The 56055-nt window shown below is 62.3% G+C and carries 56 protein-coding genes, 2 tRNA genes and 1 pseudogene (2 of these 59 running past the window's edge); 23 read left to right on the top strand and 36 right to left on the bottom strand.

All coding sequences use genetic code 11. The features are described 5' to 3' along the window. From ABEA02_RS12780 to glyQ, 5 genes are all read right to left on the bottom strand, one after another. Window positions 1-509 carry the 5' portion of a dioxygenase family protein gene (locus ABEA02_RS12780; RefSeq protein WP_345533366.1) on the bottom strand. The gene continues 430 nt to the left of window position 1, outside the view, so only the first 509 of its 939 coding nucleotides appear in the window; it begins with the start codon at window positions 507-509; the stop codon falls past the left edge of the window. 81 nt (window positions 510-590) lie between these two features. Further along, the gene (xth, locus tag ABEA02_RS12775) at window positions 591-1379 is read right to left on the bottom strand and encodes an exodeoxyribonuclease III (RefSeq protein WP_345533365.1); all 789 of its coding nucleotides are present in this window, start codon (window positions 1377-1379) and stop codon (window positions 591-593) included. Window positions 1380-1387: 8 nt separating this feature from the next. After that, complete coding sequence (locus ABEA02_RS12770) at window positions 1388-1879, bottom strand: hypothetical protein (RefSeq protein ID WP_345533364.1); 492 nt, start codon at window positions 1877-1879, stop codon at window positions 1388-1390. Next, on the bottom strand, window positions 1876-3972 hold the full coding sequence (gene glyS / locus ABEA02_RS12765; RefSeq protein WP_345533363.1) for a glycine--tRNA ligase subunit beta: 2097 nt from the start codon (window positions 3970-3972) through the stop codon (window positions 1876-1878). Before glyS ends, ABEA02_RS12770 begins: the two co-directional genes overlap by 4 nt. Before the next feature lie 2 nt (window positions 3973-3974). Continuing rightward, window positions 3975-4919 carry a glycine--tRNA ligase subunit alpha gene (gene glyQ / locus ABEA02_RS12760; protein WP_345533362.1) on the bottom strand — a complete coding sequence of 315 codons (945 nt, stop codon included), beginning with the start codon at window positions 4917-4919 and terminating at the stop codon, window positions 3975-3977. Window positions 4920-5169: 250 nt separating this feature from the next. Here glyQ and ABEA02_RS12755 point away from each other — a divergent pair, with 250 nt between their 5' ends. From ABEA02_RS12755 to ABEA02_RS12745, 3 genes are all read left to right on the top strand, one after another. Continuing rightward, the gene (locus ABEA02_RS12755; protein ID WP_345533361.1) at window positions 5170-6087 is read left to right on the top strand and encodes a hypothetical protein; all 918 of its coding nucleotides are present in this window, start codon (window positions 5170-5172) and stop codon (window positions 6085-6087) included. A gap of 114 nt (window positions 6088-6201) precedes the next feature. Next, window positions 6202-6277, top strand: a tRNA-Lys gene (locus ABEA02_RS12750). 25 nt (window positions 6278-6302) lie between these two features. Continuing rightward, window positions 6303-6378, top strand: a tRNA-Lys gene (locus ABEA02_RS12745). A 57-nt stretch (window positions 6379-6435) separates the two neighbouring features. Here the strand turns inward: ABEA02_RS12745 and ABEA02_RS12740 are convergent. From ABEA02_RS12740 to ABEA02_RS12670, 15 genes are all read right to left on the bottom strand, one after another. After that, the gene (locus ABEA02_RS12740; RefSeq protein ID WP_345533360.1) at window positions 6436-7212 is read right to left on the bottom strand and encodes an ABC transporter permease; all 777 of its coding nucleotides are present in this window, start codon (window positions 7210-7212) and stop codon (window positions 6436-6438) included. Window positions 7213-7222: 10 nt separating this feature from the next. Beyond that, complete coding sequence (locus tag ABEA02_RS12735; protein ID WP_345533359.1) at window positions 7223-8002, bottom strand: ABC transporter ATP-binding protein; 780 nt, start codon at window positions 8000-8002, stop codon at window positions 7223-7225. A 64-nt stretch (window positions 8003-8066) separates the two neighbouring features. Further along, window positions 8067-9095, bottom strand: a complete 1029-nt coding sequence (locus ABEA02_RS12730; RefSeq protein ID WP_345533357.1) for an ABC transporter substrate-binding protein — start codon at window positions 9093-9095, stop codon at window positions 8067-8069. Between the two features lie 303 nt (window positions 9096-9398). Beyond that, entirely contained in the window at window positions 9399-9824 is a 426-nt protein-coding gene (locus ABEA02_RS12725) for a F0F1 ATP synthase subunit epsilon (RefSeq protein ID WP_345533356.1), read from the bottom strand. A 49-nt stretch (window positions 9825-9873) separates the two neighbouring features. Beyond that, window positions 9874-11298 carry a F0F1 ATP synthase subunit beta gene (atpD, locus tag ABEA02_RS12720; protein ID WP_345533355.1) on the bottom strand — a complete coding sequence of 475 codons (1425 nt, stop codon included), beginning with the start codon at window positions 11296-11298 and terminating at the stop codon, window positions 9874-9876. Window positions 11299-11326: 28 nt separating this feature from the next. Then, window positions 11327-12199: a F0F1 ATP synthase subunit gamma gene (atpG, locus tag ABEA02_RS12715; protein WP_345533353.1), complete on the bottom strand. Its 873-nt coding sequence runs from the start codon at window positions 12197-12199 to the stop codon at window positions 11327-11329. An 18-nt stretch (window positions 12200-12217) separates the two neighbouring features. After that, window positions 12218-13756: a F0F1 ATP synthase subunit alpha gene (gene atpA / locus ABEA02_RS12710; RefSeq protein WP_345533352.1), complete on the bottom strand. Its 1539-nt coding sequence runs from the start codon at window positions 13754-13756 to the stop codon at window positions 12218-12220. Between the two features lie 11 nt (window positions 13757-13767). Then, window positions 13768-14304: a F0F1 ATP synthase subunit delta gene (locus ABEA02_RS12705; RefSeq protein WP_345533351.1), complete on the bottom strand. Its 537-nt coding sequence runs from the start codon at window positions 14302-14304 to the stop codon at window positions 13768-13770. A 3-nt stretch (window positions 14305-14307) separates the two neighbouring features. Beyond that, the gene (locus tag ABEA02_RS12700) at window positions 14308-14781 is read right to left on the bottom strand and encodes a F0F1 ATP synthase subunit B (RefSeq protein ID WP_345533350.1); all 474 of its coding nucleotides are present in this window, start codon (window positions 14779-14781) and stop codon (window positions 14308-14310) included. A 30-nt stretch (window positions 14782-14811) separates the two neighbouring features. Next, window positions 14812-15054, bottom strand: coding sequence for a F0F1 ATP synthase subunit C (gene atpE, locus ABEA02_RS12695; RefSeq protein WP_345533349.1), 243 nt, complete (start codon window positions 15052-15054; stop codon window positions 14812-14814). Window positions 15055-15151: 97 nt separating this feature from the next. Next, window positions 15152-16060, bottom strand: coding sequence for a F0F1 ATP synthase subunit A (gene atpB, locus ABEA02_RS12690; RefSeq protein ID WP_345533347.1), 909 nt, complete (start codon window positions 16058-16060; stop codon window positions 15152-15154). Window position 16061: 1 nt separating this feature from the next. Further along, window positions 16062-16403, bottom strand: coding sequence for an ATP synthase subunit I (locus ABEA02_RS12685; RefSeq protein WP_345533640.1), 342 nt, complete (start codon window positions 16401-16403; stop codon window positions 16062-16064). 173 nt (window positions 16404-16576) lie between these two features. Further along, entirely contained in the window at window positions 16577-17737 is a 1161-nt protein-coding gene (locus tag ABEA02_RS12680; protein WP_345533346.1) for a glycosyltransferase family 9 protein, read from the bottom strand. 142 nt (window positions 17738-17879) lie between these two features. Then, window positions 17880-20978 carry an efflux RND transporter permease subunit gene (locus ABEA02_RS12675; protein ID WP_345533345.1) on the bottom strand — a complete coding sequence of 1033 codons (3099 nt, stop codon included), beginning with the start codon at window positions 20976-20978 and terminating at the stop codon, window positions 17880-17882. After that, the gene (locus ABEA02_RS12670) at window positions 20975-22474 is read right to left on the bottom strand and encodes an efflux RND transporter periplasmic adaptor subunit (RefSeq protein ID WP_345533344.1); all 1500 of its coding nucleotides are present in this window, start codon (window positions 22472-22474) and stop codon (window positions 20975-20977) included. The genes ABEA02_RS12675 and ABEA02_RS12670 overlap by 4 nt, the downstream gene beginning before the upstream one ends. A 240-nt stretch (window positions 22475-22714) precedes the next feature. On the opposite strand from ABEA02_RS12670, the gene recA reads away from it, so the two are divergent. From recA to hprK, 7 genes are all read left to right on the top strand, one after another. Further along, a complete protein-coding gene (recA, locus tag ABEA02_RS12665; RefSeq protein WP_345533343.1) occupies window positions 22715-23731 on the top strand; it encodes a recombinase RecA in 1017 nt (338 codons plus the stop codon). Window positions 23732-23764: 33 nt separating this feature from the next. Further along, window positions 23765-24229 carry a recombination regulator RecX gene (gene recX, locus ABEA02_RS12660; protein ID WP_345533342.1) on the top strand — a complete coding sequence of 155 codons (465 nt, stop codon included), beginning with the start codon at window positions 23765-23767 and terminating at the stop codon, window positions 24227-24229. Continuing rightward, window positions 24210-24932, top strand: a complete 723-nt coding sequence (gene lptB, locus ABEA02_RS12655) for an LPS export ABC transporter ATP-binding protein (RefSeq protein WP_345533341.1) — start codon at window positions 24210-24212, stop codon at window positions 24930-24932. Before recX ends, lptB begins: the two co-directional genes overlap by 20 nt. Before the next feature lie 18 nt (window positions 24933-24950). Next, window positions 24951-26456: an RNA polymerase factor sigma-54 gene (locus ABEA02_RS12650; RefSeq protein ID WP_345533340.1), complete on the top strand. Its 1506-nt coding sequence runs from the start codon at window positions 24951-24953 to the stop codon at window positions 26454-26456. A 10-nt stretch (window positions 26457-26466) separates the two neighbouring features. After that, on the top strand, window positions 26467-26793 hold the full coding sequence (gene hpf / locus ABEA02_RS12645; protein WP_345533338.1) for a ribosome hibernation-promoting factor, HPF/YfiA family: 327 nt from the start codon (window positions 26467-26469) through the stop codon (window positions 26791-26793). A gap of 153 nt (window positions 26794-26946) precedes the next feature. Continuing rightward, window positions 26947-27432 carry a PTS sugar transporter subunit IIA gene (locus ABEA02_RS12640; protein ID WP_345533337.1) on the top strand — a complete coding sequence of 162 codons (486 nt, stop codon included), beginning with the start codon at window positions 26947-26949 and terminating at the stop codon, window positions 27430-27432. Then, window positions 27401-28342 (top strand): HPr(Ser) kinase/phosphatase, encoded by a 942-nt coding sequence (gene hprK / locus ABEA02_RS12635; protein ID WP_345533336.1) that lies wholly within the window; start codon window positions 27401-27403, stop codon window positions 28340-28342. The genes ABEA02_RS12640 and hprK overlap by 32 nt, the downstream gene beginning before the upstream one ends. A gap of 70 nt (window positions 28343-28412) precedes the next feature. On the opposite strand, the gene ABEA02_RS12630 is transcribed toward hprK, so the two are convergent. Next, a complete protein-coding gene (locus ABEA02_RS12630) occupies window positions 28413-29627 on the bottom strand; it encodes an NAD(P)H-dependent flavin oxidoreductase (protein WP_345533335.1) in 1215 nt (404 codons plus the stop codon). A gap of 193 nt (window positions 29628-29820) precedes the next feature. Between ABEA02_RS12630 and ABEA02_RS12625 the strand changes: the two genes are divergently transcribed. Further along, window positions 29821-30723, top strand: a complete 903-nt coding sequence (locus ABEA02_RS12625) for a DUF2167 domain-containing protein (protein WP_345533334.1) — start codon at window positions 29821-29823, stop codon at window positions 30721-30723. A gap of 7 nt (window positions 30724-30730) precedes the next feature. Then, window positions 30731-31456: a site-2 protease family protein gene (locus tag ABEA02_RS12620; RefSeq protein ID WP_345533333.1), complete on the top strand. Its 726-nt coding sequence runs from the start codon at window positions 30731-30733 to the stop codon at window positions 31454-31456. 42 nt (window positions 31457-31498) lie between these two features. Here the strand turns inward: ABEA02_RS12620 and ilvA are convergent, their stop codons facing one another. From ilvA to ABEA02_RS12600, 4 genes are all read right to left on the bottom strand, one after another. Further along, the gene (ilvA, locus tag ABEA02_RS12615) at window positions 31499-33016 is read right to left on the bottom strand and encodes a threonine ammonia-lyase, biosynthetic (protein WP_345533332.1); all 1518 of its coding nucleotides are present in this window, start codon (window positions 33014-33016) and stop codon (window positions 31499-31501) included. Between the two features lie 123 nt (window positions 33017-33139). After that, window positions 33140-34633 (bottom strand): ammonium transporter, encoded by a 1494-nt coding sequence (locus tag ABEA02_RS12610; RefSeq protein WP_345533331.1) that lies wholly within the window; start codon window positions 34631-34633, stop codon window positions 33140-33142. A 20-nt stretch (window positions 34634-34653) separates the two neighbouring features. Continuing rightward, entirely contained in the window at window positions 34654-34992 is a 339-nt protein-coding gene (glnK, locus tag ABEA02_RS12605; protein WP_345533330.1) for a P-II family nitrogen regulator, read from the bottom strand. Between the two features lie 52 nt (window positions 34993-35044). Further along, complete coding sequence (locus ABEA02_RS12600; RefSeq protein WP_345533329.1) at window positions 35045-35878, bottom strand: TorF family putative porin; 834 nt, start codon at window positions 35876-35878, stop codon at window positions 35045-35047. 297 nt (window positions 35879-36175) lie between these two features. Here ABEA02_RS12600 and ABEA02_RS12595 point away from each other — a divergent pair, with 297 nt between their 5' ends. Continuing rightward, the gene (locus ABEA02_RS12595; protein WP_345533328.1) at window positions 36176-36412 is read left to right on the top strand and encodes an accessory factor UbiK family protein; all 237 of its coding nucleotides are present in this window, start codon (window positions 36176-36178) and stop codon (window positions 36410-36412) included. Between the two features lie 48 nt (window positions 36413-36460). Further along, window positions 36461-37963 (top strand): YifB family Mg chelatase-like AAA ATPase, encoded by a 1503-nt coding sequence (locus ABEA02_RS12590; RefSeq protein WP_345533327.1) that lies wholly within the window; start codon window positions 36461-36463, stop codon window positions 37961-37963. Between the two features lie 50 nt (window positions 37964-38013). Here ABEA02_RS12590 and ABEA02_RS12585 read toward each other — a convergent pair whose 3' ends face one another. The 3 genes from ABEA02_RS12585 to dctP form a co-directional block, all read right to left on the bottom strand. Continuing rightward, the gene (locus ABEA02_RS12585; RefSeq protein WP_345533326.1) at window positions 38014-38376 is read right to left on the bottom strand and encodes a hypothetical protein; all 363 of its coding nucleotides are present in this window, start codon (window positions 38374-38376) and stop codon (window positions 38014-38016) included. 135 nt (window positions 38377-38511) lie between these two features. Then, the gene (locus ABEA02_RS12580; RefSeq protein WP_345533325.1) at window positions 38512-39312 is read right to left on the bottom strand and encodes an alpha/beta hydrolase; all 801 of its coding nucleotides are present in this window, start codon (window positions 39310-39312) and stop codon (window positions 38512-38514) included. Window positions 39313-39351: 39 nt separating this feature from the next. Beyond that, window positions 39352-40335: a TRAP transporter substrate-binding protein DctP gene (dctP, locus tag ABEA02_RS12575; protein WP_345533324.1), complete on the bottom strand. Its 984-nt coding sequence runs from the start codon at window positions 40333-40335 to the stop codon at window positions 39352-39354. A gap of 247 nt (window positions 40336-40582) precedes the next feature. Here dctP and ABEA02_RS12570 point away from each other — a divergent pair. From ABEA02_RS12570 to ABEA02_RS12550, 5 genes and pseudogenes are all read left to right on the top strand, one after another. Beyond that, window positions 40583-40924, top strand: a pseudogene (locus ABEA02_RS12570) (FKBP-type peptidyl-prolyl cis-trans isomerase); the annotation flags it as partial. Window positions 40925-40945: 21 nt separating this feature from the next. Beyond that, window positions 40946-41293: an FKBP-type peptidyl-prolyl cis-trans isomerase gene (locus ABEA02_RS12565; RefSeq protein WP_345533639.1), complete on the top strand. Its 348-nt coding sequence runs from the start codon at window positions 40946-40948 to the stop codon at window positions 41291-41293. Then, window positions 41290-41895, top strand: coding sequence for a DUF2238 domain-containing protein (locus tag ABEA02_RS12560; RefSeq protein ID WP_345533323.1), 606 nt, complete (start codon window positions 41290-41292; stop codon window positions 41893-41895). The genes ABEA02_RS12565 and ABEA02_RS12560 overlap by 4 nt, the downstream gene beginning before the upstream one ends. After that, on the top strand, window positions 41892-42371 hold the full coding sequence (ybaK, locus tag ABEA02_RS12555) for a Cys-tRNA(Pro) deacylase (protein WP_345533322.1): 480 nt from the start codon (window positions 41892-41894) through the stop codon (window positions 42369-42371). Before ABEA02_RS12560 ends, ybaK begins: the two co-directional genes overlap by 4 nt. 17 nt (window positions 42372-42388) lie before the next feature. Then, on the top strand, window positions 42389-42892 hold the full coding sequence (locus ABEA02_RS12550; RefSeq protein WP_345533321.1) for a DUF2059 domain-containing protein: 504 nt from the start codon (window positions 42389-42391) through the stop codon (window positions 42890-42892). Window positions 42893-42907: 15 nt separating this feature from the next. On the opposite strand, the gene ABEA02_RS12545 is transcribed toward ABEA02_RS12550, so the two are convergent. The 7 genes from ABEA02_RS12545 to ABEA02_RS12515 form a co-directional block, all read right to left on the bottom strand. Next, window positions 42908-44002, bottom strand: coding sequence for a DUF748 domain-containing protein (locus ABEA02_RS12545; protein ID WP_345533320.1), 1095 nt, complete (start codon window positions 44000-44002; stop codon window positions 42908-42910). 41 nt (window positions 44003-44043) lie between these two features. Next, on the bottom strand, window positions 44044-45348 hold the full coding sequence (locus ABEA02_RS12540; RefSeq protein ID WP_345533319.1) for a glycosyltransferase: 1305 nt from the start codon (window positions 45346-45348) through the stop codon (window positions 44044-44046). Between the two features lie 318 nt (window positions 45349-45666). Further along, complete coding sequence (zwf, locus tag ABEA02_RS12535; RefSeq protein WP_345533318.1) at window positions 45667-47145, bottom strand: glucose-6-phosphate dehydrogenase; 1479 nt, start codon at window positions 47143-47145, stop codon at window positions 45667-45669. Between the two features lie 90 nt (window positions 47146-47235). Then, a complete protein-coding gene (locus ABEA02_RS12530) occupies window positions 47236-47424 on the bottom strand; it encodes a hypothetical protein (RefSeq protein WP_345533317.1) in 189 nt (62 codons plus the stop codon). 179 nt (window positions 47425-47603) lie between these two features. Next, window positions 47604-49322, bottom strand: a complete 1719-nt coding sequence (gene pelA / locus ABEA02_RS12525) for a pectate lyase (protein ID WP_345533315.1) — start codon at window positions 49320-49322, stop codon at window positions 47604-47606. A 150-nt stretch (window positions 49323-49472) separates the two neighbouring features. Then, complete coding sequence (locus ABEA02_RS12520; protein WP_345533314.1) at window positions 49473-51464, bottom strand: UvrD-helicase domain-containing protein; 1992 nt, start codon at window positions 51462-51464, stop codon at window positions 49473-49475. Window positions 51465-51549: 85 nt separating this feature from the next. After that, entirely contained in the window at window positions 51550-51786 is a 237-nt protein-coding gene (locus ABEA02_RS12515) for a hypothetical protein (RefSeq protein ID WP_345533313.1), read from the bottom strand. Here ABEA02_RS12515 and ABEA02_RS12510 point away from each other — a divergent pair. The 4 genes from ABEA02_RS12510 to ABEA02_RS12495 all read left to right on the top strand — a co-directional run bounded on the left by ABEA02_RS12510 (window position 51785) and on the right by ABEA02_RS12495 (window position 55555). Continuing rightward, entirely contained in the window at window positions 51785-52324 is a 540-nt protein-coding gene (locus tag ABEA02_RS12510; RefSeq protein ID WP_345533312.1) for a hypothetical protein, read from the top strand. The two genes, ABEA02_RS12515 and ABEA02_RS12510, sit on opposite strands and share 2 nt — an antisense overlap. Window positions 52325-52435: 111 nt before the next feature. Beyond that, window positions 52436-53380, top strand: a complete 945-nt coding sequence (locus ABEA02_RS12505; RefSeq protein ID WP_345533311.1) for an NAD(P)H-dependent flavin oxidoreductase — start codon at window positions 52436-52438, stop codon at window positions 53378-53380. 265 nt (window positions 53381-53645) lie between these two features. Further along, window positions 53646-54566: a tRNA 2-thiocytidine(32) synthetase TtcA gene (gene ttcA, locus ABEA02_RS12500; protein WP_345533310.1), complete on the top strand. Its 921-nt coding sequence runs from the start codon at window positions 53646-53648 to the stop codon at window positions 54564-54566. 20 nt (window positions 54567-54586) lie between these two features. After that, a complete protein-coding gene (locus tag ABEA02_RS12495; protein WP_345533309.1) occupies window positions 54587-55555 on the top strand; it encodes an FHA domain-containing protein in 969 nt (322 codons plus the stop codon). A 42-nt stretch (window positions 55556-55597) separates the two neighbouring features. Here ABEA02_RS12495 and ABEA02_RS12490 read toward each other — a convergent pair whose 3' ends face one another. Next, window positions 55598-56055 carry the 3' portion of a 5-formyltetrahydrofolate cyclo-ligase gene (locus tag ABEA02_RS12490; protein WP_345533308.1) on the bottom strand. Its footprint extends 121 nt past the window's final position, so the window shows 458 of its 579 coding nt (coding positions 122-579); the start codon falls outside the window, past its right edge; the stop codon is at window positions 55598-55600.

Below are 56055 nucleotides of genomic sequence, written 5' to 3'. Positions count from 1 at the left end.
CCCGCGAGCGGCTTGCAGCTGTTGAGCGTGGTCACCAGCTCCAGCGTGATCGTCAGCGGCACGCCAGCCGCTACACCTGACGCTCCGGCGATGCTGCTGCGGATATCGCTGCGCACGATGCCGGACAACAACAGGGCATTCACGACGCCGCTGCTGTTGCTGTTCGAGCCGTCGCCGGGATAAGGTCCTGCCGTCTCTTCCGGGATCAGCGAACAGGTTGTGCTGCCACTGCTCGCAGACGCAGTGCTCGAGGTGCCGCTCGACGCCGACGAGCTCGCCGAAGAAGTTGTCGATGACGCCGACGACGAAGATGCCGTCGACATGACGGAGGCGACACCACCCGCGCTGCCGCCCCCGCAGCCGTTCATGGCCAGCCCCGCACCGGCGCCGCCGAGCAGCATCAGCGCATCGCGACGACTGACAGAGCGGGCAAGCGCCAGCAGGTCCGTCTGCAGCTGGCTGCCGGCATGAGTGGATTCGTGATCCGGTTTTTCAGTGTGGTGCGACATATGTTCTCTCCCGGGACACCGCAGACAGCGGTGGACGGGGAAAGCTTATGACGGACGACTGTAAAGCCCGGTTAAACGCCGTTAAACCGCCAAGCGGTCGCTGGTCAGCGTCAGCACCACGGGAGCGTGGTCCGAGGGGCGCTCCAGCTTGCGCGGCGCCTGGTCGACAACGCAGGCGCTGACTTGCTCGCGCAATGCTGCCGACACCAGAAGATGGTCAATGCGCAAGCCGATATTGCGGCGAAAGGCCATCATGCGATAGTCCCACCACGAGTAGCTTTTCTCGGGTTGCTCGAACAGACGGAATGCGTCTGCCAGCCCCAGCGCAACGAGCGCGCCGAAAGCCTCGCGCTCGGGCACCGAAACGTGGATCTCGTCCTGCCATTCCGGCGTCGCATCGCGGTCTTCGGGCGCGATGTTGTAATCCCCCGCCAGCACCAGCTGCGAGTGAGTCGCCAGTTCGCCGCGCAGCCAGTCAGTCAGCGCCGCCAGCCAGCGCATCTTGTACTCGAACTTCTCCGAGCCCACGGCCTGCCCGTTCGGAAAATAGCCACACACCACGCGCACGCCCTTCACCGTCGCGGCGATGATGCGGCGCTGCTCGTCCTCGAAATCCGGAATGTTGCGCACCACATCCAGCGGCTCGCCACAGGTCTCCGCACGGGTCAGGATAGCCACACCGTTGTAGGTCTTCTGCCCGTTGAACACCGCGCGATAACCTGCGGCCTCGATGTCAGCGAGCGGGAAAGCCTTGTCCTCGCACTTCAACTCCTGCAGACACACCACATCCGTTTGCGTTGTCGCCAGCCAGTCGAGCAGATGCGGCAAGCGCACCTTGAGGGAGTTCACATTCCAGGTGGCGATTTTCATGGCAGCGCTCAGGGGTTGGCGGACTTCTTCTTGCGCAAAGCTTCTACTTCCTTGCGATGCTCTTCGACGTAAGGCTTCGTCACCGCACGCGTCCGCTCGGTAATCAGCTTCGTATCGAACGGATTGCTCTGTACGCAGCGCTCGAATTCGGCACGCCCGCCAGGCGCGGCATCCATGTGACGCTCCGCCAGGCATTGAAAATACACTTGCGAATGCTTCTTGCCGGCTTCTGCATTGTCGAGCGTCCCTGCCATGAGATTAGCCTGCGCCATGCAGTCATTGCGGAACGGCTGAAGGTCACTCACGCACTGAGCCCTGGTGCGTGACGAACAGACCTGCCAGTTGCGCTGCTCGCAAAGCATGTCGGGAGCTTCATCTGCAAACGCCTTGGACACGCGCTGAACAAGACGCGTGTCTAGCGCTTTGCGCTCGGGGCTCACGGCACAGCTTGCCAATGCGATGGCCAGCAAGCTCAGCACGCCAGCAACGACGCGCCTCATGCGGACAGCTTCGCCAGATCGGCCACGCGATTCATCGCCGCGTAAAGCTGTGACAACAACGCCAGACGGTTGTTACGCAACGCCGGGTCTTCCGCATTCACCATCACCCCGTCAAAGAAGGCATCGACCGGGGCACGTAGCGCAGCGAGTGCCTGAAGCGAGGCGGTGTAATCGCCCGCCTCGTAAGCTGCATCGGCCTTCTGTCCAATCGTATTCAGTGCTTCAAACAATGCCTGCTCTGCGGCCACGTTAAACAGCGCGGAGTTCACCTTGCCATTCACTTCACCTTCGGCTTTCTTGAGGATGTTGCCGACGCGCTTGTTCGCTGCTGCCAGTGCCGGGGCCTCCGGCAGGGCAGCAAACGCTCGCACGGCGACAACGCTCTTCGCGACGTGCCGAAGGTACTGTGGGCGGTAGGACAATACGGCGTCGACTTCCTGTGCCGAGAAACCCTGCTCGCGCAGGCTGCTGGCAAGGCGCTCGAAGATGAAACCGGCGAGTGCAGCTGAAGCATCGGAAATTAACGCCCCAAACGGTGCTGCCGCCTCCTGTAGTAACTCATCAAGCCGGAGTGCAAGATCGCGTTCGATGAGCATGCGGATCACACCCAGCGCATGACGGCGCAGCGCGAAAGGATCCTTGTCTCCGGTTGGTATCTGGCCGATGCCGAACAGGCCCACCAGGGTTTCGAGCTTGTCGGCGAGCGCAACTACGACACCCACATCGTTGCGTGGCAGCGCATCACCCGCAAAACGTGGCTTGTAATGGTCTTCAATCGCGTCAGCCACCGTGTCACCGAGCTTGTCATGCTTGGCGTAGTAACCGCCCATGATGCCCTGCAGTTCGGGGAACTCGCCGACCATGTCGGTGAGCAGGTCAGCCTTCGCCAGCTGCGCGGCGGTATCAACCTGCCCTGCGTCCACGCCGAGCTTCGTCGCGATGGCCCTGGCAATCGCGCGCACGCGCTCAACACGCTCACCCTGCGTGCCGAGCTTGTTGTGGTAAACGACTTTGGCGAGGCCGCCGACACGATCCGTCAGCGACTTCTTGCGGTCCTGGTCGAAGAAGAACTTCGCATCGGCGAGACGCGGACGCACGACGCGCTCATTGCCCTGCACGATGGCGCTTGCATCATCGGGGCGGATGTTCGACACGACGAGAAACTTGTTGGTCAGCTTGCCGGCGGCGTCAAGCAAGGGGAAGTACTTCTGGTTGGCCTTCATCGTGAGGATGAGGCATTCCTGCGGCACTTCGAGAAACTCGCTTTCGAACTGGCCAATGAGTACGTTGGGGCGTTCAACGAGTGCCGTGACTTCATCCAGCAGGGCTTCGTCTTCGATGGGCTTGAGGCCCGCTTTTGCGGCAGCCTCTGTGAGCTGGCGCACGATCTCGGCGCGGCGATCGGCAAAGCTCGCGATCACGGCACCTTCTTCAGCGAGTTGCGCTGAGTAGCTGTCGGCGTCGCGGATGACAACGGGATCGACCCTGGCTTCGAAGCGATGACCATGCGTCTCGCGCCCCGCAGTCATGCCCAGCACGGCAACAGGTACGACATCGGCACCATGCAACGCGACGAGCTTGTGAGCGGGACGCACGAAGTTAACGGTGCGCCAGCCATCGGCGAGCTGGTAGGCCATGACCTTGGGAATGGGCAGCTTGGCAAGCGCCTCGTCAATCGCCTTCTGCAGGCCTGCGGCAAGGCTCACGCCCTTGATGACGGAGTCGAGCATCAGCACCTCGGCCTTGCCGTCTGACTGCCGCTTGAGGCCGGGTACGGCGCTCGCGTCAGCGCCCAAGGCGGCAAGCTTCTTGAGCAGCGCCATCGTGGGCTGACCATCGGCGTCGAGACCGACTGCTACCGGCATGAGCTTCTGTTGCACCGACTGGTCGGCTGCTTGTACGACGACGTCTGCGATCTGCACCGCCAGGCGACGCGGCGAGGCGAAGGACTTGACGCTGGCGTGCGCCGTAGCGAGACCCTGCGAGCGCAAGCTGTCGGCCAGCACGGAGGCAAACGCATCGCCCAGACGCTTGAGGGCTTTGGGCGGCAGTTCTTCGACAAAAAGTTCGACGAGAAGATTCTTGTGGCTCATGTTCAGGCTGCCTTCGTTTCTTTTTCTGCGCGCTTGGCGATGTCCGCCAGCACTTCTTCTGCATGGGCCTTCGGCGCCATCGGGAAGCCCAGACGCGCGCGGCTATCGACGTAGCTCTGCGCGACACTGCGTGCAAGGTCGCGGATGCGCCCGATGTAGGCGGCACGCTCGGTGACCGAAATCGCGCCACGTGCATCGAGCAGGTTGAAGCTATGCGCGGCCTTGAGCACCTGCTCATAGGCTGGCAGGGCGAGCTGATGCGTCATGAGGTTCTTGGCCTGCTTTTCGTGCGCATTGAAGGCCGTGAAAAGGAAGTCGGCATCGCTGTGTTCGAAGTTGTAGGTCGATTGCTCGACTTCGTTCTGCAGGTACACGTCGCCATAGCTCAGGCCATCGGTCCACACGAGGTCGTACACGCGCTCGACGCCTTGCAGGTACATGGCGAGGCGTTCGAGACCGTAGGTGATCTCGCCCGTGATCGGCTTGCAGTTGATGCCACCGACTTGCTGGAAGTAGGTGAACTGCGTGACCTCCATGCCGTTGAGCCAGACCTCCCAACCCAGCCCCCAGGCACCTAGCGTGGGGTTTTCCCAGTCGTCTTCGACGAAGCGCACATCGTTTTTCTTGAGGTCGAAGCCCAGCGCCTCAAGCGAACCAAGGTAGAGCTCAAGGATGTTGGCGGGTGCGGGCTTGAGCACGACCTGGTACTGATAGTAGTGCTGCAGGCGGTTGGGGTTTTCGCCGTAGCGACCATCCTTGGGGCGACGCGAGGGCTGCACGTAGGCCGCCTTCCAGGGCTCAGGGCCCAGTGCGCGCAGAAAGGTCGCGGTATGACTGGTGCCTGCGCCGACTTCCATATCGTACGGTTGCAGCAGGGCACAGCCCTGTTCACCCCAGTAGGCCTGGAGCTTCTGGATGATGTCCTGGAAGGTGGGTTTTGCGCTCATATTGGGGTCTCTGGCCCGCAGGGCAGACTGAAAACAGCGTGGGATGACGGCGTGACGTCAAAGGGCCGGATTTTACAGGCAAGCCAGCGATATCCACATCTTTATGCGGACTTGGGTGCAATGCGGCATGCGGCGCCATCAAAGCGAGGCTAGGATGCAGGCTCGGACATCAATCCGTGTCACGGCCGGCATGTGGTGCGGGAGGCAATCGAAGGGACAGAGAGGGAGCAGTATGGGCAAGTGGTATCGCTTGGCCGTTTTCTTGTTGTGCCTGCCAGCCACGGTTGTCGCGCAGTCGGGCAGCGGCATGCGTTTCGTCTATCCGCCGCCCGAATCCGCCACGGACCAGCGCCACACCTACTACTGGGAGCTGCTCGAAGCAGCGCTCAAATCCAATCGTGACAAGTACGGCGATTTTCAACTGGCAGCCTACCCGGTCGCCATGACCTTTCCGCGCGCGGTTTCAGAAGTGGAGAGCGGAGCAGGCCGCGTCAACATCGTGGCGCGCGCGACCAACCTCGATCTCGAGTCGCGCATGCTGCCGGTGCCCCTGCCACTCGACAAGGGCCTGCTTGGGTATCGCCTGTTCCTGATCATGCCGCCTACGCAGGCGCAACTCGACAAGGTCAGGACGCTGGACGACCTGCGCCAGTTCAGCATTGGCCAAGCCTCGACATGGACTGACGTGAAGATCCTCGGTGGCAACGACTTCAAGGTCGTCATCGGCGAGAACTACGAGGGCCTGTTCCAGATGCTGGGCGCGCGCCGCTTCGACCTGTTCTCGCGCGGCGTCAACGAGATCGCCTCGGAATGGCAGACGCACCGCGACCTCGTGCCGGGAATCAGCATCGAAAAGAACTTCGTCGTGCAATATCCGCTGCCACGTTACTTCTTCGTACCGCGCACGCCGGAAGGCCAGGCCATGGCCGAGCGCATTACCGACGGGTTGAAGCGATTGGTTGCCAGCGGCGAATTCGAGCGCCGCTACCTGGCCTACAAACGCCTCGTGCTGGCCGACGTACCGCTTGCCGGCCGCAAGATCTTCCGCCTCGCGAATTCGCAGCTCTCCTCCCTGGCACCACCGCTCAACGACAAGCGCTGGTGGGATGATCTTGCACCCGAACTCTCAGGCTCAAGCAACAGCGCGCAGCGCAGCGGCGAAAAATGAGTTGACGCTATGCTGTGGCTTGTCTAATATGCCGCCCTTCACCGCAGTCAGATTCCCGCCTTCTGTTCGATCATCGCTTGCGCGTTTGAGCGGCGCGGCGGACAAAGCCTCCGGGGGTCGGTAGCTCAGTCGGTAGAGCAGCGGACTTTTAATCCGTTGGTCGCGAGTTCGAGTCTCGCCCGACCCACCATCGGGCAAATGGGGTGAAAAATTTTGGGGGTATAGCTCAGTTGGTAGAGCAGCGGACTCTTAATCCGTAGGTCCAAGGTTCAAGTCCTTGTGCCCCCACCAGAACAAAAAAGGCCCGGTCTTCTGACCGGGCCTTTTGCTTTGCTGTGCGCACCTTCTTCAGCCCGGCGCGTTCTGCCCGCGAATGGCCCAGCCCGTCACACGGCGCTCGATCCAGGCGAACAACTCGTAGGTCACGACGCCCATGGCGCCTATGACGATGAGGCCCGCGAACACCAGTGGCATATTGCTCGACGAACTGGCGCTCATCATGAGGTAACCAATGCCTTCATTCGACGCGACAGTTTCCGAGACGACGGAGCCAACGAAGGCCAGCGTGATGGCGACTTTGAGCGAAGCGAAGAAGAAGGGCATGGAGCGTGGGAAGCCGACCTTCATGAGAATGTCGAGCCGCGACGCGCCCAGCGAGCGCAGCACGTCTTCCAGTTCCGGTTCCAGCGTGGCAAGGCCGGTGGCCACGTTCACCATGACCGGGAAGAACGAGATCAGGAAGGCGGTGAGGATCGCCGGCACGGTGCCGATGCCGAACCACAGCACCAATACGGGCACGAAGGCCACTTTGGGAATGCTGTTGAAAGCCACCAGCAGGGGATAAAGCGCCCGATACACGACGGCAGATGATCCAAGGGCCGCACCGAGCACGAGACCGACGACGACTGCGATGGCGAAGCCGGCCATGGTGGTGAGGAAAGTCTGCGTGGCGTGCTGCAAGATGGGTTGCGCGAGCGACATGCCGACCTTGTAAACCTCGCTGGGCGCGGGAAACAGGAAGGACGGTACGTCGAAGCCGACGCAGATGACTTGCCAGACGACGACGAAGAATGCGGCCACCATCCATGGGGCCAGTTTCATGATGGTGCGACGGGACAAATGCATGCCGGGCCTCTCAGGATTCGCGGACGCGGCCGATGGCTTCGCGCAACACGTGCACGTGCGAGGCAAAGGCATCGGTGTAGGTGACTTCGAGATCGCGCGGACGCGGCAGATCAATCTCGCGACGCACCAGGATGCGGCCCGGGCGCTTGCTCATGACATACACGGTGTCAGCGAGAAAAACAGCTTCGCGCAGGTCGTGAGTCACGAGCACCACGGTGAAAGGCTGTTGCTGCCAGAGATCGCGCAGCATGCACCACAGCTCTTCGCGGGTGAAAGCGTCGAGCGCGCCGAAGGGTTCATCGAGCATCAGCAGGCGTGGCTTGTGAATCAGTGCGCGACAGATCGATGCGCGTTGCTGCATCCCGCCCGACAGCTCCCAAGGAAACTTGTCCTCGAACCCGGCCAGGCCAACGCGCTTGAGCGCGGCGCGCGCCATCTCCTCATATTCCATCCGCTTGCTGCGCAAGGTCGAGCGGTAGGGCTCGACGATTTCCATGGGCAACATGACGTTCTGCAAGGTCGTGCGCCAGGGCAGCAGGTTGGCCGCCTGAAAGGCCATGCCGACGATGGATAGCGGCCCACCTACTTCGCGGCCATTGACGTAGACGTAGCCAGCGGAAGGCGGCTTGAGCCCCGATACCAGCTTCATCATCGTGGACTTGCCGCACCCCGAAGGGCCGACGACGGCGACGAACTCACCCTCGCGGATGTCCAGCGACACGTCTTCGATGGCGCGGGCGCCACCTTCGGTGTAGCTGAGGCTGACCTGCTCGAATCGTACGAAACTCATGTGGCTCTCTGGGGTTTTCGGCAAGCGCGACGGGCCCGTCATGGCGGGCCCGTTCGCGAGATGCTTACTTGATCATGCGATCCGCCTTGGGCGGCAGGAAGGCTTCGGTGAACAGCAGCTTGGCGTCCGGTACGGCAGGCAAAGCGTAAGCCTCAGCTGTTTCTTTCAGCGAGCGCGCCATACGGTCGGCCGTTACGCCACCGAGACCAACAGACTTGGCTTCTGGCGTAACAACAACGCTGCTGAGCGCCATCTTGAGGCGACGCGTTTCCAGCGGCAGATCGACCAGGGCGTCCTGCTTCTTCACAAACTCGGCGGCCGCATCCGGGTTGGCAATGGTCTCCTTGAGCGCTTTGTTGAACGCGCGCAGGAAGCCCTCGACGAGCTTGGGCTTCTCGGCCGCGAACTTGGGCGCGACGATGATGGCGTTGCCATACAGTTCAACGCCGAAGTCGTTGTAGAGCAGCACCGTGAGGTCGGACTCCTTCACGCCTCGAGCTTCCATGTTGAGGATGCTGGTGAACGAGAAGCCCGTGATGCCATCCACATCGCCACGCGCCAGCATGGTCTCGCGCAGCGCCGGGTCGACCGACTGCCACTTCACACTGTTCGGGTCGATCTTGTTCGACTTGGCAAAGGCCGGGAATGCCTTGCGACCCGCATCGAAGACCGGTGCGGCCAAGGTCTTGCCCGCCACGTCCGCCGGCTTGGTTACGCCTGCCTTCTTAAGGAACACCACTGCGGCCGGCGTGAAGTTGTACACCATGTACACGCCCTGCACTTTCGAACCCGGCGTCTTGGCGTCGTACTCGGCCAACGCATTGAAGTCGGCGAAGCCCATTTCATAGGCGCCCGTAGCGACACGCGCCACAGCTCCGGCCGACCCGGCGCCAGCGTCGATGGTGACGTCGAGGCCTTCGGCCGCAAAGTAACCCTTGGCCTTGGCAAGCAGGAAGGGCGCAGACGGCCCTTCAAAGCGCCAGTCCAACGTGAACTTGATCTTGGTGAGCTCCTGTGCGCTGACGCCATGCGCAAGCGTGCAGATGGCCAGCGCGCAGATTGTCCGTAACGCAGCCCTGACTGATGAAACCATGCTTTGCCTCCTGTGGCACAGATTGACGTGCTCACAACCCAGCAACCTGCGTACCATGATTTCAGCGGCAAATCGGGGCAGTTCCCGGCTCCGCCGCGCCCCAATCCGGGGCGCAGCAGCGCCGCTGCGCTGCGAGCCGCTCCAGCCCTTGTTCAGGACGCTCCCATCTTGTGCGCTCGGTTGCCGTTCATAACAAAATGTATATGAGGTGTATTGGCAAATCCCAAGCATGGGCTCTCGCAAAAAACAAAAGGCACCCGGAGGTGCCTTCTGCGTGTCACTTGCAGCGCGAACAGCAAGGACTCAATGCTTGATCGATCGTAGCTTTTCGATCGCTGCGATCTGCGCCACAGATGCTGCCAGTTCGGCTTGCGCCTTGGCGATATCCACTGCACCACCACGATTGGCGAGCATCTCTTCGGCGCGGCGTTTGGCGTCAAGCGCCTTGGCTTCGTCCAGATCCTTGCCGCGGATGGCGGTGTCAGCCAGCACGGTCACCAGGCCCGGTTGCACTTCCAGCAAACCGCCCGCGACGAAGATCACTTCTTCTTCAGCACGGTTCGGAATCTTGATGCGCACGGTGCCCGGCTTGATGCGGGTCAGCAACGGGGTGTGGCCGGGCAGAATGCCCAGTTCGCCCGACTCGCCCGGCAGCGACACGATCTCGGCCAGCCCGGAGAAGAGGGACTCTTCCGCGCTGACGACATCGACGTGTACGGTCATTGCCATGTTGGTTCTCCGTTAAGGGGCGCAGCATCGCTGCCGCGCCCTTGCCGCATCACTGCAGGGTCTTGGCCTTTTCGACAGCTTCGTCGATACCGCCGACCATGTAGAAAGCCTGCTCGGGCAGGTGGTCGTATTCACCGGCCACGATGCCCTTGAAGCCACGGATGGTTTCCTTGAGCGGCACGTACTTGCCCGGCGAGCCCGTGAACACTTCTGCAACGTGGAAGGGCTGCGACAGGAAGCGCTGGATCTTGCGCGCGCGCGCCACGATCAGCTTGTCTTCCGGTGCAAGTTCGTCCATGCCGAGAATCGCGATGATGTCGCGCAGTTCCTTGTAGCGTTGCAGCGTTGCCTGCACGCCGCGCGCCACCGAGTAGTGCTCTTCACCGACGACCAGCGGATCCAGCTGACGGCTCGTCGAGTCGAGCGGATCCACTGCGGGGTAGATACCCAGTGCAGCGATGTCACGCGACAGCACGACGGTCGAGTCAAGGTGGAGGAAGGTCGTAGCAGGCGACGGGTCGGTCAAGTCATCCGCAGGCACATACACGGCCTGGATCGAGGTGATCGAGCCAACCTTGGTCGAGGTGATGCGCTCTTGCAGACGGCCCATTTCTTCAGCCAGCGTCGGTTGGTAACCCACGGCGGAAGGCATACGACCCAGCAGTGCGGACACTTCGGTACCGGCCAGGGTGTAGCGGTAGATGTTGTCCACGAAGAAGAGGATGTCGCGGCCTTCGTCACGGAACTTCTCGGCCATGGTCAGACCGGTCAGCGCGACGCGCAGACGGTTGCCCGGAGGCTCGTTCATCTGACCGAACACCATCGCCACCTTCGACTCTTTCATGTTGTCGAGCTGGATGACGCCGGCTTCTGCCATCTCGTGGTAGAAGTCGTTACCTTCACGGGTACGCTCACCCACACCTGCGAACACCGACAGACCGCTGTGCTGCTTGGCGATGTTGTTGATGAGCTCAAGCATGTTCACCGTCTTGCCCACGCCGGCGCCGCCGAACAGGCCGACCTTGCCGCCCTTGGCGAACGGACACACGAGGTCGATCACCTTGATGCCGGTTTCGAGCAGGTCAACCGAGGGCGACAGCTCGTCGAACTTCGGTGCGGGTTGGTGGATTTCACGACGCTCGTTGCTGTCGATGGGGCCGAGTTCGTCGATGGGACGACCCAGCACGTCCATGATGCGGCCCAGGGTGCCGTGACCGACCGGCACCGAAATGCCTGCGCCCGTTGCGTTGATCTTCATGCCGCGGCGGATGCCGTCGGAAGAGCCCATCGCAATGGTACGCACGACGCCGTCGCCGAGCTGTTGCTGGACTTCGAAGGTGAGACCCTTCTCGACCAGCGCGTTTTCTTCCGAAGCGTCCAGTTGCAGGGCTTCGTAAATCTTTGGCATCGCATCGCGCGGGAACTGGATGTCCACCACGGCGCCGATACACTGAACAACGGATCCTTGACTCATAGTCATTTCCCCAATTAGCTAAAAATCTTTAGACGGCCGCGGCGCCGCCGACGATTTCCGAAATTTCTTTCGTGATCGCCGCCTGGCGGGTCTTGTTGTAGACCAGCTGCAATTCCTTGATGACGTTACCGGCGTTGTCCGAAGCGGCCTTCATGGCCACCATGCGCGCAGACTGTTCGGAAGCCATGTTCTCGGCAACCGACTGGTAGACCAGCGCTTCGACGTAACGCACCAGCAGTTCGTCGATGACGATCTGCGGATCCGGCTCGTAGAGATAGTCCCAGGATGCACCTTCCGGAGCGCCCATCTGCTGGCCGCTGAGCGGCAGCAGCTGATCGAGGCGGGCTTCCTGCTTCATCGTGTTGATGAAGTCGGTGTAGACCACGTAGACCTTGTCGAGCTCGCCTGCCACGTAAGCATCGATGAGCACCTTCACCGGGCCGATCAGCTTTTCCATGTGTGGCGTGTCACCCAGACCGACAACGTGCGAAACCACCTTGGCGCCCATGCGCTGCATGAAACCGAAACCCTTGTTGCCGATAGCGGCCACCTGGATGTCAGTCACACCGGCGTTCTGCCAGTCACGCATGCTGTTGACGGCCAGACGCAGCGCGTTGGTGTTGAGACCACCGCAAAGACCCTTGTCGGTCGTCACGAGGATCAGGCCCACACGCGTCACGGACGCCGGCTCGGTCAGGAACGGATGCTTGTAGTCCATGATCGAGGCCTGCGAGAGATTCGCCGCCAGGCGACGAATCTTCTCGGCATACGGGCGGGCAGCGCGCATGCGGTCCTGCGCCTTGCGCATCTTGGAAGCAGCAACCATCTCCATGGCCTTGGTGATCTTCTTCGTGTTTTGCACGCTCTTGATCTTGGTACGGATTTCCTTTCCGCTTGCCATGCTGGTGCTCCCTTTCTCTTAGGACCAGCTCTTCTTGAACGCTTCGATAGCGGCGACGAGTTCCTTCTCGGCGTCGGCATCGAGGTCCTTCGAAGATTCGATCTTTTCGACCAGGGCAGCGTTGCTGGACTTCACGAACTGATGCAGCGCGCTTTCAAAAGCCAGCACGCGCTTGACTTCCACGCCGTCGAAGTAGCCCTTGTTCACGCCGAACAGCGTGATGGCCATTTCTGCGACGGACAGCGGCGCGTATTGCGGCTGCTTCATCAGTTCGGTCACGAGGCGACCGCGCTCAAGCTGCTTTCGGGTAGCTTCGTCGAGGTCGGATGCGAACTGCGCGAAGGCCGCGAGTTCGCGGTACTGCGCAAGTGCCAGACGCACACCGCCGCCGAGCTTCTTGATGACCTTGGTCTGCGCTGCACCACCCACACGCGACACCGAGATACCGGCGTTGATGGCGGGACGGATACCGGCGTTGAACAGGTCAGTCTCAAGGAAGATCTGGCCGTCGGTAATCGAGATCACGTTGGTCGGCACAAAGGCGGAAACGTCGCCAGCCTGCGTTTCGATCACGGGCAGCGCGGTCAGCGAACCGGTCTTGCCCTTGACTTCACCGTTGGTGAACTTCTCGACATACTCTTCGTTCACGCGAGCAGCGCGCTCAAGCAGACGCGAGTGCAGGTAGAACACATCACCCGGATAAGCTTCGCGGCCCGGCGGACGGCGCAGCAGCAGGGAGATCTGACGATACGCCCAGGCTTGCTTGGTCAAGTCGTCGTACACAACCAGCGCGTCCTGACCGCGATCGCGGAAGTACTCGCCCATTGTGCAACCGGCATACGGCGCGATGAACTGCATTGCAGCGGAGTCCGACGAGGCTGCGGCGACGATGATGGTGTACTCCATCGCGCCATGCTCTTCGAGCTTGCGCACCACGTTGGCAATCGTCGAAGCCTTCTGGCCGACTGCCACGTAGATGCAGATCATGTTCTGACCCTTCTGGTTGATGATCGCGTCGACAGCGACGGCGGTCTTACCAGTCTGGCGGTCACCAATGATCAGCTCGCGCTGACCGCGGCCGACGGGCACCATGGAGTCAATGGACTTGAGACCCGTTTGCACCGGCTGCGAGACGGAACGACGGGCGATAACGCCCGGCGCGACCTTCTCGATCTTGTCGGTCATCTTGGCGTTGATCGGACCCTTGCCATCGATGGGCTGGCCCAGTGCGTTGACGACGCGGCCGAGCAGCTCGGGGCCAACGGGCACTTCGAGAATGCGGCCCGTCGTCTTGACAGTGTCGCCTTCCGAGATGTGCTCGTACGCACCCAGCACCACGGCGCCGACGGAATCACGTTCGAGGTTCAGCGCGAGGCCGAAGGTATTGCCGGGAAATTCCAGCATTTCGCCCTGCATGACTTCGGTCAGGCCGTGCACGCGGACGATACCGTCGGTCACGGAGACCACGGTACCTTCGTTGCGGGCGGTCGCCGACAGTTGCAGGTTCTGAATGCGACTCTTGATGAGATCGCTGATTTCAGAGGGATTGAGTTGCATTTTGAATGCTCCTAATTCTGTAGGGCAGCGGCCATGGCGGCGAGCTTGCCGCGTACCGAAGCGTCGATCACCTGGTCACCGACGGCAATGCGTACGCCGCCGATAAGTTCAGGGTCGATCGCCACCGATACGTTCAGGCGGGAACCGAAACGGGCTTCGAGGTCGCCAATCAGCCGGCTCTGAGCTGCGGCGTCGAGCGGAAAAGCCGACGTCACCAGCGCGTCACACACACCTTCGTGTGCGTTCTTCTTCTGGTGAAACATCGTGCTGATTTCCGGCAGCAACGCAGCGCGTTCGTTCTCGACCAGCAGCGACACGAAATTGTGTTGCGCGGGGTCAAGCGAAACGCCAGAGGACTCGGCCAGCAGTTGCACCAATGAAGACGGTGCGACACGCGGATTGGTGAGGCAGTCGCGCACCTGCGCGTCTGCCGCCACGGCTGCGAGACGCGACAGCACGTCCGACCATTGGGTCAGCGTGCCGGCATCGCGCGCGAGGGCGAACACCGCCTCGGCGTAGGGACGCGCAAGGGTGACGTTCTCGGCCATGGCTTAGTTGAGTTCCTGTTTCAGGTTGGCCAGCAGCTCGGCATGGACGGCGGGATTGATCTCGCGACGCAGGATGCGCTCGGCACCTGCGACAGCCAGCGAGGCGACCTGATCGCGCAGGGCCTCCTTGGCACGTTGCGACACGGCAGCAGCTTCGGCCTCGGCTGCCTCGCGGGCAGCAGCAACGATGCGAGCGGCTTCGGCACGCGCTTCTTCGAGCAGACCGCTGGCCTGCTTTTCAGCAGCACCACGCAGTTCAGCGCCCGATTCACGTGCCTTGCGCAACTCTTCGCCCACGCGCTTTTCAGCGAGAGCGAGATCCGTCTTGGCCTTGTCCGCCGCTGCAAGCCCGTCAGCAATTTTCTTGGCACGTTCGTCCAGTGCCTTGGTCAGTGGCGGCCACACGAATTTCATCGTGAAGACGACAAAGGCCAGGAACACGATGGACTGTGCCCAGAGCGTAGCGTTCAGATTCACGGCAGAACCCTTTCTATGGGGTTGAAAGGGTTACTTCAGGAACGTCGAGGTAGCGAACCAGAGAGCGATACCGGTACCGATAATGAACGCGGCATCGATCAGACCAGCCAGCAGGAACATCTTGACCTGCAGGGCGTTCATCAGCTCGGGTTGGCGAGCGGAGGACTCGAGGTACTTGCCACCCATCAGGGCGATACCGATACAGGCACCGATAGCACCCAGACCGATGATCAGACCGCAAGCCAGCGCGACGAGACCGTAAACTTGTTCCATGACAGCTCCTAAGTAGATAAGTGAATGAAAAACAAAAACCGTTGGGGACTACAGAAAAAGGAGGGAAGCTGGCAGCACCAGCTTCCCGTAACTGAAATCAGTGCGCTTCGTGGGCCTGACCGACGTACACCAGGGTCAGCATCATGAAGATGAAGGCCTGCAGCACGACAACGAGGATGTGGAACAGCGCCCAGGCAAAACCGGCGACGAAGTGGCCGAGGAACAGCAGGATGCTCGGGGCGTTGTAGCCAGTCCAGGCGGCGCCCATCAGCGCGATCAGCATGAAGATCAGTTCGCCGGCAAACATGTTGCCGAACAGACGCATGCCGTGCGAGATGGTCTTTGCTGCGAATTCGATGAGCTGCATCGCGAAGTTGACGATGCCGAGGATGACGGCCAGCAGGGGGTTCTTGCTGGTGCCGAACGGTGCGCTGACCAGTTCATGCGCCCAGCCGCCAGCGCCTTTGATCTTGACGTTGTAGTAGAGACAGACCAGCAACACCGTGACCGACATGCCCATGGTGGCATTGATGTCGGCAGTCGGCACGACACGCAGGTAGGCGTGGTGCGGGTCATGGCCCATGCCGCCGTAGATGCCCTCCCACAGGCGGGGCAACCAGTCGAGCGGCAGGAAGTCCATGGCGTTCATGAGGAACACGAACACAAAGACAGTCAGCGCGAGCGGGGCGACAAACTTGCGCGACTCGGGGCTATGGATGAGCCCCTTGGCCTGGTCCGCAACCATCTCGACGAGGATTTCAACGGCGGCCTGGAAACGGCCCGGCACGCCGGAGGTGGCCTTGCGCGCCGCCAACCAAAACACGAACGACCCCAGAATGGCCAGCAGGGCCGAGAAGAAGATCGTGTCGTAGTTGATCAGCGAAAAATCAATGAGGGCCTGTTGCTTGGCACCCGTGCCATTGAAATAGGTCAGGTGGTGGGCAATGTACTCGCCCGCACTCGGGCCGTGCTGGGCGGCGGCTTCTGCTGCGTGTTCAGTGGACATGTCAAAGTCTTAATAGAAGTGCGAAAAAATTGGCTTGCAGCGTCACGGCCAGGCCGGTGATCACCGCGCCCCAGTGCACGCCGGGATACAAGCGCCACACCAGAAGCAGGATTCCTGTCATTGACGCGACCTTCACAAGCTCGCCGATGAAGAAGCCTCCTACGCTCGCTTGCCGTCCTCGTGCCAACCGCCAAGCAAACAGCAGGCTGGGCAACACAATGCTGAAACCACCCAAGAACGCGCTCAGCGCACCTTGCACTCCCCACATCGCGCCGGCCACTGCGGCGCCCGCCAGCATCAGCGACCCTTGCAGGGCGACTGGCTTGTAGAGGGGTTTGAGCATCAAGGGGGTTACAACACCTGGAGCGGAAAACGCGGCGCTTTCAAGAGACTGCGCGGCGGACTTTCGCTGTCAAAAAACCCGACGATGGTACGGGTTCACCTGATCATCGTCAATAATTCTGGCAATGCAGCAAGGCGTAGTTGGCAAAACGCGGCCGGAAGGCGAGGGCCAGTTCAGATCGGGTGCGAAAAGCCGCGCAGCTCCTGCTTGACGCGCCCCATGACCTCGCCCCAATTGCCGGGCTGACGCTGGCGGAAGATACGCATGCTTGGGTACCAAGGCGTGGCGTCATGCTCGGCTCCCCAGCGCCAGTCGGCGCCAGCGGGCAACAACAGCCAGACCGGTTGGCCAAGCGCCCCGGCAAGGTGTGCCGTGGCGGTGTCGACGCTGATCAACAGGTCTAGCCGACTGATGATCGCCGCAGCGTCTGCCATGTCGCGCTGCATGTCGAGCAGGGGAATGATGCCGCTGCGGCACTGTTGCTCGATGCGCTCCATGCCGGGGTCGCCCATCTGCATCGACAGCACGACTGCGTCGCCGCGCGCCTCGACAAGCTCGAATACCTGGTCCAGCGACAGGGAACGACGCGAATCAATGGCATTGCCGCCGCTTCCGGCCCAGCTGATGCCGATGGCCGGGCGAGAGCCGACCCACTCGTCGACGAGGCGCCGCCATTGCAGCAGGCGCGTCTCGGGGGCAGTCAGGTAAGGCAGGGTGTCGGGCGCCTGCGGCCCTTCCAGCCCCAGCAGGAGCGGCACGGACAGCAAGGGGCACCACAGGTCATAAGCGTCGGGCGCGACGTCTTCATCAGTCGCCAGGTCCAGCCCGGGAGCGCTGGACAACAGGACGCGCAAGCGGGTCGATACCGAGGCGATGACCTGCGTCGCGCCCAATGCACGCAATCGAGGCACAAAACGGATGAACTGGATCTGGTCGCCCAAGCCTTGTTCACGCACAAGCAACAGGCGCTTGCCGGCGAGGTCTCCGCCGCGCCAGCGGCGCGCTTCGTCCAAACCTCCGAAGCTCACCCCATCATGCGCTGCAACGCCGGCATAACGGGCCTCGTAGAGCGGTAAGCCTTCCCGATATTTGCCCTGCGAAAGCAGGGCGATGGCGAGGTTGGCCTGATTGCGCGGCAGTTCGGGCGCATCAGCCAGCGCGGCACGGAAACTCTCTTCGGCTGCCGCCGCCTCACCCAGCCACAGACGGATCATGCCCTGGTACTGCAAGGCCAGCAGGCGGCCTGGCTCTGCATCGAGCCAGCGCTGTACGGCGCTGGCTGCAGCATCGAGGTCACCGGACTGCAGAAGTCTTTCTACCTCTCCCTGATGCATCTTCCCCGCCTGTTATCAGCGCCAGCCAAGATCTTACTGCGAGGCCGTGATCGGGATCCTCATGTATCCGCATGTACTGCGGTCCCGGCGCGGCGCTTCACCCCGCTGACGACCTTTCGCTACAGATGATCGAGGCCGGCTCTCAGTGCCCTTTGCGCTGTTGCGGATTCTGATGCGCGATGCCGAGTTTGTGTTGCAACCAGTCGAAGGACAGGTAGAGCGCTGGCGTGATGTAGAGCGTGATCAGCTGCGACAGGATAAGACCGCCAACGATGGCGACGCCCATCGGCTGGCGCAACTCGGCGCCAGCACCGAGACCCAGCGCAATCGGCAGCGCGCCCATGATGGCCGCCAGGGTGGTCATCAAGATGGGACGGAAACGCAATGTGCAGGCCTCCAGGATCGCGTCACGCGGCGTCTTGCCGTGGTGGCGCTCGGCCTCCAGGGCGAAGTCGATCATCATGATGGCGTTCTTTTTGACGATGCCGATCAGCAGCAGGATGCCGATCATGGCGATGAAGGACAGCTCCAGTCCGACGATCTTCAGCGCCAGCAGCGCGCCTACGGCGGCCGAGGGGATGCCGGCGAGAATCGTCACCGGGTGGATCCAGCTTTCGTACAACACGCCGAGCACTACGTAGATCACGGCCACCGCAGCGAGGATCAGCCATAGCTGGCTGGTCTGCGAGGATTGATACACCGCTGCGTCACCCGCGAAATCGCCGAACACATCGGAGGGGATGTTGAGGCCGTCCTTGATGCGACGCACTTCCTCAATGGCTTGCGACAGCGTGACATCGGGCGCGAGGTTGAAAGCCAGCGTCACGGCGGCAAGCTGACCCTGGTGGTTGACCGAGGTATTCACCGCACGGCGTTCAACCGTGGCCAGGGCCGACAATGGCACAAGGGTGCCGTTCTTGGCGCGTAGCTTGATCTTGTCGAGCCCGCCTTCGTTAACGCGCATCTCGTCGGTGAGCTGCAGGATCACGCTGTAGGTATCTTCCGGCCGGTAGATGCTGGCCGCTGTGCGCTCGCCGAAGGCGCTGTAGAAAGCCTCGCGGATGGTCTGCATCTCTACGCCCATGGCTTGGGCGCGGTCGCGGTCGACCATCACACGCGCCTGCAGGCCGCGCCGGTCTGCGTCGCTGCTGATGTCCTTGAGCATGGGCGACTCGCGCAAACCACGCTGCAGGCGTTCGGACCACTCGACGAGCTTGTCAAAGTCCACCGACTGCAAGGTGTACTGGAAGCGCGCGTTCGCCGCACGGCCACCAATGCGCAGGTTCTGCACCGGCGTGAAACTCACCTGCACGCCCGGCATGCCGCCTGTGAGCTTGCGCAGATCCTCCAGCACGGTCTTCATCACAGGCCGCTCGCCCAGGGGCTTGAGCATCAGGAACATGGTGCTTCGGTTGGCCGTGCCGCCGAAACCGCCACCTGAGTTCGAGATCGCCTGGCTGATGTGCGGGCTCTTCATCACCCGCGCCTGCACCTGCTCGTGCACCTCGCGCATGGCCAGCCAGGAGATATCGGCACCTGCCTGAATGTTGACGCGCACCTGACCGATGTCCTCTTCGGGGAAGAAGCCTTTGGGCAGCGCCAGATAGAGCAGCACCGTGCCGGCGAAAGTCGCCAGCGCCACCAGCAGCATCGCCCAACGCAGCTTCAGTGTCGCCAGCAAGCTCTTGCGGTAAGTCTGCAGCACAGCTTCGAAACCACGCTCGAAGACGCGGCTCCAGGCGGGCTCCGGCTTGCTGGTGTCGTGATGTTTGACGAAGCGGGCCGCCAGCATCGGAATCAGCGTCAGCGCCACCGCCGCCGAGACGAGGATGGAGATCGACACCACCGCAGCGAACTCGTGGAACATCAGGCCGATGGTGCCGGGCATGAAGAAGATGGGGATGAACACGGCCACCAGCGAGATGGAGATCGAGATGACGGTAAAACCCACCTCGCGCGCACCGCGCACGGCGGCCTGATACGGTTTGATGCCCTGCTCGACGTAACGGACGATGTTTTCGAGCACGACGATGGCGTCATCGACGACGAGGCCGATGGCAATCGTCAGGCCCATCAGCGAGATGTTGTTGAGCGAGTAACCGAGCCACAGCATCAGGCCGAAGGTGCCGAGCAGCGAAGCTGGCACCGACAGCGACGGAATCAGCGTTGCCGACAGCCGGCGCAGGAACATGAGGATGACGAGGATGACGAGGCCGATGGTCAGCAGCATCGTCAGGCCAACGTCGTGAATCGATTCACGGATCGAGATCGAGCGGTCATTGATCGGCTGGATGTCGATGGAGGCCGGCAACTGCTCCTGCAAGCGCGGCAGGGCGGCACGCACTTCATTGACCACCGCCACCGTGTTGGCGTCGGGCTGACGCAGCACCGACAGGGTGATGGCCCGCTCGCCATTCACCCACGCTGCCGTGCGCTGGTTCTCGACGCTGTCCTCAACCTGCGCGACGTCCGACAGGCGCACCGGCAAGCCGTTCTTGACGGCGACGATGCTGCGCGAGAACTCGGCGGCATTCTTCAGAGACTCGTTGGCGTTGATGACCAGCGCCTGACGCGGGCCTTCAAGCGATCCAACGGGCGAATTGCCGTTGAAGGACTTGAGGGCCGCCGACAGTTCGGCCAGCGTCAGATCATGTGCGGCGAGCTTTTCAGGATCTGCCTTGACGCGCACTGCAAAGCGTTTCTGCCCGTTGATGTTGACCTGGGCGACGCCGTTGAGGGTGGAGAGCGTCGGCGAGATGACGTTGTCAGCGTACTCGTTGAGCTTGTCCATGGGCATGGACGGTGACGACAGCGCGATGAACAGGATGGGATCATCTGCCGGATTGACCTTGCGGTAGGTTGGCGAGGTCGTCATCTCGGACGGCAACTGACGCGTGGCGCGGAACAGCGCGGCCTGCACGTCGACGGCGGCGTCATCGATGTTTCGTGCGGGGTCGAATTCCAGCGTGAGGTTGGTACTGCCCAGCGTGTTCGTCGAGGTCATCGTCCGCAGGCCGGCGATGGTCGAGAACTGGCGTTCCAGCACGGTGGCGACCGAGGCCGCCATGGTCTCGGGGCTGGCGCCCGAAAGCTGGGCATTGACGTTGATGGTCGGCTGGTTGAAAGACGGCAGTGCCGAGATCGGCAGCTTGAACATGGCGATCCAGCCACCGATGATGATGGCCAGCCACAACAGGGTTGTGGCGACCGGGCGGTCAATCGCGTGTTCAGCCAGTTTCATTGCCCGCCTCCTGCAGCGCGACGCTCACGCCAGCGCTCGATTATCTTCAGCTTTTCTTCGTCACTGAGGCCGGCCCAGCGCTCGGGATCACGCGGCGTGAAGCCATCGGGAAGTGCGACGCCCTTACCAGCGGGCCTGGCTGCTGCCTTGTCGCCACTCGCTGCGGGCTTCCCGGCCGGCTTGTCGGCAGCCGGTTTGCCGCCGACTTTGTCGCCGCCCGATTTGTCAGAGCCCGCCTTGTCGGCCGACGACTTGTCGCCACCCTTGCTCTCGGCTGCCGGACCGGACTGATCACCGCCACCGCGACGGCCGCCACCCCGCTCGCCATTGCCCTTGACCTCGAAGACCTTGCTGCCCGGGCGCAAATTGGCTGCGCCTTCCAGCACCACCTTCACGTCGGCATCAATGCCTTTGACGATGGCATTGCGGCCGGCAATGCGCACAAGGTCGATGGGCTGCTGCTTGACCGTCATGTCTTCATTGACGATGTAGACGAAGCGGTTGTTCGGGCCATTGACTATGGCCTGCGGCGGCAGCACCAGCGCGTCTTCGATCATGCCTGCACTCGCACGCACGGTGACGTACTGTCCCGGCCACAGCTTGCGACCACTGTTCGACACCTCGGCCTTGACGCCGATGGTGCCGGATATCTTGTCGACCGTGCTCTCGACGAAGATGACACGCCCTTTGACCGACTCGTCACGCTGCCCAGGCACTTCGACCTGCACGGGCACCGTGCCCTTGTCGAGTGCGGCCTGCAAGCGCGAAAGATCGCGCTCTGGCAAAGCAAAGCTCACCGCAATCGGGTCGAGACGCGTGATCTTGACCATGGCTGTCGTGGCATTCGCCTGCACCAGCGAGCCGGGGCGTACATCGATGCGGCCCACGCGGCCCGCAAAGGGCGCCTTGATCTTGCTGTAGGACAGCACGACCTTGACCTGCTCCAGCGCCGCGCGGTTCTGCTCCAGCGTCGATTGCAGGGTTTCGAGCTTGTTGCGCGAGGTATCCACGGTCGCGCTCGAAACGAACTTCTGGTTGAACAGATCGATGTTGCGCGCCAGTTCGCGCTCGGCGATCACGATTTGCGCCTGCGTGCCGGCCAGGGTCGCCTCGGCCTTGCGAACGTTGGCGACATCCTCCCTGTCATCCAGCGAGAACAGCAACGCGCCGCGACCAACCTCCTGACCTTCGCGCACGTGGATCTCGGCGACCGTGCCGGTTTTCTGCGTGCGCACGTCCACTTCATCGATAGGCAGCACGTTGCCCTGTGCCGCCAGCACCACCGGCACGGATTCGATGCGCGACTTGACGGTCGTCACCGCTTGCGGCCGCGCGGCACGATCGCCGCCCGCGGCAGGACCGCTCTGGCTTGCCGGCGCACTTGCCTCGGCAGACACGCCCTGCGCCGCCTTTTCCCCCTCGTTCTTGTTGCCGGAACCACACGCGGCCAGTGTCAACGCCAGCACGGCGGACCAGGCTGTTCTTTGTACTTGCATCACTTCCGACCCGGCGTTGCCGCCGCGTCGCCCTCATGGAGTCATTCGTGAATGGGCCGGAATGGCCGGATCCTGCTCAGTCCCTCATCTTCTACGATTCGCACAACCCGCGCCAGCGTTGAAGTATTTCCAATTGTTCGCGGTAATTCACATCGGTTGCTGTGAAACGCGGCACGCCTTACGCAAGGTCTATGCCATAATTTCCGTGAGCGCCCGTCACTGCAGACATTGAGGATTGAAATGGACGACAACAAGTCAAAAGCCCTGGCCGCCGCATTGGCACAGATCGAAAAGCAGTTTGGCAAGGGTTCCATCATGCGCATGGGCGACGGCAAGCTGGAGGAAGAGATCCAGGCCGTATCGACCGGTTCGCTGGGGTTGGACATCGCATTGGGCATTGGCGGCCTGCCGCGTGGCCGTGTGGTGGAAATCTACGGCCCGGAGTCTTCCGGCAAGACGACCCTGACCCTGCAAGTCATCGCCGAGATGCAGAAAATCGGCGGCACTGCGGCCTTCATCGACGCCGAACACGCACTGGATGTGCAATACGCAGCAAAGCTGGGCGTAAATGTCGGCGACCTGCTGATTTCGCAGCCGGACACCGGTGAGCAAGCCCTTGAAATCGCCGACATGCTCGTGCGTTCGGGCGGCGTCGACATCCTCGTCATCGACTCGGTTGCCGCGCTGACGCCCAAGGCCGAAATCGAAGGCGAGATGGGCGACCAGCTGCCGGGCCTGCAAGCCCGCCTGATGTCGCAAGCCCTGCGCAAGCTCACCGCCAACATCAAGCGCACGAATACGCTGGTCATCTTCATCAACCAGATCCGCATGAAGATCGGCGTGATGTTCGGCAACCCCGAAACCACCACGGGCGGCAACGCACTGAAGTTCTACGCCTCCGTGCGCCTCGACATTCGCCGCACCGGTACGATCAAGAAGGGCGAGGAAGTCATCGGTTCCGAGACCAAGGTCAAGGTCGTCAAGAACAAGGTCGCGCCCCCGTTCAAGGAAGCGCATTTCGACATCCTCTACGGCGAGGGCATCTCGCGCGAGGGTGAGATCGTCGACATGGGCGTGGATCACAAGTTCGTCGACAAGTCCGGCGCCTGGTACGCCTATCAAGGCGAGAAGATCGGTCAGGGCAAGGACAACGCCCGCGAGTTCCTGCGTGAGCACCCCGAGACCGCACGCGAGATCGAAAACAAGATCCGCGAAGCTGTCGGCGTCGCAGCCATGCAGGCCGTGGCCGCCGAGTAAGCCCGGCGTCCGCGGATCTGACCGGAGCCCGCAGTGAAGAAGCCCGCCTCCTCCCTCACCAGCACTGCACTGCGTCTGCTCGCCACCCGCGAGCATTCGCGGCAGGAGCTGCGGCGCAAGCTGGCTGCGCGTGCCGATGAGGGCGATGACGTGGAGGCCGTGCTGGACCGCATGGCAGAAACAGGGCTTCAGTCCGACGCGCGCTTCGCCGAAAGCTATGTGAGATCACGCGCCGGACGACTGGGCAGTGCCCGCATCCGCCGCGAGCTGGGTGACCGTGGTGTGACGGAAGAACTCGCCAGCACCGCACTCGGTGAGGTACTGGTTGAAGACGAACTGACACGCGCACGGAGCGTGTGGAAAAAGAAATTCGGGCAGCCGCCCGTCGATGCGAAGGACTGGGCCAGGCAAGCCCGCTTTCTGCAGTCGCGCGGCTTTTCGGCGGAGCTGATCCGCAAGTTGCTGAAAGATCCCGTGCATGAGTTTGTTGAAGGTTGAAGGCGTCCGCAAACGTTACAAAGCCCGCACCGTGGTCAAGGACGTGTCCTTCCAGGTCGGCGGCGGCGAAGTCGTCGGCTTGCTGGGCCCAAATGGTGCGGGCAAGACGACCTGCTTCTACACCATCGTGGGTCTCGTCAAGGCAGATGGCGGCCGCATTCACCTGAACAGCACCGACATCACCCACCTGCCGATGCACCGTCGTGCGCAGCTGGGCCTGTCCTATCTGCCTCAGGAAAACTCGGTGTTCCGCAAGCTGACGGTGACGGAAAACATCCTCGCCGTCCTCGAATTGCAAAAGCTCGGCAAGGACGAGCAACGGGGTCGCCTCGACGAACTGCTCGACGAGCTCAACATCGGCCATCTGCGCGACGCCAATGCGATATCCCTGTCTGGCGGCGAACGCCGTCGCGTCGAAATTGCGCGCGCACTCGCCACCAACCCCAAACTGATCCTGCTCGATGAACCCTTCGCGGGCGTCGATCCGATCGCGGTGATCGACATCCAGAAGATCATCGGCTACCTCAAGGCACGCGGAATCGGCGTATTGATCACCGACCACAACGTGCGCGAAACCCTCGGTATCTGCGACCACGCCTGGATCATCAATGCCGGCGAAGTGCTGGCGGGCGGTCGTCCGAACGAGATCGTGCAGAATGACCAGGTTCGCCAGATCTATCTGGGTGAACATTTCCGGCTGTAAATCACGCATCATCCAGTCATGAAGCCCTCGCTCCAGTTACGTCTCTCCCAACAGCTAGCGCTTACGCCTCAACTCCAGCAGTCCATCAAACTGCTGCAGCTGTCCACCCTGGAGCTCAATACCGAAATCGAGCGCATGCTGCTCGAAAACCCTCTGCTCGAACGCGATGGCGCCGAGGAGGGCGAAGATGTCGCACCGATGCAGGACGTGCCCACGGCAGAGGCTGCGACAGCAGCCAGTGAACTGTCCGACCGCCACGCCAATGGCGAAGAGGACTTCGAGCCGCAAACCACCGTCGAAATGCCCGACACCATTACCGAGGCCTACGACTCGGTGTCGGACGACGACATCGGCGAGGCTGCCGAATGGCGTGCCGAAGCCACGGGCAGCGGCAGTGGCAGCAACGACAGCGACGACGACAGCGATTTCCAGGAGTTCCAGGCCGCAAGCACCAGCCTGCGCGACCACCTTGAGCAGCAGCTCGCGCTGATGCCCTTCTCGGACCGCGACCGCGCCTTGATCCGCCTCATCATTGAAGCGCTCGAAGACGACGGCATGCTGGCGCAGGAGCTTGAAGAGCTCCTCCCCCTGATCCCCGAAGAATGGGAAGTCGAGCTCGAAGAGCTGGTCACGGCTTTGCGCCATGTGCAGCACTTCGACCCCGTGGGAATCGGCGCCCGCAGCCTGCAGGAATGCCTGTTGCTGCAACTGAAGGCACGCGACAAGAGCCCCACGCGCGATCTGGCCATGGGCATCGTCGAGCACTGTCTCGAACAGCTCGCCGCACGTGATTTCGTCAAGATCCGCCGCCGCCTGGGCTGCGATGACGACGGCCTGCGTGCCGCACACGAACTCATCTGCAGCCTCAACCCGCATCCGGGTGCCCAGTTTGCGCCGCTGGAAGCGCGTTACATCGTGCCGGATGTGATCGTGCGCAAGTACCGTGGCGCCTGGACGGCTAACCTGAACCCCGAGGCCATGCCCAAGCTCAGGATTCACCGGGTCTATGCCGATATCCTTCATCAGAACCGTGGCATCAGCGGCTCGCTGTCCACGCAACTGCAAGAGGCAAAATGGCTGATAAAGAACGTCCAGCAAAGATTTGACACGATCCTGCGCGTGTCGCAGGCTATCGTTGAAAGACAGCGCCAGTTCTTCGACCACGGTGAAGTGGCCATGCGGCCCCTGACCCTGCGGGAAATTGCCGAAGAGCTGGAACTGCACGAGTCCACGGTGTCGCGGGTCACCACACAGAAGTACCTGGCCTCGACGCGTGGGATTTATGAACTGAAGTATTTCTTCGGCAGTCACGTGTCTACGGACACGGGCGGTGCCTGCTCCGCCACGGCGATTCGCGCGCTGATTCGCCAGATGGTCGCAGGGGAAGACGGCAAAAAACCGCTGTCGGACGCAAAGATTGCCGAGATGTTGGGCCAGCAGGGTATCGTGGTGGCTCGCAGAACCATCGCGAAGTACCGCGAGTCACTCAATATTCCGCCGGTCAGTCAGCGCAAAACGATCTAGGAGTTCGCTTATGAACCTGAATATCACCGGCCACCACCTCGATGTGACGCCCGCCATCCGCGAATACGTCACAGGCAAGCTAGACAGGGTAATCCGTCACTTCGACCATGTGACTGCGACGCATGTCATCCTGTCTGTCGAAAAGCTCAAGCAGAAGGCCGAAGTTACGGTTCATGTCCGCGGCAAGGACATCTTCGTGGAAAGCAGCAACGAAGACCTTTACGCCGCCATTGACGCCATGATCGACAAACTCGATCGCCAGGTCGTCAAGCACAAGGAAAAGTCGTCCGACCATACCCGCGACGCCATCAAACACCAGCAAACTGCAGAAGGCTGAGCCCCTGCGACGGCTCTCTCCCGCACAGGGAGAGGGCCGCTTCAGCACAAACCTCTCGTTCATCTCGACGCTGCCTGTCCGATCAGGCAAACTTTCCCCCCTCTCTCGCCAACTCGCGGAATACCAGGCGCCGAAGCGTCCGTACTACCTGCAATGAACCTGATCTCCAAGATCCTGCCTGCTGCCAACGTTGTCATCGACTTTGCTGCCAGCGACAAGCAGACAGTGTTCGAGTCTGCCGGCGTCATGTTTGAACGCCAGGCCGGTGTATCCAGCAAGCTGGTGACCGATGCGCTGGCCCAGCGTGAGAAGCTCTGCTCCACCGGGCTTGGGCAAGGCGTCGCTATTCCGCACGGCCGCATCAAGGGCCTCAAGTCGCCGCTGGGCGCCTTCATGCGCATGGCCGAAGCGATCAACTTCGATGCCCCGGATGCCAAGCCCGTCGGTCTCATCTTCATCATGCTCGTGCCCGAGCAGGCCAACGAGGCGCATCTGCAGCTGCTGTCCGAGCTCGCCACGATGTTCAGTGATCGCGAATTCCGCGATGCGCTGACGGAATCCGCCGACGCGCGCGCGCTGCACAGCCTCTTTGCCGAGTGGGACGCCAATGCGGCGAACCAGCGTCGCCCAGCTGTTTGAAGCCAACCGGGCCGCGCTGCGCCTGCGCCATGTCGCAGGCCGGCTCGACACCCATATCACCGTTCACGATGACCGCGTGTGGGCAGCCGACCTCGTCGGCCACCTCAACCTGATCCACCCCACGCGCCTGCAGGTCATCGGCCAGACCGAGTTCGAATGGGCGCGCCGTCAGGCCAAGGACAAGCTGGAGCACCACCTGCTCGCCATCCTCGCCGCACCACCCCCTGCAATCATCGTCGCCGACGACTGCGAGGTGCCCGACATCATCCGCCGCAACTGCGAAGATGTTGGCGTTCCCGTACTCGCCTCGCCGCTCGAATCAGCGCGCGTCATCGAAGTGCTGCGGTCCTTCCTGTCGCGTCGTCTCGCCGAGCGCGTCTCGCTGCACGGCGTGTTCATGGACGTGCTGGGCCTCGGTGTGCTCATCACCGGCGACTCGGGTGCAGGCAAATCCGAACTCGCGCTCGAACTCATCTCGCGCGGCCACGGTCTCGTTGCCGACGACGTGGTCGAGATCTCGCGCATCGCCTCGGGCGTACTCGAGGGCAAGTGTCCCGAGATGCTCAAGGACTTTCTCGAAGTGCGCGGACTGGGCATCCTCAACATCCGCACGATCTTTGGCGAAACGGCCTGTCGTCGCAAGATGCGCTTGCGTCTCATCGTGCACCTGCAGAAGCGCAACGTGCAGGACGAACCGCTGCGCCTCACGCTCGACGATGAGGAACAGGACGTGCTGGGGGTTGGCGTACGCCGCATCATCCTGCCCGTGGCGGCAGGTCGCAACCTCGCCGTGCTGCTCGAAGCGGCCGTGCGCAACACCATCCTGCAACTGCGCGGCATCGACTCGACGCAAGAGTTCGTCGACCGCCAGCGCGATGCGCTGGATCGGGACGATCCCTTCGAGCACTAGGCAGGAACCAAAACAACAACGGCGCCCGCAGGCGCCGTTGTTGTTTGGGCCGCGAATTTGCGGCGGCAACTCAGGCCGGCCGGGCAGCCTTGGTCAACGGCGAACCCAAGGCCTGCGGCGCACGCAACAGGAATTCCAGCACGTCACGCACCGGGCGGATCTCGTTGCCAAAGGGCAGCATGCCCTTGCCGCGGAAGAACAGGCCATTCTTCACGTCACCGTGGCAGGCTGCGGCAAGGTGCTTGTCGATGCAGAACTGGCCGGCCTTGGGCAGGCGATCACGCAGGCCGCACTGGATCAGGCAATCCCAGCGCTGCGAGCAATTCCGTTCCGCATCGGCTGTACGTTCGGCAGCTGCCTGCAGTTTGGTCTCACGCTGCAGGTAACGCGACAACCATGGCGTGTTGACGGCACGCGCCGGCAGGCCCGCCACACTCATGAATTCGACGATGTCTTCGGGCTTCGCATTGGCCAGCACATGCTTGAACTCGATGTCGGCATCGCCCTCTTCGGTCACGGCAAAGGCAGTGCCGACCTGCACGGCCGAAGCACCCAGCGCCATCAGCTCGCGGATGCGTTCATGCGAGTTCACGCCACCCGCTGCGATGAGGGGGATCTCGCCCGGTTTCAGCCCAAGCTGTTCAAGCGCCTGCACGCACTCGGGCAGCACGGTTTCCATATCGAAACGCTGGTTGGCGGTGTCGCCCACATTTGCCGCGCCAAGGTGACCGCCCGCCCAGCCCGGATGCTCCAGCACCACGGCATCGGGCAGGCGCCCCTTGCGCATCCAGCGTTTGACCACCAGCGACAGGCCTCGCGCATCGGACAGGATGGGGATCAGGGCCACCTCCTTGAACTCAGACACGAGCTCCGGCAAATCCAGCGGCAAGCCGGCGCCCATGACAATGGCGTTGGCGCCGGAACGGCAGGCCTGGCGCACATAGTCGGCGTACTGACTGACGGCACGCATGACATTCACAGCCACAGCACCCGCGCCGCGCGCCAGCTCCAGCGCAGCTTTGACCTCGCGATCCAGCGCTTCGAGGTTGGCCGCTTCGATGAGCTCGCGCGTCGCACCCTCGGTACGTGCCATGAGATCGGCATGCAAGCGACGCAGATCGACACTGGCAATGGTGCCAAGCCCACCCAGCGAAGCGACGGTGCCGGCAAGGCGGTGAGCAGAGACGCCAACGCCCATGCCGCCTTGCACGACGGGCAGGAGTGGACGGCCACGCAAAATCAGATTGGGGAGTGTGTGTGTGAGCACGGGGATCGCGGCGGTCATAGCCAGCCTTCATGATGAAAGACGCTATGCTCTCGCCTCAGGCAATCGCAAAGCTTGATCCAGCTCAAATCCGGCCAAGCCGCGAATGCCTTGTCTGCCGTACGTTCTCCGGACACGTACGCGCATCCTGCGGGGGCAGGAGCCAGACCCGGCCGACCTTTTCGGCCATCAATCCACTCAGATCGGGGAATCCATGAAGACAGCCAGGAAATCAGTTATCGGTGCCGCTTTCGCCACCCTGCTGGCGTTCACCGGCCCGGCTTTCGCGCAAGACGGGGCAGGACAAGACAAACAACAACAGGAGATGGAAAGCGCTGTCGCGGCTGTACGCACAGCCCTGCAGCCGGGCCCGGTGGAGATTCCCCTGACCGATCAGGCGAAACTCAAGCTGCCGGCCGGTTACGCATTCGTCCCCAAGGCCGAGGCCGCACGCTGGATGAGTGCCATGGGCAATCACACAGACGCGCGTTTCATCGGTGTCATCGTCGGCGACAAGATCGAGGGTTTCGTGACCGTGGACTTCGAGAAGTCCGGTTACATCAAGGACGAAGACGCCAAGACCTGGAACGCGGACGAATTGCTGAGCAACATTCGCGAAGGCACGGCCGAAGGCAACAAGGATCGCGCTGCACGCGGCCTGCCCGAGATGGACATCATAGGCTGGGTAGAGAAACCCGGCTATGACGCCGGCACGCACCGCCTGATCTGGTCGATCTCGTCGCGCAACAAGGGCGCGCCGGCCGACAGCGAACAAGGCATCAACTACAACACCTATGTGCTCGGCCGCGAAGGCTACTTGACCCTGAATCTCGTCACCGGCCTGAAAGAGATCGAAGCGCAAAAGCCGCTGGCGCGCGAGCTGCTGGCCGCCGTGAACTTCAACGAGGGCAAACGCTACGAAGACTTCAACGCTGACACCGACAAGGTCGCCGAGTACGGCCTCGCCGCCCTCGTCGGCGGTATTGCCGCCAAGAAGCTGGGGCTACTGGCGGTCATCGGCGCCTTCATGCTCAAAGCCTGGAAACTGGTGCTGATTGGCGTGGTTGCACTGGGCGCAGGTGCGAAGAAGCTGTTCGGCAGGAACGACGAGGCCTGAGGCGGACATGATCAAGCTGCTGCTTCTGCTGCTCAATGGCGCCAAGCTCGGCAAGCTCCTCACCACCGGCGGCAGCATGCTCGTATCTGTGGTCCTGTACGCCTGGATTTTCGGCTGGGGGTACGCGGTCGGTTTCGTTGCGATGATGTTCCTGCATGAAATGGGGCACTTCATCGCGGCGCGCCAGCGTGGCCTGCCAGCCGGCTTGCCAACCTTCATCCCATTCATCGGAGCATGGACGCAACTGGAACGCATGCCACACGACGCAGAGACGGAAGCCTACGTCGGTATCGCAGGCCCTTTGGCGGGCACGCTGGCCGCGCTGATCTGCTACTTCTTCGCCAGGGACCAGCACAGTCCCTTGTTACTTGCGGTCGCCTATTCGGGCTTCTTCCTGAACTTGCTCAATCTTCTGCCAGTTCCTCTGTTTGATGGCGGCCGCATCACCGCAGCCATCTCGCGCCGGATCTGGTTTGTCGGAGTTCCCGTCCTGATCGCTTTGCTGCTCTGGCGCCCCAGTCCAGCCTTGTTCATCATGACCCTGCTCGCCGCTCCGCAGCTATGGGACGCCTGGAAAACGCGTCACGAAATCCAGCACTACTTCGAAGTACCGCTAGCCAAACGACTGGAATATGGTGCGCTGTACATCGCACTGATCGGATACCTCGCAGTCATGACCAGCGAGGTGCACGACATGTTGAGCACCGTGCGCGTTGGCGGATTTCCAACCTGATGTGCTCGCAACCGGGCAGCCCTGCCCGGTTGCCCACCCGCCTCACCCAAGAAACAGCCTGTAAGCCGGGTTGTTCGTCTCCTCCACGCATTCATAGCCCACATGCTGCAGAAAGGCCTCGAAGGCCGGCGCATCATCGGGCGGCACCTGCAAGCCGATCAGGACGCGACCAAAATCGGCGCCGTGGTTGCGGTAATGGAACAGGCTGATATTCCAGTCTGAACGCAGTTTGTCGAGAAAGCCCAGCAAGGCGCCGGGGCGCTCGGGAAAGATGAAGCGGTAGATCCGCTCGTCACGCGCCAGTGGCGTGCGCCCACCCACCATGTAGCGGATGTGCGACTTGGCCATCTCGTCGTCAGTGAGGTCCAACGCAGGCAAGCCATGTGCCGCAAGTGCATCGACCAGCTGCGTGGCCTCACCACGATGCGCTATCGCCACACCCACGAAGATGTGGGCCTGCGAGACGTCGTTGTAGCGGTAGTTGAATTCCGTGACGTTGCGTCCGCCAAGCTGTGCGCAGAAGGCCTTGAAGCTGCCGGGCTGTTCGGGAATGGTGACGGCAAGCACGGCTTCACGCTGCTCGCCCAGCTCGGCACGCTCGGCCACAAAGCGCAGACGATCGAAATTCATGTTGGCGCCGCTCGCAACGGCCACCACGCTGCGCGCCGCAGTTTGCTGCGCGAGCCAGACCTTGGCCCCCGCCAGCGCCAAGGCGCCAGCCGGTTCAAGAATGGAGCGCGTGTCTTCGAAGACATCCTTGATGGCGGCACAGATGGCATCGTTGTCGACGCGGATGATGGCATCGACGTATTTCTGGCACAGGCGAAAGGTTTCCTCACCCACGAGCTTGACCGCCGCGCCATCGGCAAACAGCCCTACCTGGGACAGTGCAATGCGCTGCCCGGCCGCCAGCGATTGCGCCATCGCGTCGGCATCATCTGCCTCCACGCCGATCAGCAAGGTCTGGGGCCGCAGACGCTTGATGTAAGCCGCTACGCCCGCGAGCAAACCGCCACCACCCACGCAGCAGAATACGGCGTCAAGCTGCCTCGGATGTTGCCGAAGAATCTCCATGCCTATCGTGCCCTGGCCGGCTATGACGTCGGGGTCGTCGAACGGATGGACGAAAGTCAGGCCCTGCGCTGCTTCCAGCTCGCGTGCATGGGCATAGGCCATGTCGTAGCTTTCGCCATGCAGGACCACCTCAGCGCCACGTGTGCGCACGGCATCAACCTTGATCGCCGGCGTGGTGGTCGGCATCACGATGACGGCGCGGCAGCCCAGCTTCTGGGCCGACAGCGCCACGCCCTGCGCGTGGTTGCCCGCAGAGGCGCAGATCACGCCACGCCCGAGCTGCTCTGCGGATAGCTGCGCCATCTTGTTGTAGGCGCCTCGCAGCTTGAACGAGAACACCGGCTGCAGGTCTTCCCGCTTGAGCCAGATCTGGTGCCCCATGCGGCGCGACAGGTTGGTCGCGGCATCCAGCGGCGTCTCGGTCGCTGCTTCATAGACGCGGGCGTTGAGGATGCGTTCGAGGTAGTCGTCGTCAGGGGCGGGCATGGCAGCAGGTACGGGAATGGATTCCCGATTATCGCCTTGCGCGCAACGTGCTGACGAGGCCCATGAAAAAGGGCGCCCCGAGGGGCGCCCTGAAAGAATCCGCTTGCGCGAACCCTGATCACATCAGTAGTGGTAAGCCGATTCGCCGTGGCTGGAGATGTCCAGACCTTCGCGCTCTTCGTCTTCCGGCACACGCAGGCCGATGAACATGTCGACCAGCTTGTAGGCCACGATGGACACCACACCCGACCAGACGATGGTCAGCAGCACGGCCTTGAGCTGGATCCAGACCTGGCCAGCGATCGAGTACTCAGGCGAAGCAGCGTTGGCCACGTAGTCCCAGATGCCCACGCCACCCAGCGAGGGGGCTGCGAACACACCGGTCAGGATGGCACCGAGGATGCCGCCCACGCCGTGCACACCGAACACGTCGAGCGCATCGTCAGCACCCAGCATGCGCTTGAGGCCATTGACGCCCCACAGGCAAGCCACACCCGCCAGCAGGCCGATGATGATGGCACCCACCACGCCGACGTAGCCGCAAGCCGGGGTGATGGCAACCAGACCCGCAACGGCGCCCGAAGCGGCACCCAGCATCGAGGGCTTGCCCTTGAGCATCCACTCTGCCAGCAGCCAGCTCATGGTGGCGGCAGCGGTGGCAACCCAGGTGTTCAGGAAGGCCAGCGCGGCGATGCCGTTGGCTTCCAGAGCGGAACCTGCGTTGAAACCGAACCAGCCGAACCACAGCAGGGAGGCGCCGATCATGGTCAGCGTCAGGCTGTGCGGGGCCATCGATTCCTTGCCGAAGCCGATGCGCTTGCCGATCACGAAAGCACCCACCAGACCTGCCACAGCGGCGTTGATGTGCACCACGGTGCCGCCGGCGAAGTCGAGCGCGCCCCACTGGAACATCAGACCAGCCGTTGCACCCGCCGCCGTTGCGGCTGCAGCATCGGTGTAGGCATCAGGACCCGCCCAGAACCAGACCATGTGGGCCATCGGGATGTAGCTGAAGGTGAACCAGATGATTGCGAAGATCAGCAGGGCCGAGAACTTGATGCGCTCGGCGAAGGCGCCGATGATCAGGCCGACCGTGATGGCCGCAAACGCGCCCTGGAAGGCCACGTAGATCATCTCGGACACAAACACGCCCTTGCTCCAGGTTGCCGCCGCCGAATCGGGCGTCACGCCGGACAGGAAGAGCTTGCCGAAGTCACCGAAGTAGTTGCCTGCGCCGCCAAAGGCCAGCGAGTAGCCATAGACGACCCACAGCACCGAGATCAGCGAGAAGATCACGAAGACCTGCATCAGCACGGACAAGGCGTTCTTGGTACGGACCAGACCACCGTAGAACAGGGCCAGACCGGGGATGGACATCAGGATGACGAAGGCCGTGGCAACAATCAGCCAGGCATTGTCAGGCTTGCTGGCAACCGGAGCGGGTGCGGCAGCAGCCGGGGCCGAAGCTTCGGCAGCGGCAGGTGCTGCGGTCGCGGCGGCGGCCGGCGCAGAGGCTTCAGCCGCAGCGGCGGCAGGGGCGCTTGCGTCCTGGGCGGAAACCCCGCCGGACAGCGTGACAGCCAGGGCCGTCAGCACAATCGCAAAAAAGTTTTTCATGTTCTCGTCTCTCTTATTGATCAGAGTGCGTCACCACCGGTTTCGCCGGTGCGGATGCGGATGGCTTGCTGCAGGTCGAAGACAAAAATCTTGCCGTCACCGATCTTGCCGGTATTGGCCGCTTTCTCGATGGCTTCGATGACCTGGTCGAGCAGGTCGTCGGCAATGGCCACTTCGATCTTCACCTTGGGCAGAAAGTCGACGACGTACTCTGCACCACGGTAAAGCTCGGTGTGACCCTTCTGACGACCGAAGCCCTTGACTTCAGTGACCGTGACGCCCTGAACACCGATGGCCGAAAGTGCTTCACGCACTTCGTCCAGCTTGAAGGGCTTGATGATGGCTGTTACGAATTTCATGGCAGCTCCTGTGAAGGAGGCGGCCACGACAGCCGCCCCACTGGATTGAAAATCAGAACGTCTTGCCGACCGAGACGACGAAGGTCGGCTCACCGATCTTGCGGCAACGGGTCGAGGGCGAGCTGGTGTCACAAGCGTAGTACCAGCCCTTTTCGGCGTTGGTGCCGATGACGGCGCCACCGATGGCCCAGCCACTCAGGTCATAGGTCGCACCCAGCTTGTAGTCGCTGTAGTTCAGGAAGCCGTAGTTGCGGACGATCTGGCGACCCACGTGGGTGTTGATGGTGATCTTCTCGGTGACAGGAATGTTGGCCGTCAGATCCCAGTAGGTCGAACCCGTCGACTTGCCCGGATCAGAGCCAAAGCACTCAGCTGCGACCTTGCCATAGCCCGGATCGGTCTTCTGGCAAGCACCGCCGTAGGTGTCCTTGTTGGTGCCGAAGAAGTTCGTCAGCGTGTAGGACATCTTGAAGGTCACCCACTTGTAGGAGGTGCCCACATACAGCTCGTGATTGTCGAACTTGGTGTAAGCGCTGTTGTTGTAGTGCGCGTTCGGGTAGTAGTAGAACAGCGTGCCGAGGTCGAGGGTGAAGTCACCGAAGCTCTTCTTCCAGCCGCCGTAGATGTCCATTTCCAGACCGGAACCGTTCAGGTACTGGTTGCCGCTGACGTTCGACAGCCAGGTGCCGAGGTAAAGACCGGCGGGGCCGGCGTAATCCACACCACCTTGCACTGCAGGACCGCCGTAGGTCTGCGACAGACCGCGGAAGCGGTAGTCGGACACGATGGTCATGTTGCCGGTGACCGGCGACGGCGCATCTTCAGCCAGTGCGGGCAGCGAAGCAGCCGTAGCGATCAGGGTTGCAGCGAGACGGGAAAAACGCATTTGATTACTCCTCTAAAAGGGATCAGGAAAAAGGCAGGGGTGTCTAGCGGGATTCGTGCCAACCATCAGCCCACAGACAAATCAACCTTTAATTCAATGGTTTGCGATTCGAGGCGCCTCTCTGGTGCAACACGAAAAAGTCCTGCACGCTTTTGGCGCACAAATCTGGTGCGTAAGAACGGGGCGGGATTGCCCGTTGTTGCACCCGCCCTGTGCGCTAAACTTTTCGCATGGCGATGCCCGCTGGCACCCTTCCGGCAATGGCCTGATATCCGCCGAAACAGAAAAGGAAGCCCCATGATCAATACGCAACTGCTGCAGGACTTCGGCAAGCAGCTCTCCGAACTTCTCGCCCACAGTCCGGCTCGTGACATCGAGCGCAATGCCCGCGCGCTGTTCGGCAGCATGGCTAGCCGCATGGATCTGGTCTCGCGTGAAGAATTCGAGGTGCAACGCAGTCTGTTGCAGCGCGCCAGCGAGCGACTCGCTGCGCTGGAAGCCCGCGTCGCCGAACTGGAAGCGCGCAAGCCCTGACGGGCATCCCCCGCGAGTCGCCGGAAGGCGGTCGCTACACTCGGCCGCATGTCCCTCGCACTGATCACCAGCCGCGCGCTCGCCGGCATGGACGCGCCCGAAGTCACGGTCGAAGTCCACCTTGGCAACGGCCTGCCCGGCATCTCGCTGGTCGGCCTGCCTGATACCGAAGTCAAGGAAGCACGTGACCGCGTACGTGCTGCCTTGGCAACCTGCCAGTTCGAATTCCCGAATCGACGGATCACTGTCAACCTCGCGCCGGCCGACCTGCCCAAGGAGAGCGGCCGCTTCGACCTGCCCATCGCGCTGGGCATCCTTGCTGCCAGCGACCAGATGCGAGGGGGCCAGCTCGCGGAATACGAGATGGCCGGCGAGCTCTCGCTCAGTGGCGAACTACGTCCAGTGCGCGGCGCACTGGCGATGGCCTGGCGCGCCGCACGCTCGGGCCGCAGCCTGATCCTGCCTGCCGACAATGCCACCGAAGCGGCATTGGTGAAGGGCGTGCGCGTCCTCCCGGCGCGCACCCTGCTCGAAGTTGTGGCGCACTTCAACGGCCATGCCGAGCTGACGGCCCACGAAACAACGAGCCTGCACCTGCAGCCCAGCTATCCTGATCTTGCCGACGTGCGCGGCCAACAACAGGCGCGGCGCATGCTCGAAGTCGCCGCCGCCGGTCTGCATTCTTTGCTCTTCTACGGCCCACCCGGCACGGGCAAGTCCATGCTGGCGAGTCGCCTTCCGGGTCTCCTGCCGCCCTTGTCCGAGGAGGAAGCATTGGAGTCCGCAGCCCTGCAATCCCTGGAAGGCCCTTTTGACCCCACGCGCTGGCGGCAACGCCCATTCAGAAGCCCGCATCACTCCTCGAGTGCTGCCGCCTTGGTGGGTGGTGGCATGAATCCAAAACCTGGCGAGATCTCGCTCGCCCACCACGGCGTGTTGTTTCTCGACGAGCTGCCAGAGTTCGAACGCCGCGTGCTCGAAGCCCTGCGCGAGCCGCTGGAGACAGGGCAGATTACCGTATCGCGTGCGGCGCGCAGTGCCGACTTCCCGGCCCGCTTCCAGCTTGTGGCGGCGATGAATCCCTGCCCGTGTGGCCGACTCGGCGCTATTCCGCCGCAGAAAGTCTGCCGCTGCACGCCCGATCAGGTGGCGCGTTACCGCGGCAAGCTATCCGGCCCCCTTCTTGATCGCATCGACCTGACGCTGGAAGTCGGCACACTCGATGCGGCCACCCTGCAATCTGCCCCCGTCGGTGAGTCGACCGCCTTGGTGCGCGAACGTGTCATCTCCGCACAAGCCCGGCAAATGGCGCGACAAGGCAAGCTCAATGCGCACCTGCAGTCGGCCGAGATCGACACACACTGCCCCGCTGATGATCGTGGCAAAGCCCTGCTGCGACAGGCAATCGACAAGCTGGGCTTGTCTGCACGTGCCTATCACCGCACCCTGCGCGTGGCGCGCAGCATTGCTGATCTTGCAGGCGCAGATGTGATAGCCAGCGCACACGTCGCCGAGGCCGTGCAGTACCGGCGGGGCCTGCCGCAAGGCTGATGTACCGGGACGGAGACGGGGGCTGTCATGCTGGCGGACCCCGCAACGCGCTAGACTGCGCAGCGTTCCCGTATCCATCGGAGTCTTCGAACATGGCCGAAAACCTCATGCAGTCCGTCGCTCGCAAGTCCGTCCGCGTCGCCTTCATCCTGCTTGTCGCGCTTATCCTGCTGAGCTTGCTCTACGTCTGGCTGGTGCTGAGCTGGAGTTACTCGGACGGTGAACGCGCAGGCTATGTGCAGAAGTTCTCGCGCAAGGGCTGGCTGTGCAAGACCTGGGAAGGTGATCTCGCCATGGTGAACCTGCCGGGGCAGCCTGCTGAAATCTTCAGCTTCACGGTGCGCGACGACAAGGTCGCCGAGCAGATCAACGCCCTCGTCGGCAAGCGCGTCGCGCTGAGCTACGACCAGCATGTGGGCGTGCCGACAAGCTGCTTTGGCGACACAGGCTACTACGTACGCAATGTGCGCGAGGTCAGCGAGAACCCGGTACCGTTCCCGGCGATTGTCGCGCCGGCCCCGCACCGTCAGCCTCGGCCCCGGCGTCGACTAAGTAAGCAGGGTATCCCGCAGCCAGCGGTCGAGGAGCTCGGCCGGTCCGCGCCAGTTTTCTTCCAGCATCATGGCGTGCCCCATATCCGGAAAGATGTGGGCTTCAAGGCCATAAGTACTTGCCGTGCGCTCGACCTCGCCAGCCGGAATAATGCGGTCTTCGGCAGCGCCGATCACCAGCATGGGCGGACGATGCATGCGCGCCGGACGCGGCAGGTTGAACAGGCTCATGTCCCAGATCGCACGCAGCGACTCGGGCTGACAATGCTGCAGGAAGTCGATCAACGCTTCGTCACTGATGGGCTGGTGAAACAACGCCTCGCGCGCCGTAGCCAGATGCGGGGCACCACCACTCATGAGGCGATTGAGTTCGACCAGTACATTGGGGCGCTGCATGGCCATGCCGAAGGTGGCTGGTAACAAACCCTGCGGCGGCACAGCTGCCATCAGCACGGCTGCCGGGGTCGTAGCCTCTTCCAGGTATTTCTGTACCACCATGCCACCCATCGAATGCCCGATGAGTACCGACTCGGCCGGCAGGCGTGCGATGGCTTCGTGCAGATCACGCACGTAATCGTCGATCGAGAAGTTATCCGTGCCTGCGTGCCCACGGCTGTTGCCATGGCCTGACAGCGACAGGGCATGTACTGACCAGCCACGGCTAGCGAAGAAGGGCAGGAAGTTCGGCGCCCACTGCCAGGCACCGCTGAAGGCGCCATGAATGAAGAGTAGCGGCGGTCCATCGACGCGCCCGGTCGCCTGCTCTGTCAGCAGTTCAAGTCTGAAAGTCCCGTGCATGGCGCGAGTATGCGCGGAAGTCCATAAGGGTTGCGTCGCTCAGTTGCCCGACATGATGCGAATCATCAGATCCGTCGCTTGCTGGTTCTTGACCACGGGCGCATAGGTCTCTTTCATCCGCGCCACGAAGTTGGCCGAACCCTTGAGCACGCTGAACTTGACGCCCGCCTTCTCGAGTCGCGCCTTGACGCGGGCTTCAAGCTGGGAGCGTTGTTGACGCATGTAAGTGCCGGACTCACGCGCCGCAGTGCGCACGAGCTCCTTGTCTGCATCGCTAAGCGTAGCCCAGCGCTGGGTCGACACCACCAAGGCCTCGGGCAACACGTTGTGGTGGCTGAACACGAACCAGGGGGCGATCTTGTAGTGCTCGGTAATTTCGTAGGACAGGATGTCGTTCTCGGCCGCGTCCAGCTCACCGTTCTTGAGCGCATCACCGACCTTGTCGAACGCCATCGTAGACGGCACGCCGCCCAGTGCCTTGACCATGCTGATCATGGAGTCACGATTGGCCACGCGCATGCGCAACCTTTCGAAATCCGTCGAGAAGCGCAGCGGCTTGTTGCGCGAGTAAAAGGAGCGAGAGCCGCCGTTGTACCAGGCCAGCACAATGTAGCCCTTCTTCAACAGCGCTTCTTCGAGGCTCATGCCGATGCCGCCATCGAGCACACGCAGCATGTGCTCCTGATCGCTGAAGAGGAAGGGCAGGGAGAGCACTTCCATCTCGGGCACCGCATCCGTCAAGGCCGCGTTGCTGAGTACAGCAAAATCGACCTCGCCTTTTTTGAACTTCGGCACGACGTCTTTCTGTGCGCCGAGATCCTGTCGCCACAGGGTCTGGCCTTCATAACGCCCCTGGCTCTTCTGCTTGACCAGATCGAAGAACCGCAGCATGCCCTGATGGTTCGGGTACTCGCTGTTTTCCAGTACCCAGCCCTTCAATGGCGTTGCGGCAAAGGCCGCGGGTGCAAATCCGGCGAAACCGATCAAGACAGACGCGAATACACGGGCAAGATGCTGAAACATGGCAGGACTTCCTTTTAAATCAAGCAACTGGCAGATTTGAAGTATTTCATGTTTCCGTGGTTACGGACAGCGAAATGGGGCACCATCCGTCGCATTTGTCACATGCCAGACTCATGCGACACACATTCTAACAATCCACATTGCATAAGCATTCATGTTGCCACAACGGCAGGCAAAATTCCCCCGCCTGTCGCCAATCCGCCCGTCACGGTATCCTGCGGACCTTTGCCACCTCTGGATTTGCCTCATGTCAGACCCCATCACCACACCAAGCGGCCTCGTCTATGAAGATCTCACCCACGGTGACGGCCGCGTCGCCGAGGCCGGCCGCACGGTTGTCGTGCACTACACCGGCTGGCTCACAACTGGCGAAAAGTTCGACTCCAGCAAAGACCACGGCGAGCCCTTTGCGTTCCCGCTCGGTCGCCAACATGTGATTGCCGGCTGGGATGAGGGCGTGCAAGGCATGAAGATCGGCGGCACACGCAAGCTGACCATCCCGCCCCACCTGGCCTACGGCGAAGAAGGCGCCGGCAGCGACATTCCGCCAAACGCTACGCTGGTTTTCGAAGTCGAGCTGCTGGACGTCGAAAAGCCCTTCGACATGAGCATGCAGAACCCCGTCACCACCGAAACCGGCCTCGTTTACGAAGACTCCGTGCTGGGTTCCGGGGCTCTCGCCAAGGCCGGACGCCATGTCGTCGTGCACTACACGGGCTGGCTCACCGACGGCACGAAGTTCGATTCCAGCAAGGACCGCAACGACCCCTTCCGCTTCCCCCTCGGTGGCCGCCGTGTCATCGCCGGCTGGGACGAAGGCGTGGCCGGCATGAAGGTGGGGGGCACGCGCAAGCTCGTCATCCCGCCGCAGCTGGGTTACGGGGCACGCGGTGCAGGCGGCGTGATCCCGCCCAACGCCACCCTGGTGTTCGAAGTCGAACTCCTGGACATCCTGTGAGCGACAACATCCCCAGCCTGCGCCTGCCGGTCGCCCTGACCGTGCTGGTGCTGGCTGCGCTGGCACTGTCGGGGCTGAACCCCTATGACCGGCTGACCTGGGCCCTGGAAGTTGTGCCCGTGCTGATCGTGCTGCCCTGGACATGGGCTGGGGCCCGGCGCTTTCCACTCACTCCGCTGCTGCAGGTATTGCTGGCGGTGCACGCCATCGTGCTCATTGCGGGCGGCGCCTGGAGCTATGCGCGCGTGCCCTTCGGTTTCTGGCTGCAAGATGTCTTCGACCTGTCACGCAACCCCTACGACAAGATTGGCCATTTCCTGCAAGGCGTTACCCCGGCACTGTTCATGCGCGAACACCTGCTGCGCAGCGAACGGGTGCGTGGCGCTGGGCTCGCTGCGGTGCTTTCGGTCAGCGTCGCACTGGCCTTCTCGGCCATCTACGAACTCATCGAATGGATCTCGGCACTCCTGCTGGGCCAGGGCGCAGACGAATTCCTCGGCACGCAGGGCGACGTGTGGGACACGCAGTCCGACATGGCCATGGCCCTGCTTGGCGCCGTGCTGGCGCTGACCCTCATCCGCCGCCGCTGGACCGCTGCGTGACTGACAAACCCCCAGTCACCGCTGCCGTGCGCGTGCTGCGCGAACACAAGGTGGCGTTCACCGATCACCTCTACGCCTACGAAGAGAAGGGCGGCACGGCCGTCAGCAGCCGCGAGCTGGGCGTCGATGAACACGCCGTCATCAAGACCCTGATCATGGAGGACGAGAACAAGCGCCCACTGATCGTACTCATGCACGGCGACCGCGAAGTCTCGACCAAGAACCTCGCCCGCCTGATCGGCGTGAAGACCATCAGCCCGTGCAACCCCGAAGTCGCCAACCGGCACTCCGGCTACATGGTGGGCGGCACCAGCCCCTTCGGCACAAAGAAGGCGATGCCCATCTACATGCAGGAGAGCATCGCAGCGCTGCCGAAGATCTACATCAACGGCGGCAAGCGGGGTTATCTCGTCGGTATTGCACCACAACTTGTCATCGACATCCTGAAGCCCACACTGGCCGATATCGCGGCCTGATACGAAAGGAGTTCCGCGTGAAATCTGTCACCACCTGCCTGCTGCTCATTCTTGGCATCATGACCACTGCGGTACGGGCGCAAACCGGAATCGACCCGGTCAAGCGCGCCACCATCCAGCAACTGCTGCAGATCACCGGGGCAGAAAACAACGTTCGTGCAGTCATGCCCATCATGGCCCGTGCGGTGACCCAAATGATCCGCACAACCCAGCCCGGCTTGCCGGCCGCTGCGGACAGCGTCATTCAGAAAGAGGTCACGGCAGTCTTCCTCGAAAACCTTATTGGACCCAATGGCGTGCTGGCGCAACTGGAGCCGGTCTATGACGCGGCATTCACCCTTGAAGAGATGCAACAACTGCTGGCGTTTTACAACACCCCGATCGGCAAGAAATTGCTCGCCCAACAACCGGGCATTTCCGCTCAAAGCACAGAAATCGGTCAGCGCTGGGGCCAGTCGCTCGGCCCGCAGCTGAACGCACGCATTGCACAAGCACTCAAGCGCGAAGGCCTCATCAAGTAAGGCGAGCGCGCAGATTCAGCGGCCAAGCAGCCTGCCGACCGCTCCCTCGACCTGGCTGCCGAGGTTGCCACCAGCCTTGTCCTGCGCACTGCCGCCGAGGCCGAAGAGCTGTATGACAGCCATCCCCGCCTGCGCATAGATCGCCTCGTTGAGCGAGAAGCGCGAATCGTCGAGATTGCCCTGCACGGTGAAGTCCAGTGCGACGGGGCGGCGCGTGTCCGCGTCGAGTCCTTTCGAACGCGCGAACAAGGCTGCGGCTTCGCGCGTGATGCCGACGACGCCACCGAGTTCAAGCCCTTTCAGTGCGAGGTGCCCCGGCGCCGCAAGACGGCGCTTGTCGACCTTGCTGCGCACATCAAGTGTCAGCGTACCCGCCTTCACATCACCATACGGTTTGCGGAACAGGTATGGCTCGACGAGCTTGACCGGCGTGTCGGCGAGCCTGAGTCTGAGATCGGCATCCAGCGTGCTGGCGACCAGCCAGCCGTTCAGCTTCAGCCTGCCCTGCCCACCCACCTGCGCTTCGACATCGAGCGCGCTGCGCGCATCCAGCGCAGGCAGCTCAAGGTCGCCGAGATCCAGCGACAGGGCTTCAAGCGGGATGTGATGTGTCTTGCCGCCCAGCGTCGCATCGAAAAAATCGACGCGGCTGTTGCGCAACGCGATGTGGCCGATGTGCACCTGCAAGCCCTTGCCGCGAGCGGCGTCACCCCCGCGCTTGTCCGCAATCTTCTTCGTTTTGTCGAGCAGGGCCGGCACGATCTTCATCCCGGCACGGTTACGCAGCACGGTCAGTGCTGCGTCCTCGATATCGACACGCAACACGGCAATGCGGCCACCGAGCAGGCTGCGCAAATCCGGCGTCACGTAGACGCGGACTGCACGCAGCTCATCCTGCGTCGGCCAGCCAGACGAGCTGGCGCGAATGCGCACGCCATCAATCTCGATGCGCGAGAAGCCGATACGGATTTCGCCAACCTCCCCCGTATTGCCCAGCGCCTCCACAATCTGCGTGCGCAGTAGATGCAGGGCCGCGTAATACGCGCCAATCGCCAACACGGCGAGCAAGGGCAAAGCGATCAGCAGGCTGAAGCGAAGACGACGACTCATGCAGCAAGATTAGCCCATGCCCCGTGCGCTGCCTGTGTCGCTCAACCTGCCCACCACGCCGAGCGGCGCAAGAGACGTTTCCGCTCGGCGCTTGGTGAATGGCGAGCCGGCGCGCAGCAATGACGCAGGTACTGGGTCGCGGCGTAGCGTGCGCTGAAGCGAGCCAGGGTCGCCTCGACAATGGGCGGATAGTCCTGCAGCGCATTGTCGATGAGGTCAGCCAACGCAGCCGGATCATCACGCTGGCACAGCCAGGGCGACAGTGTGCCGGTCAGGATTTCGGATGGGCCCGTCGGGCAATCCGTGCTGACCACAGGAGTGCCAAGAATCAGGGCTTCGATCAACACGGTTGGCAAACCCTCGCTGTCAGACGACATCGCAAACAGCTCAGCATGCCGGATCCATGGATAAGGGTTCTGCTGGAAGCCGGGCAGGACAACACGATCAGTCAGCCCCAGTGTTGCAATCAATTCTTGCGTCTGCGCCAACCAATGCTTTTCAGAGTCGGTGTAGGCGTCGCCGATCAGCACCAGCTTGTGCGTCCGTGCAGCGGCACTTTGCGCAAAAGCCTGCAACAACACGTCCTGCCGTTTACGTCTGCTGAAGCGCGCAACGTAGACGATGTAGGGTTGTGCCAGCGCTGGCACGAAAGCCTCGCCCGCCATGCGGATCGCATCAAAGTCGAACGGGTTGTAGATGGTACGCATGCTGCGCGGCACGACACCTGCGCCGCGCACGATGTCGTCCTGCATGGCATCGGAGACCGTGACAATGTGCCTATCGCCGTAGATGGCACGAAAATGGTGATGCCACTTCAGCGAGTGCCACAAACGCTTGAGCCCCGTGCGATGGCCGATCTTGCTTTGCAGGTATTCCGCCATCGAATTGCGGTAGCGGATGAAGACCTTCGGCAGGCCCGCCAACCGGGAAATGCGGTCCGCATCCTCGGCATTGGAAATGAAGAAATCGAACGCGCCCCCACCCTGCTCGATCCTTGCAACCAGCCTGTCGAGACGCCAGGCCAGCAGCAAGCGGTTGAACAGCTTGTTGCGCAAGGGGTGTCCGTCTTCGGACAGGGCATGCACGCGGATGCCCGGTGGCAAGCAGTGCTGGATCTCGTTTCGTACCAGGATCACGTGCACCTCGTGCCCCAGTTGCTGGAAGGACTGCGCGAGGTTGAGCACCACACGCTCGGCGCCACCGCCGATCAGCGAATCGATCAGCAGACCGATGCGACGCCTGGCTGTTTGCCGCTGCAGGCCCTGTGATTTGCCCGAAGGCTTTGTTAAGCCATTGATTTTACTGACGTGACCAGATTCCCGTAACGCATGAATCCCCGATTGCATGACGGCCCCCTACGATGTTGCATGACAACAAAATATAGGTGTTTCACGTAAGCGAAGGCCGTATAAGCCGCCATTTGGGCATCTTTTTGGGCTGAACGTTATTCGAAATGGCTCCGCCCGCGCTGTACCGGTAGCAAGGCAAGCGAACCTTCCGGCAAGCAAGCGACTGTTCTATCAAGGAAAATGCGCGACTTAAGTGCCGCGAGGCATGCCCAGGGGGCACAGGGCATGAGGGGCTGCCGCACTGCGGCTGCCGGCGATGCGTTGCGCCAACGCGTCCAGAGCGCCGGCAGCCCGGGGGGGCACCTGCTCTGGTACTTACTCCGCGTCTTCGAACCAGGTGCGCCCGTCGCGCTCGATCAGCGCTACGGCGGCAGACGGCCCCCAAGTGCCAGCTGCATAGGTGTGCATGCGCTGGTCGTTGTGGGCCCAGGCCGCGTGGATGGGGTCGACCCACTTCCACGCTGCATTCACTTCGTCTGCACGCATGAACAGGGTCTGGTTGCCACGGATCACGTCCATCAGCAGGCGCTCATAGGCATCCGGATTGGAGACGCCGAAGGTCTCGGCGAAGCTCATGTCGAGCGGGATGCGGCGCAGACGCATGCCACCGGGGCCGGGATCCTTGATGGTGACCTCCAGCGTCACGCCCTCGTCGGGCTGAAGACGCAGGATGAGGCGGTTCTGGCTCACGCGGCCGGCCGAGGAATCGAAAATATTGTGGGAGATGGGCCGGAAATTGACCACGATCTCGGACGTACGACGGGTGAGGCGCTTGCCCGTGCGCAGGTAGAAAGGCACGCCGGCCCAGCGCCAGTTGGCGATCTCGGCGCGGATGGCCACAAAAGTCTCGGTCGTGCTGATCTCGCGGCCGAGGTCTTCGAGGTAACCCTTGACAGCCTGCCCGCCGACCGAACCGCCTCGGTACTGCGCACGCACCGTCATCTGCTCGGCATTGCGCTCGTCGATCGGCTTGAGCGCTTTGAGCACCTTGAGCTTTTCATCGCGCACGGCGTCAGCCTGAAAAGAGTCGGGCGGCTCCATTGCGGTGAGACACAGCAGCTGCATGATGTGGTTCTGCAGCATGTCGCGCATGGCGCCCGAGGTGTCGTAGTAGCCGCCGCGATCGCCCACGCCGATGTCTTCGGCCACCGTAATCTGTACATGGTCAATGTGGGTGGCGTTCCACAGTGGTTCGAACAAACGGTTGGCAAAGCGCAGCGCCATGAGGTTCTGCACTGTCTCCTTGCCGAGGTAGTGGTCAATGCGGAAGACCTGGCTTTCGTCGAACACTGCAGCGACCGCGCTGTTGACGGCATTGGCGCTCTCGCCGTTCTTGCCCAGAGGCTTTTCGAGCACGACGCGGGTCTGCGGGGTGACCAGGCCGAACTGCTTGATGCGCTGGGACAGGGGAGCGAAAAGATCGGGGGACACTGCAAAGTAGAAGGCACGGACGTGATCTGCCCCGCTGGCCAGCATGCCCGCGAGCTCGGCCCAGCCGCCTTCGCCTTCGGCATCGGCCGCGCAGAACCAGGTGCGCGCAACGAAGCGTTCCACCGCCTCGGGTTTCTTGTCCGCTGGCTTCACGAATTCATCTAGCGCCTTGCGCACAAAGTCAGCATAGGCCTCACGCGACAGCGGGCGCCGTGACACACCGATGATGCGTGCCACGTCGGGCAGCTGTCCGGCCAGATCGCGGTGGTAAAGGGCTGGCAGGAGCTTGCGAGCGGCCAGATCGCCGGCTCCGCCGAACACGACAAGATCAAAGGGGCTGACCTGAATGGTGCGTGAAGACATCGACAACTCCGTGCAATCGGTATTGTCTTCAGTGTAACGCGCACTGGCACCGGCTTTGATGACCGGCTCACTGCCTCCCTGATATAGGGCTCATGCCAATCCGTTGATGTGCTCGTCGAAGGGCTCCGGCTCAGCCACCGGCTTGGGCCGCTTCCTGTCCATGAACCAGGACATCAACCACCCCAGCGGGGCGGGGCGGAAGTCCATGTCATCAGCCTGTGCGGCATCGGCCAGCGAAGGCGGCGCAGGCGATTCGTGCGTAGGGAGTGACGTCTGCATGATGCACCTCTCGAATCCGGGCCTGTCGTCGAATGTCGGCCCCTTGATTCAAGCTATGCACGGCTACGTCACATCGCCAATTGGGAGAATTTATGCCTGCCTGTAGCCTCTTCTATGGTCACCACAAACAAAAACCCCCGGCACGCCGGGGGATTCGTTCCATGCTGCTGCAAAGCCGCTCAGGGCTTGGGGTTGCTGGCGCTCCAGGTCGTGAAGCTGGTCAGAAGGCTCTGAGCCACGTTGTTGTATTGCGCGTACCCCGTCAGGCGCTCCGCAGACACGGCCGTGGTCGACCCGAAGATCAAGCCATACACGCTGCTGGCAGCGCCATGGCGATCAGCAAAGTCGCCGAACAGCATGCGACCGCGCGCTGCAAGCGCGCTTGCCGTGGGGTCATAGACGCTGAGGTCATAGAAACGCGCCCACGAGTTCTTGCTGCTATCGCTGACAAGCGCGCCACTGACCCAAGCCTTGCCATCTATCTGCGTCGCCTTGAAGAAGTCAGCCGCGGCGTAGACCGCTGTGCGCGTCGCTGCATCCGGATTGGGCAGGGACATCAGGAACTTGACGATCTTGCCGCTCTCGGACGACGACAAGGCTGCCATCTCATAGGCGCGCGCCGGCGTGGGCTTCAGCGTGAACACGTCGTGCTGCTGACCCCAGATGGTCAGCTTGCCGTTGATGCGTACCTGATTGGTCAGCAGCCAGGTGATGCCATTGCCCGCTGCGGCAGCGCATTTGTTGCGCAGGGTCGTATCGACGAACGCAAAGTCGCTGTTCGAGCTGGTGCCGATCTCGCGCAGCAGCTTGATGAGGTTGAGCATCGCATCGTCGTTCAGTGTGATCGCATCGTGATAGGCCATACCCGACACCGGATAGTTCTGCGGCCAGCCGTAGTTTGGGTACTGCGCTGCCAGTATCGCGTTGAGGCCTTTGATGATGGAGGCCTGGAACGTCGAGCGATCCGTGCTCTGCGCCGCCTGCACCTTGGCGAGGTAGCGGATCTCGGTGGTGGTGGCGGCATTGTCGAAAGTGCCGACATAGTTCCAGTCGGTCGCGCCCGATCCGTTCGGATCGATGTTGCTGCCGATGTAGGACTGGCCCTTGGCACGCACGACGCCGGTGCGCACCATGTTCTTGCCCCATGCGCCGGACGGCACCTGGAAGCTGACGATCTCACGCGCAATCGCCAGTGCACTGCTGCCGGCATAGTACGAGGCGGTCTCCGACAGCGGCATGGTATCCGGCCCGGTCTTGTCCGAGCCACGTGCTGAGGGCACTGACGACAGGCCCGAGCGCTCAGCCTTGAGGCTGGCCTTATCAGCCGCGCGAGCGTTGTTCGAGGTGGTCAGGTAGGTCGTGAAGGCCGTCTTCAGCGAGCCGGCTTCGGCATCGATGCGCGATTGGGTCAGCGGCGAGGTCTCGGTGTTCTTGCGAATGTAGTCGGTGCAGGTCGTCACGCAGGCGCCGTCATTCGACGACGCCGCGCTGGAGCTGCTCGACGCCTTGCTCGACGAAGAAGATGAAGCGACGCTGGAGGACGCCACGCTGCTAGACGAGGTTGACGAAGCCACGGACGAAGCAACCGACGAGCTGCTGCTCGATGCCACGCTGCTGGTGCTCGACGACGAGGTAGTCGTGGCGGCATACGAGCACCAGGCCGCTGTGGTGAAGCTATTACTGGGGTAAGCCGAGGTCGTGCAGGCGAAACTGCCGGTCTTGGTGGCGTAGACGAACTCGCCGGACTTGCCCAGCGCCGTCGAACGTGTGCCGGTCATGGTGCAGGTCGCACCGGTAGCCTGAACGCACTTGGTGTAGCCGGACGGGTAATCCGTCGCGGCATGGGTCGTCAGCGCGGCAAATGCCAGCGCGACGCCAGTGAAAAACCTGGCTTGCATCGTCTGTCTCCTCGAAACCATGTGGTCTTTTGCGACCCGACCAAACGCCGAGCCATCCGCAAATGTTAATTGTTCGAATCAATTGCGGAAAGCTGCGATGCGCAAGGCCAAGGGACGGAAGTCACACCCGCTCACCCGCAGATTCTGGCCTCAGGAACCCGTCTTGGGCGCGAACATCGCCTGCAGCTTGGCGAGCTTGGCCAGCGCGTCTTCCTGCGAGACCGGCTCGGCCTTCTTGCCGCCGCTGTGCTTCAAGCCGTCGCCGAGCTCGGCGATGAAGCGCGAGGGCTCGACCGTGCGTACTTCCTTGCCGGACTTGCGCCGCTCGCAGTGGCTGATGGTCAGGGTGCGCTGGGCGCGTGTGACGCCGACGTACATAAGGCGGCGCTCTTCCTCGATGGCGTCACCCTCGATGCTGCTCTGGTGAGGCAGCATGCCTTCCTCGACACCGACGAGGAAGACGTGCGGAAACTCCAGCCCCTTGGAGGCATGCAGGGTCGCCAACTGCACGGCGTCGCGCTCTTCGTCGCCCTTGTCGAGCATGGAGATCAGCGCCACGGTCTGCGCCAGCTCCAACAGATTCTTGCTGTCTTCCTCGCCCTTCTTCGACAGCCATTCGACGAAGTCGCGCACGTTGGACCACTTCGATTCGGCCTCGCGCTGCTCGCAATGCTCGAACAGGTGCGCCTCGTAGCCGATGGCGCGCAGCAGGTCTTCGAGCACGCGGCCGGCAGGTTCGCGCTGGGCACGGTATTCGAGGTTGTTGATGAAGTTGCCGAACTCGCGCACGCCTTCCAGCTGGCGCGCGGCAACGTGTTCAGTCGCACCTTCTTCAAAGGCGGCCGCAAACAGGCTGATCTGGCGAGCACCGGCATAGTTGCCCAGCGCCTCCAGCGTGCCGGCACCAATGCCGCGTCTTGGCGTGGTGATGGCGCGAATGAAAGCAAGGTCATCGTCGCCGTTGAGCAAGAGGCGCAGGTAGCAGGTGATGTCCTTGATCTCGGCGCGCTCGAAGAAGCTCTGCCCGCCCGACATCACGTACGGGATCTTGTGGTTGCGCAGCTGCTGTTCGAAGAGCCGCGCCTGGTGGTTGCCGCGGTAGAGGATGGCGTAGTCGGAGAAGTGCGTGCGGTGCTCGAAGCGGTGCGTCGAGATCTTCATCGCGACGAGCTCGGCCTCCTGCTCCGGCGTGTGCGCAGCGACGATGCTGATGGCATCGCCCAGGCCGTGCTCGGACCACAGCTTCTTCTCGAACAGCTTTTCGTTGTTGGCGATCAGCGTGTTGGCCGCGTTGAGAATGCGGTTCGAGGAGCGGTAGTTCTGCTCCAGCTTGATGAGCTTGAGCTTGGGGTAATCGGTCTGCAGCGCGTAGAGGTTCTTCACGTCCGCGCCGCGCCAGGCATAGATGGCCTGATCGTCGTCGCCGACCGCCGTAAAGGCACCGCGCACGCCCGAGATCTGGCGTAGCAGCTTGTACTGCGCGCCATTGGTGTCCTGGTATTCGTCGATGAGCAGGTAGCGCAAGCGGTTCTGCCAGCGTTCCAGTGCTTCCGGGTGCTCGTCGAACAGGCGCACCGGCAGCGCAATGAGGTCGTCGAAGTCGACGGCCTGATAGGCGCGCAGGGTCTTCTCGTAGGCCGGGTAGAGCTTGGCGGCAAGTTCGCTGGCTTCATCCTTGACGAGCTTGACCGCTTCGTCGGGCGTGATGAGCGCGTTTTTCCAGCCCGAAATCGTCCACTGCACCGACTTCGTGAGGCTCTTGTCATTGCTTCCCATGACGTCGGAAACGATCTGCATCACGTCCGACGAATCGAGGATCGAGAACTGCGGCTTCAGCCCGGCAAGACGCGCCTCCTGACGCACGATCTTCACGCCCAGAGCATGGAAGGTACACACCGTCAGGCCCTTGGCCGCGCCGCCTTCGAGCAGCTTGCCGACGCGCTCTTCCATCTCGCGCGCAGCCTTGTTGGTGAAGGTGATGGCGGCGATGTTGCGCGCCTCCATGCCGCACTCTTTCACCATGTAGGCGATCTTGTGCGTGATCACGCGCGTCTTGCCGCTGCCGGCGCCCGCCAGCACGAGGCAGGGGCCGTCAAGGTACTTCGCGGCTTCGCGCTGGGGGGGATTGAGGTGGGAGAGCATGAACGCAGACGAGTGTTACTGGCGCCCATTTTACCGGACCACTCCCACTGCCCGAAAAGGTGCCTACAAGCCCTCTTGTGGCGGGCTATACCGTTCGTAAGCGCCGAACGGCGATGCAGTGCATCAAATAAGCCGGGCTTTGGGGAGCTGCTCCTTTTGCCACCCAAGAATCGCCAAATTCGATATTTGTATCAACAAAAATCCGTTTTCCGACAAATACGTTTCGCCTGGCGATAAGTTTCATTAATTCAAAATTTTGATGCTCATGACGCAAATTGAATTGAACCCACCGTCCCCGATAGTCACGAAGGATTTCCATCATGTCAGCCCAAGCCACTGCCTCCCACGCCTACGTACCCCAGAAAACCGCACTGGGCGCCGAGATGCTGGCCCAGCGCGAAGCTGGCCTCAGCTATACGACGCGCCGCGTATTGCTGCTGGCAGACGGTCAGCGCAACGTGGGTAGTTTGGTAGGCATGCTGCCGGGGCAGAATGTAATCGCCGAACTCAACGAGCTGGTCGCCCGTGGCCTGATCGAAATCCACGCTTCCGCCGACAGTGCTGCCGCAGCAGCAGCCGCAACGGAGGCCGCAGCCCAGAACATGCCCGACGCCTGGATGACGGCCAGCAACTTCATGATGGCACGTGCCCGCGAGAGCCTGGGTGTGATGGCAGCAGGGGTGATCAACGACCTGGAGCGCGTGCAGGATCCGGAAGAGGCGCGTCAGGCCATGAGCCGCTGGTATCGCGCCCTGCGCGAATCGCGCGCTGGCCGCCCCCAAGCTGATGCCTTGCGTGTGCAGGTGTCGCAGATGCTGCGCGGCAGCGGCATTGGCACTTCATCGCCCACGCAGGGCTGAACGCGCAACAGACGAGACCGCACGAAGTCGGTAGCGCGGGGTTTCCCGCCTGCCGGCTTTGTTGCGTGCGTGGCAAGCTGCAGGCACCCCATACGACGACGGTACGCCACCATGCCCTTGCCCGCTTGCTTCCAGGGAACCCTGCGCCTCCCGGTGATCGCAGCCCCGATGTTCATCGTGTCCGGCCCGGAGCTGGTCATTGCCTGCTGTCAGGCTGGCGTTGCCGGCAGCCTGCCTTCACTGAATGCGCGACCGGCCAGCCAGCTTGACGGGTGGCTGGCGCAGATCGGTTCAGCACGCGAAGCGGCAAACGGCAACTTCGCACCGCACGGCATCAATCTCATCCTGCACGCCAGCAATACGCGGCTCGAAGAAGACCTTGCGCTGGTCGTGCAACACAAGGTTCCCTTCGTGGTCACCAGTCTCGGCCACCCTGGCAAGGTCATCGAAGCCGTACATGGCTACGGTGGCGTGGTCTTCTCCGACGTGATCCATGCCCAACATGCACGCAAGGCCGCTGCGGCTGGCGTCGACGGCATCATCGCCATCGCTGGCGGGGCAGGCGGGCACGCCGGTACGCAGAATCCGTTCTCGTTGATCCGTGAGATCCGCGAGTTCTGGAGTGGCTGCCTCGTATTGGGCGGCGCGATCTCCGACGGCTACGGCATCCGTGCCGCCGAAGTACTGGGTGCCGATCTTGCCTATGTCGGCACGCGCTTCATTGCCACCACTGAATCGCGTGCTGACCCTGCCTACAAGCAGATGCTGTGCAGCGCCAGCGCGCAGGACATCGTCTACACCGACGCCATCTCGGGCGCCAACGCCAACTTCCTGGCGCCCTCTCTGCTCGCCGCCGGCTACTCGCCGGAGCTGCTGACGGCCACGGCCGACAAGGCGAAACTGAAGGATCTGGCCTCTGAAGCCAAAGCCTGGCGCGATGTCTGGAGCGCAGGGCATGGCGTCGCCAACATCCATGACACGCCAGACGCAGCAAGCCTGATCGGTCGCCTGCGGACGGAGTACGTGCAAGCCAGCCAACGTCCTGCAGTCGCCTGAACCGGGGATCCAAAGCAGCGGTTTCGACAAACAGAACCTATTGTCGGCGCACCGTTCCGCCTCGCTGAACGCTTGCCGAATTACCCACAGTCCGGCGCTCCCCGTTCATCCGTCAGAACGCCCGCTACCGCTTTTTCCCCTCTTTTCAAGCTTGTCGTGACCCAATAGAGGGGGCATCCTTCTAGGCGGAGGCATCTGACGGCTTGCGGCGCTGCACAACCGTATAATCAGGCCCATACAGTAAAAAACGATTTGCGGTCACCCCATGGATAACGTGCTCGAAGCACCCCCGCTGGAAGAAAGCCTCTCCGGCAACGCGATCAAATTGCGCAAGCGTCTGCTGCGCAATGTCGGTCAGGCTATTGCCGACTTCAACATGATCGAAGACGGGGACACGGTGCTCGTATGCTGTTCGGGTGGCAAGGATTCCTACACCTTGCTGACCTTGCTGATGGCGCTTCGCGAGCGCGCACCGGTAGATTTCCGCATCATTGCGATGAATCTTGACCAGAAGCAACCCGGCTTTCCGGCCGAGGTCCTGCCGGCATATTTCGAATCGATCGGTGTCGAATACCGCATCGTTACCGAAGACACTTATTCCATCGTCAAAGAGAAAGTGCCCGAGGGGAAAACCACGTGCGCCCTCTGTTCACGCTTGCGTCGCGGCATCATCTACCGCACGGCACGAGAGCTCGGCGCCACGAAGATCGCGCTGGGTCACCACCGTGAAGACCTGCTTGAAACACTGTTCCTCAACATGTTCTTCGGCGGCAAGATCAAGGCCATGCCGCCCAAGCTGCAAAGCGACAACGGCGAACACATCGTGATCCGTCCGCTCGCCTACTGTGCCGAAGCCGACGTCGCCAGGTTCGCGCGTGCGATGGACTATCCCATCATCCCCTGCAACCTCTGCGGTACGCAGGAGAACGCGCAGCGCAAACAGATCAAGGCGCTGCTCGCTGACTGGGAGCGCAACTTCCCGGGACGAATCGAATCGCTGGCCACTGCCCTTCAGAACGTAGTGCCAAGTCATCTCGCCGATGGCAACCTGTTTAACTTCAAGACGCTGGATCGCGGTGCCGTTAATGGTGATGGTGACCTGGTGTTCGATGAAGAGGCGGCAACGACGATCGCCAGCCCGGTTACCGAAACCATTCGCTGGATGAGCCGCGGGGTAGAGCAATGATGGCCGGGGGAAACGGAAACATGATGCGAGAAGCTGTAGCAGAAAGCTGCCTGCTGGTGGCCGAAGTCACAGGCGCGACCCAGCTCGCCGACAAGCTGGGGGCTGCTGAAGCAGACCGCGCTGTCGAGCGTGCCATTGCGCGCGCCGAGCGCTCAGTCCAGGCCTACCAGGGCAGTCGCGTGCCCGGCGCACCGGGTCGCCTGGCAGCGCACTTCCCGCGCAGCGACGGCGCCGCTCTCGCCGCCAATGACATGATCAAACGCATCAGCCAGCTGCCGCCGGTGTCTGGCATCACGCTGTCTGCGCGCATCGTCCTGCACTCGGGCCGCGCCAAGCAGGGTGGTGGCGTGGATGAGGAAAGCGTCGAACTGGCGCTGAGCTTGTTGCCGTTCGCCTCGCCCGGCCAGATCCTTCTCTCCAGCGATGCGGTAAGCAAGCTGTCGGAAGGCATGCGTGCCAACATCAATTCGGCCACGCAGCTGTCAGTCAGCACGGGCGGCTTCCAGATGCCCCTCGTTGAACTGCAGCCCGGCAACCTGCTGATGCCGCAATCGCATGGCCCGCTGACCGTACCGCCGCACGAGCCGACGATCATGCCGTCGTCGCGCCCGGTTCCGGCGCGCCAGGCACCCGCTGCGGAACAGACTCGTTCGCGCCTGCTGCTTCGTTATCACGGCGCCAGCCTGCTGGTTTCGGAGTTCAAACCGGTACTGCTGGCCGGCCGCGAAGAGGCCAACGATGTAGTCATCACGGATCGCCGTGCCTCACGACAACACGCGCGCATCGAGTGGCGCAAAGGTCGCTTCATGCTGATCGACAGCAGCACCAACGGGACGTACCTCGTCGATGCGCAAGGGGCCGAAGTGTTGCTCAAGCACGGTGAATGTGAGCTGCCAACTCACGGCCGCATCGGCTGCGGTTATTCGCCGCTGGAAGCAGGCTGTGAGCCGATGGTGTTCGACATTGGCGAACGCAACAGCGGGCAGTAAGCACTCGCACGGCAAAACAAAGGGAGCTACGGCTCCCTTTTTTCATCGGTCGGCGCGCGCAGCACCCGCTTCCGTAATTAGCCAGTCGAGTGGCTGGTCATGTCCGGCTTCGTCGATGCGGGCACAGCGCGACAGCTCGAAGCCAAGACCTGCCGTCAGCGGTGCTGGCTGCAGGGTCGCCAGGGTACGGTCGAAGTAACCACCCCCATAGCCCAGCCTGAATCCGCGCGCGTCGAAGCCGTTAACCGGAATCATGATCAGCTGCGGATGCACCACCTCGCCCGCCCCGGGAACGGGAATCCCCATGATGTCTGCCGACATCGGGACGCCCGGCGTCCACCTGCGAAAGGTCAATGGCGCATTGCGCTCCACCACCACGGGCAGGCAGGCACGGCGCTGTGCATCTGCCGCCAGCCAATGCTGCACGACGCTGCGCACATCGGGCTCTGCCCGCCAGGGCCAACAGAACGCCAGGGTGCGTACGTCCTGCGCGGCAAGCC

This window comes from Viridibacterium curvum (genome assembly GCF_039544165.1).
Classification (GTDB): Bacteria; Pseudomonadota; Gammaproteobacteria; order Burkholderiales; family Rhodocyclaceae; genus Viridibacterium; species Viridibacterium curvum.
This window is presented reverse-complemented; position numbering and strand designations above follow the sequence as displayed.

What these genes read in the sequence shown, in the direction of transcription:
- xth (WP_345533365.1), bottom strand. Translation starts at nt 1,379, where the DNA reads ATGAAAATCGCCACCTGGAATGTGAACTCCCTCAAGGTGCGCTTGCCG.
- ABEA02_RS12770 (WP_345533364.1), bottom strand. Translation starts at nt 1,879, where the DNA reads ATGAGGCGCGTCGTTGCTGGCGTGCTGAGCTTGCTGGCCATCGCATTG.
- glyS (WP_345533363.1), bottom strand. Translation starts at nt 3,972, where the DNA reads ATGAGCCACAAGAATCTTCTCGTCGAACTTTTTGTCGAAGAACTGCCG.
- glyQ (WP_345533362.1), bottom strand. Translation starts at nt 4,919, where the DNA reads ATGAGCGCAAAACCCACCTTCCAGGACATCATCCAGAAGCTCCAGGCC.
- ABEA02_RS12740 (WP_345533360.1), bottom strand. Translation starts at nt 7,212, where the DNA reads ATGCATTTGTCCCGTCGCACCATCATGAAACTGGCCCCATGGATGGTG.
- ABEA02_RS12735 (WP_345533359.1), bottom strand. Translation starts at nt 8,002, where the DNA reads ATGAGTTTCGTACGATTCGAGCAGGTCAGCCTCAGCTACACCGAAGGT.
- ABEA02_RS12730 (WP_345533357.1), bottom strand. Translation starts at nt 9,095, where the DNA reads ATGGTTTCATCAGTCAGGGCTGCGTTACGGACAATCTGCGCGCTGGCC.
- ABEA02_RS12725 (WP_345533356.1), bottom strand. Translation starts at nt 9,824, where the DNA reads ATGGCAATGACCGTACACGTCGATGTCGTCAGCGCGGAAGAGTCCCTC.
- atpD (WP_345533355.1), bottom strand. Translation starts at nt 11,298, where the DNA reads ATGAGTCAAGGATCCGTTGTTCAGTGTATCGGCGCCGTGGTGGACATC.
- atpG (WP_345533353.1), bottom strand. Translation starts at nt 12,199, where the DNA reads ATGGCAAGCGGAAAGGAAATCCGTACCAAGATCAAGAGCGTGCAAAAC.
- atpA (WP_345533352.1), bottom strand. Translation starts at nt 13,756, where the DNA reads ATGCAACTCAATCCCTCTGAAATCAGCGATCTCATCAAGAGTCGCATT.
- ABEA02_RS12705 (WP_345533351.1), bottom strand. Translation starts at nt 14,304, where the DNA reads ATGGCCGAGAACGTCACCCTTGCGCGTCCCTACGCCGAGGCGGTGTTC.
- atpE (WP_345533349.1), bottom strand. Translation starts at nt 15,054, where the DNA reads ATGGAACAAGTTTACGGTCTCGTCGCGCTGGCTTGCGGTCTGATCATC.
- atpB (WP_345533347.1), bottom strand. Translation starts at nt 16,060, where the DNA reads ATGTCCACTGAACACGCAGCAGAAGCCGCCGCCCAGCACGGCCCGAGT.
- ABEA02_RS12685 (WP_345533640.1), bottom strand. Translation starts at nt 16,403, where the DNA reads ATGCTCAAACCCCTCTACAAGCCAGTCGCCCTGCAAGGGTCGCTGATG.
- ABEA02_RS12680 (WP_345533346.1), bottom strand. Translation starts at nt 17,737, where the DNA reads ATGCATCAGGGAGAGGTAGAAAGACTTCTGCAGTCCGGTGACCTCGAT.
- ABEA02_RS12675 (WP_345533345.1), bottom strand. Translation starts at nt 20,978, where the DNA reads ATGAAACTGGCTGAACACGCGATTGACCGCCCGGTCGCCACAACCCTG.
- ABEA02_RS12670 (WP_345533344.1), bottom strand. Translation starts at nt 22,474, where the DNA reads ATGCAAGTACAAAGAACAGCCTGGTCCGCCGTGCTGGCGTTGACACTG.
- recA (WP_345533343.1), top strand. Translation starts at nt 22,715, where the DNA reads ATGGACGACAACAAGTCAAAAGCCCTGGCCGCCGCATTGGCACAGATC.
- lptB (WP_345533341.1), top strand. Translation starts at nt 24,210, where the DNA reads ATGAGTTTGTTGAAGGTTGAAGGCGTCCGCAAACGTTACAAAGCCCGC.
- ABEA02_RS12650 (WP_345533340.1), top strand. Translation starts at nt 24,951, where the DNA reads ATGAAGCCCTCGCTCCAGTTACGTCTCTCCCAACAGCTAGCGCTTACG.
- hpf (WP_345533338.1), top strand. Translation starts at nt 26,467, where the DNA reads ATGAACCTGAATATCACCGGCCACCACCTCGATGTGACGCCCGCCATC.
- ABEA02_RS12640 (WP_345533337.1), top strand. Translation starts at nt 26,947, where the DNA reads ATGAACCTGATCTCCAAGATCCTGCCTGCTGCCAACGTTGTCATCGAC.
- hprK (WP_345533336.1), top strand. Translation starts at nt 27,401, where the DNA reads ATGCGGCGAACCAGCGTCGCCCAGCTGTTTGAAGCCAACCGGGCCGCG.
- ABEA02_RS12630 (WP_345533335.1), bottom strand. Translation starts at nt 29,627, where the DNA reads ATGACCGCCGCGATCCCCGTGCTCACACACACACTCCCCAATCTGATT.
- ABEA02_RS12625 (WP_345533334.1), top strand. Translation starts at nt 29,821, where the DNA reads ATGAAGACAGCCAGGAAATCAGTTATCGGTGCCGCTTTCGCCACCCTG.
- ABEA02_RS12620 (WP_345533333.1), top strand. Translation starts at nt 30,731, where the DNA reads ATGATCAAGCTGCTGCTTCTGCTGCTCAATGGCGCCAAGCTCGGCAAG.
- ilvA (WP_345533332.1), bottom strand. Translation starts at nt 33,016, where the DNA reads ATGCCCGCCCCTGACGACGACTACCTCGAACGCATCCTCAACGCCCGC.
- ABEA02_RS12610 (WP_345533331.1), bottom strand. Translation starts at nt 34,633, where the DNA reads ATGAAAAACTTTTTTGCGATTGTGCTGACGGCCCTGGCTGTCACGCTG.
- glnK (WP_345533330.1), bottom strand. Translation starts at nt 34,992, where the DNA reads ATGAAATTCGTAACAGCCATCATCAAGCCCTTCAAGCTGGACGAAGTG.
- ABEA02_RS12600 (WP_345533329.1), bottom strand. Translation starts at nt 35,878, where the DNA reads ATGCGTTTTTCCCGTCTCGCTGCAACCCTGATCGCTACGGCTGCTTCG.
- ABEA02_RS12595 (WP_345533328.1), top strand. Translation starts at nt 36,176, where the DNA reads ATGATCAATACGCAACTGCTGCAGGACTTCGGCAAGCAGCTCTCCGAA.
- ABEA02_RS12590 (WP_345533327.1), top strand. Translation starts at nt 36,461, where the DNA reads ATGTCCCTCGCACTGATCACCAGCCGCGCGCTCGCCGGCATGGACGCG.
- ABEA02_RS12585 (WP_345533326.1), bottom strand. Translation starts at nt 38,376, where the DNA reads ATGCTGGTCGTAGCTCAGCGCGACGCGCTTGCCGACGAGGGCGTTGAT.
- ABEA02_RS12580 (WP_345533325.1), bottom strand. Translation starts at nt 39,312, where the DNA reads ATGCACGGGACTTTCAGACTTGAACTGCTGACAGAGCAGGCGACCGGG.
- dctP (WP_345533324.1), bottom strand. Translation starts at nt 40,335, where the DNA reads ATGTTTCAGCATCTTGCCCGTGTATTCGCGTCTGTCTTGATCGGTTTC.
- ABEA02_RS12565 (WP_345533639.1), top strand. Translation starts at nt 40,946, where the DNA reads ATGCAGAACCCCGTCACCACCGAAACCGGCCTCGTTTACGAAGACTCC.
- ABEA02_RS12545 (WP_345533320.1), bottom strand. Translation starts at nt 44,002, where the DNA reads ATGAGTCGTCGTCTTCGCTTCAGCCTGCTGATCGCTTTGCCCTTGCTC.
- ABEA02_RS12540 (WP_345533319.1), bottom strand. Translation starts at nt 45,348, where the DNA reads ATGCAATCGGGGATTCATGCGTTACGGGAATCTGGTCACGTCAGTAAA.
- zwf (WP_345533318.1), bottom strand. Translation starts at nt 47,145, where the DNA reads ATGTCTTCACGCACCATTCAGGTCAGCCCCTTTGATCTTGTCGTGTTC.
- ABEA02_RS12530 (WP_345533317.1), bottom strand. Translation starts at nt 47,424, where the DNA reads ATGCAGACGTCACTCCCTACGCACGAATCGCCTGCGCCGCCTTCGCTG.
- pelA (WP_345533315.1), bottom strand. Translation starts at nt 49,322, where the DNA reads ATGCAAGCCAGGTTTTTCACTGGCGTCGCGCTGGCATTTGCCGCGCTG.
- ABEA02_RS12520 (WP_345533314.1), bottom strand. Translation starts at nt 51,464, where the DNA reads ATGCTCTCCCACCTCAATCCCCCCCAGCGCGAAGCCGCGAAGTACCTT.
- ABEA02_RS12510 (WP_345533312.1), top strand. Translation starts at nt 51,785, where the DNA reads ATGTCAGCCCAAGCCACTGCCTCCCACGCCTACGTACCCCAGAAAACC.
- ABEA02_RS12515 (WP_345533313.1), bottom strand. Translation starts at nt 51,786, where the DNA reads ATGATGGAAATCCTTCGTGACTATCGGGGACGGTGGGTTCAATTCAAT.
- ABEA02_RS12505 (WP_345533311.1), top strand. Translation starts at nt 52,436, where the DNA reads ATGCCCTTGCCCGCTTGCTTCCAGGGAACCCTGCGCCTCCCGGTGATC.
- ttcA (WP_345533310.1), top strand. Translation starts at nt 53,646, where the DNA reads ATGGATAACGTGCTCGAAGCACCCCCGCTGGAAGAAAGCCTCTCCGGC.
- ABEA02_RS12495 (WP_345533309.1), top strand. Translation starts at nt 54,587, where the DNA reads ATGATGCGAGAAGCTGTAGCAGAAAGCTGCCTGCTGGTGGCCGAAGTC.